At 68.7% G+C, this 55,839-nt stretch carries 53 protein-coding genes and 1 pseudogene (2 of these 54 running past the window's edge); 37 read left to right on the top strand and 17 right to left on the bottom strand.

All coding sequences use genetic code 11. The features are described from left to right. A pseudogene (locus tag GS424_RS18135) lies at positions 1-313 on the bottom strand (ABC transporter ATP-binding protein) (its annotated part extends 134 nt beyond the left edge of the window); the annotation flags it as partial. A gap of 156 nt (positions 314-469) precedes the next feature. On the opposite strand from GS424_RS18135, the gene GS424_RS08850 reads away from it, so the two are divergent. The 17 genes from GS424_RS08850 to GS424_RS08775 all read left to right on the top strand — a co-directional run bounded on the left by GS424_RS08850 (position 470) and on the right by GS424_RS08775 (position 19,525). After that, the gene (locus GS424_RS08850) at positions 470-1,159 is read left to right on the top strand and encodes a response regulator transcription factor (protein WP_160941502.1); all 690 of its coding nucleotides are present in this window, start codon (positions 470-472) and stop codon (positions 1,157-1,159) included. Beyond that, on the top strand, positions 1,156-2,184 hold the full coding sequence (locus GS424_RS08845; RefSeq protein WP_160941503.1) for a HAMP domain-containing sensor histidine kinase: 1,029 nt from the start codon (positions 1,156-1,158) through the stop codon (positions 2,182-2,184). Before GS424_RS08850 ends, GS424_RS08845 begins: the two co-directional genes overlap by 4 nt. A 122-nt stretch (positions 2,185-2,306) precedes the next feature. Further along, entirely contained in the window at positions 2,307-3,314 is a 1,008-nt protein-coding gene (locus GS424_RS08840; RefSeq protein ID WP_160941504.1) for a LysR family transcriptional regulator, read from the top strand. 120 nt (positions 3,315-3,434) lie between these two features. Then, the gene (locus GS424_RS08835; RefSeq protein WP_160941505.1) at positions 3,435-5,036 is read left to right on the top strand and encodes an FAD-dependent oxidoreductase; all 1,602 of its coding nucleotides are present in this window, start codon (positions 3,435-3,437) and stop codon (positions 5,034-5,036) included. 241 nt (positions 5,037-5,277) lie between these two features. Continuing rightward, positions 5,278-6,738 (top strand): MATE family efflux transporter, encoded by a 1,461-nt coding sequence (locus GS424_RS08830; RefSeq protein ID WP_160941506.1) that lies wholly within the window; start codon positions 5,278-5,280, stop codon positions 6,736-6,738. A gap of 366 nt (positions 6,739-7,104) precedes the next feature. Further along, a complete protein-coding gene (locus GS424_RS17925; protein ID WP_244977502.1) occupies positions 7,105-8,934 on the top strand; it encodes an NADH-quinone oxidoreductase subunit 5 family protein in 1,830 nt (609 codons plus the stop codon). Positions 8,935-8,952: 18 nt separating this feature from the next. Next, a complete protein-coding gene (locus tag GS424_RS17920; protein ID WP_160941508.1) occupies positions 8,953-9,822 on the top strand; it encodes a complex I subunit 1 family protein in 870 nt (289 codons plus the stop codon). Positions 9,823-9,835: 13 nt separating this feature from the next. Then, positions 9,836-10,279: an NADH-quinone oxidoreductase subunit B family protein gene (locus GS424_RS08820; RefSeq protein ID WP_114546267.1), complete on the top strand. Its 444-nt coding sequence runs from the start codon at positions 9,836-9,838 to the stop codon at positions 10,277-10,279. Between the two features lie 3 nt (positions 10,280-10,282). Next, positions 10,283-11,011 carry an NADH-quinone oxidoreductase subunit C gene (locus GS424_RS08815; protein ID WP_154331959.1) on the top strand — a complete coding sequence of 243 codons (729 nt, stop codon included), beginning with the start codon at positions 10,283-10,285 and terminating at the stop codon, positions 11,009-11,011. 1 nt (position 11,012) lies between these two features. After that, positions 11,013-12,101: a hydrogenase large subunit gene (locus tag GS424_RS08810; protein WP_154331958.1), complete on the top strand. Its 1,089-nt coding sequence runs from the start codon at positions 11,013-11,015 to the stop codon at positions 12,099-12,101. A gap of 7 nt (positions 12,102-12,108) precedes the next feature. Next, the gene (locus GS424_RS08805) at positions 12,109-12,465 is read left to right on the top strand and encodes a 4Fe-4S binding protein (protein WP_154331957.1); all 357 of its coding nucleotides are present in this window, start codon (positions 12,109-12,111) and stop codon (positions 12,463-12,465) included. Positions 12,466-12,954: 489 nt separating this feature from the next. Beyond that, positions 12,955-13,608, top strand: a complete 654-nt coding sequence (locus GS424_RS08800; RefSeq protein WP_160941509.1) for a CDP-alcohol phosphatidyltransferase family protein — start codon at positions 12,955-12,957, stop codon at positions 13,606-13,608. Positions 13,609-13,611: 3 nt separating this feature from the next. Then, positions 13,612-15,915 carry a VanW family protein gene (locus tag GS424_RS08795; protein ID WP_160941510.1) on the top strand — a complete coding sequence of 768 codons (2,304 nt, stop codon included), beginning with the start codon at positions 13,612-13,614 and terminating at the stop codon, positions 15,913-15,915. A gap of 15 nt (positions 15,916-15,930) precedes the next feature. Further along, positions 15,931-17,241 carry a phenylacetate--CoA ligase family protein gene (locus tag GS424_RS08790; RefSeq protein ID WP_160941853.1) on the top strand — a complete coding sequence of 437 codons (1,311 nt, stop codon included), beginning with the start codon at positions 15,931-15,933 and terminating at the stop codon, positions 17,239-17,241. Beyond that, complete coding sequence (locus tag GS424_RS08785) at positions 17,238-17,666, top strand: amino acid-binding protein (RefSeq protein WP_154331954.1); 429 nt, start codon at positions 17,238-17,240, stop codon at positions 17,664-17,666. The genes GS424_RS08790 and GS424_RS08785 overlap by 4 nt, the downstream gene beginning before the upstream one ends. Then, the gene (locus GS424_RS08780; RefSeq protein WP_160941511.1) at positions 17,659-19,062 is read left to right on the top strand and encodes a D-alanyl-D-alanine carboxypeptidase family protein; all 1,404 of its coding nucleotides are present in this window, start codon (positions 17,659-17,661) and stop codon (positions 19,060-19,062) included. Before GS424_RS08785 ends, GS424_RS08780 begins: the two co-directional genes overlap by 8 nt. A 25-nt stretch (positions 19,063-19,087) precedes the next feature. Continuing rightward, positions 19,088-19,525: an FHA domain-containing protein gene (locus tag GS424_RS08775; protein WP_154331952.1), complete on the top strand. Its 438-nt coding sequence runs from the start codon at positions 19,088-19,090 to the stop codon at positions 19,523-19,525. 78 nt (positions 19,526-19,603) lie between these two features. Here GS424_RS08775 and GS424_RS08770 read toward each other — a convergent pair whose 3' ends face one another. Continuing rightward, positions 19,604-21,505 (bottom strand): extracellular solute-binding protein, encoded by a 1,902-nt coding sequence (locus tag GS424_RS08770; protein WP_160941512.1) that lies wholly within the window; start codon positions 21,503-21,505, stop codon positions 19,604-19,606. Next, on the bottom strand, positions 21,502-23,787 hold the full coding sequence (locus tag GS424_RS08765) for a bifunctional diguanylate cyclase/phosphodiesterase (protein ID WP_160941513.1): 2,286 nt from the start codon (positions 23,785-23,787) through the stop codon (positions 21,502-21,504). The genes GS424_RS08770 and GS424_RS08765 overlap by 4 nt, the downstream gene beginning before the upstream one ends. A 235-nt stretch (positions 23,788-24,022) precedes the next feature. Between GS424_RS08765 and GS424_RS08760 the strand changes: the two genes are divergently transcribed. From GS424_RS08760 to gluQRS, 5 genes are read left to right on the top strand one after another with little or no spacing between them, the layout of a single operon-like run. Beyond that, positions 24,023-25,786, top strand: coding sequence for a thiamine pyrophosphate-dependent enzyme (locus tag GS424_RS08760; RefSeq protein ID WP_160941514.1), 1,764 nt, complete (start codon positions 24,023-24,025; stop codon positions 25,784-25,786). Beyond that, a complete protein-coding gene (locus tag GS424_RS08755; RefSeq protein WP_160941515.1) occupies positions 25,783-26,394 on the top strand; it encodes an indolepyruvate oxidoreductase subunit beta in 612 nt (203 codons plus the stop codon). The genes GS424_RS08760 and GS424_RS08755 overlap by 4 nt, the downstream gene beginning before the upstream one ends. Before the next feature lie 3 nt (positions 26,395-26,397). Then, on the top strand, positions 26,398-26,832 hold the full coding sequence (locus GS424_RS08750) for an amino acid-binding protein (protein ID WP_160941516.1): 435 nt from the start codon (positions 26,398-26,400) through the stop codon (positions 26,830-26,832). 14 nt (positions 26,833-26,846) lie between these two features. Beyond that, entirely contained in the window at positions 26,847-28,202 is a 1,356-nt protein-coding gene (locus GS424_RS08745; RefSeq protein WP_244977725.1) for a phenylacetate--CoA ligase family protein, read from the top strand. A gap of 10 nt (positions 28,203-28,212) precedes the next feature. After that, positions 28,213-29,154, top strand: coding sequence for a tRNA glutamyl-Q(34) synthetase GluQRS (gene gluQRS, locus GS424_RS08740; RefSeq protein ID WP_160941518.1), 942 nt, complete (start codon positions 28,213-28,215; stop codon positions 29,152-29,154). Positions 29,155-29,156: 2 nt separating this feature from the next. Here gluQRS and GS424_RS08735 read toward each other — a convergent pair whose 3' ends face one another. Then, positions 29,157-29,639, bottom strand: coding sequence for a hypothetical protein (locus GS424_RS08735; protein WP_160941519.1), 483 nt, complete (start codon positions 29,637-29,639; stop codon positions 29,157-29,159). Positions 29,640-30,098: 459 nt separating this feature from the next. On the opposite strand from GS424_RS08735, the gene GS424_RS08730 reads away from it, so the two are divergent. From GS424_RS08730 to GS424_RS08705, 6 genes are all read left to right on the top strand, one after another. Next, on the top strand, positions 30,099-30,776 hold the full coding sequence (locus GS424_RS08730; protein WP_160941520.1) for a hypothetical protein: 678 nt from the start codon (positions 30,099-30,101) through the stop codon (positions 30,774-30,776). A 31-nt stretch (positions 30,777-30,807) separates the two neighbouring features. Next, positions 30,808-33,636: a molybdopterin-containing oxidoreductase family protein gene (locus GS424_RS08725; protein ID WP_160941521.1), complete on the top strand. Its 2,829-nt coding sequence runs from the start codon at positions 30,808-30,810 to the stop codon at positions 33,634-33,636. Further along, positions 33,636-34,250 carry a 4Fe-4S dicluster domain-containing protein gene (locus GS424_RS08720; protein ID WP_160941522.1) on the top strand — a complete coding sequence of 205 codons (615 nt, stop codon included), beginning with the start codon at positions 33,636-33,638 and terminating at the stop codon, positions 34,248-34,250. The genes GS424_RS08725 and GS424_RS08720 overlap by 1 nt, the downstream gene beginning before the upstream one ends. A gap of 121 nt (positions 34,251-34,371) precedes the next feature. After that, positions 34,372-35,067, top strand: a complete 696-nt coding sequence (locus tag GS424_RS08715; protein ID WP_160941523.1) for a TorD/DmsD family molecular chaperone — start codon at positions 34,372-34,374, stop codon at positions 35,065-35,067. Then, positions 35,064-35,747 carry a ferric reductase-like transmembrane domain-containing protein gene (locus GS424_RS08710; RefSeq protein WP_160941524.1) on the top strand — a complete coding sequence of 228 codons (684 nt, stop codon included), beginning with the start codon at positions 35,064-35,066 and terminating at the stop codon, positions 35,745-35,747. Before GS424_RS08715 ends, GS424_RS08710 begins: the two co-directional genes overlap by 4 nt. Positions 35,748-35,813: 66 nt before the next feature. Continuing rightward, positions 35,814-37,355 (top strand): helix-turn-helix domain-containing protein, encoded by a 1,542-nt coding sequence (locus tag GS424_RS08705; protein WP_160941525.1) that lies wholly within the window; start codon positions 35,814-35,816, stop codon positions 37,353-37,355. 18 nt (positions 37,356-37,373) lie between these two features. Here the strand turns inward: GS424_RS08705 and GS424_RS08700 are convergent, their stop codons facing one another. The 4 genes from GS424_RS08700 to GS424_RS08685 form a co-directional block, all read right to left on the bottom strand. Then, complete coding sequence (locus tag GS424_RS08700) at positions 37,374-38,021, bottom strand: VanZ family protein (protein ID WP_160941526.1); 648 nt, start codon at positions 38,019-38,021, stop codon at positions 37,374-37,376. Positions 38,022-38,161: 140 nt separating this feature from the next. Next, positions 38,162-38,740: a TMEM175 family protein gene (locus GS424_RS08695; RefSeq protein ID WP_154331941.1), complete on the bottom strand. Its 579-nt coding sequence runs from the start codon at positions 38,738-38,740 to the stop codon at positions 38,162-38,164. 122 nt (positions 38,741-38,862) lie between these two features. Then, positions 38,863-39,300 carry a lipocalin gene (locus tag GS424_RS08690; protein WP_160941527.1) on the bottom strand — a complete coding sequence of 146 codons (438 nt, stop codon included), beginning with the start codon at positions 39,298-39,300 and terminating at the stop codon, positions 38,863-38,865. Positions 39,301-39,311: 11 nt separating this feature from the next. Continuing rightward, a complete protein-coding gene (locus tag GS424_RS08685) occupies positions 39,312-40,505 on the bottom strand; it encodes a MalY/PatB family protein (protein ID WP_160941528.1) in 1,194 nt (397 codons plus the stop codon). Positions 40,506-40,902: 397 nt separating this feature from the next. On the opposite strand from GS424_RS08685, the gene GS424_RS08680 reads away from it, so the two are divergent. From GS424_RS08680 to GS424_RS08665, 4 genes are all read left to right on the top strand, one after another. Continuing rightward, a complete protein-coding gene (locus tag GS424_RS08680) occupies positions 40,903-41,409 on the top strand; it encodes a MarR family winged helix-turn-helix transcriptional regulator (protein WP_160941529.1) in 507 nt (168 codons plus the stop codon). Positions 41,410-41,566: 157 nt separating this feature from the next. Then, positions 41,567-42,745, top strand: coding sequence for an ArsA family ATPase (locus GS424_RS08675; protein WP_160941530.1), 1,179 nt, complete (start codon positions 41,567-41,569; stop codon positions 42,743-42,745). Next, the gene (locus tag GS424_RS08670) at positions 42,735-42,977 is read left to right on the top strand and encodes a hypothetical protein (RefSeq protein WP_160941531.1); all 243 of its coding nucleotides are present in this window, start codon (positions 42,735-42,737) and stop codon (positions 42,975-42,977) included. Before GS424_RS08675 ends, GS424_RS08670 begins: the two co-directional genes overlap by 11 nt. A gap of 17 nt (positions 42,978-42,994) precedes the next feature. Beyond that, complete coding sequence (locus tag GS424_RS08665; RefSeq protein ID WP_160941532.1) at positions 42,995-44,158, top strand: ArsA family ATPase; 1,164 nt, start codon at positions 42,995-42,997, stop codon at positions 44,156-44,158. An 18-nt stretch (positions 44,159-44,176) separates the two neighbouring features. Here the strand turns inward: GS424_RS08665 and GS424_RS08660 are convergent, their stop codons facing one another. From GS424_RS08660 to GS424_RS08650, 3 genes are read right to left on the bottom strand one after another with little or no spacing between them, the layout of a single operon-like run. Next, positions 44,177-44,653 (bottom strand): hypothetical protein, encoded by a 477-nt coding sequence (locus tag GS424_RS08660; protein ID WP_160941533.1) that lies wholly within the window; start codon positions 44,651-44,653, stop codon positions 44,177-44,179. A gap of 21 nt (positions 44,654-44,674) precedes the next feature. Next, the gene (locus GS424_RS08655) at positions 44,675-45,607 is read right to left on the bottom strand and encodes a prenyltransferase (RefSeq protein WP_160941534.1); all 933 of its coding nucleotides are present in this window, start codon (positions 45,605-45,607) and stop codon (positions 44,675-44,677) included. Beyond that, complete coding sequence (locus GS424_RS08650; RefSeq protein ID WP_160941535.1) at positions 45,604-46,776, bottom strand: Mbeg1-like protein; 1,173 nt, start codon at positions 46,774-46,776, stop codon at positions 45,604-45,606. Before GS424_RS08650 ends, GS424_RS08655 begins: the two co-directional genes overlap by 4 nt. Positions 46,777-46,817: 41 nt before the next feature. Between GS424_RS08650 and GS424_RS08645 the strand changes: the two genes are divergently transcribed. From GS424_RS08645 to GS424_RS08630, 4 genes are all read left to right on the top strand, one after another. Then, positions 46,818-47,267, top strand: coding sequence for an acyl-CoA thioesterase (locus GS424_RS08645; RefSeq protein WP_160941536.1), 450 nt, complete (start codon positions 46,818-46,820; stop codon positions 47,265-47,267). Then, on the top strand, positions 47,264-47,740 hold the full coding sequence (locus tag GS424_RS08640; RefSeq protein ID WP_160941537.1) for a low molecular weight protein-tyrosine-phosphatase: 477 nt from the start codon (positions 47,264-47,266) through the stop codon (positions 47,738-47,740). Before GS424_RS08645 ends, GS424_RS08640 begins: the two co-directional genes overlap by 4 nt. Positions 47,741-47,750: 10 nt before the next feature. Next, a complete protein-coding gene (locus tag GS424_RS08635) occupies positions 47,751-48,302 on the top strand; it encodes a phosphatase PAP2 family protein (RefSeq protein ID WP_160941538.1) in 552 nt (183 codons plus the stop codon). A 67-nt stretch (positions 48,303-48,369) separates the two neighbouring features. Continuing rightward, a complete protein-coding gene (locus tag GS424_RS08630; protein WP_160941539.1) occupies positions 48,370-48,990 on the top strand; it encodes a hypothetical protein in 621 nt (206 codons plus the stop codon). Here the strand turns inward: GS424_RS08630 and ku are convergent. Beyond that, positions 48,987-49,814 (bottom strand): non-homologous end joining protein Ku, encoded by an 828-nt coding sequence (gene ku / locus GS424_RS08625; protein ID WP_160941540.1) that lies wholly within the window; start codon positions 49,812-49,814, stop codon positions 48,987-48,989. The two genes, GS424_RS08630 and ku, sit on opposite strands and share 4 nt — an antisense overlap. A 153-nt stretch (positions 49,815-49,967) precedes the next feature. Here ku and GS424_RS08620 point away from each other — a divergent pair, with 153 nt between their 5' ends. Then, a complete protein-coding gene (locus tag GS424_RS08620; protein ID WP_160941541.1) occupies positions 49,968-52,076 on the top strand; it encodes a phage adsorption protein NrfB in 2,109 nt (702 codons plus the stop codon). On the opposite strand, the gene wecB is transcribed toward GS424_RS08620, so the two are convergent. The 5 genes from wecB to GS424_RS08595 all read right to left on the bottom strand — a co-directional run. Next, positions 52,073-53,194: a non-hydrolyzing UDP-N-acetylglucosamine 2-epimerase gene (gene wecB / locus GS424_RS08615; RefSeq protein ID WP_160941542.1), complete on the bottom strand. Its 1,122-nt coding sequence runs from the start codon at positions 53,192-53,194 to the stop codon at positions 52,073-52,075. The two genes, GS424_RS08620 and wecB, sit on opposite strands and share 4 nt — an antisense overlap. A gap of 425 nt (positions 53,195-53,619) precedes the next feature. After that, positions 53,620-54,186, bottom strand: a complete 567-nt coding sequence (locus GS424_RS08610) for a hypothetical protein (RefSeq protein WP_160941543.1) — start codon at positions 54,184-54,186, stop codon at positions 53,620-53,622. 137 nt (positions 54,187-54,323) lie between these two features. Further along, positions 54,324-55,220 (bottom strand): DUF5996 family protein, encoded by an 897-nt coding sequence (locus GS424_RS08605; RefSeq protein WP_160941544.1) that lies wholly within the window; start codon positions 55,218-55,220, stop codon positions 54,324-54,326. 97 nt (positions 55,221-55,317) lie between these two features. Continuing rightward, the gene (locus GS424_RS08600) at positions 55,318-55,692 is read right to left on the bottom strand and encodes a DUF1048 domain-containing protein (RefSeq protein ID WP_160941545.1); all 375 of its coding nucleotides are present in this window, start codon (positions 55,690-55,692) and stop codon (positions 55,318-55,320) included. A 1-nt stretch (position 55,693) separates the two neighbouring features. After that, positions 55,694-55,839 carry the end of a PadR family transcriptional regulator gene (locus GS424_RS08595; protein ID WP_160941546.1) on the bottom strand. Its footprint extends 175 nt past the window's final position, so the window shows 146 of its 321 coding nt (coding positions 176-321); its start codon lies beyond the right edge, outside the window; the stop codon is at positions 55,694-55,696.

Genomic DNA, 55,839 nt, shown 5'->3' with positions numbered 1-55,839 from the left:
CCACGTTGGCGAGCACGCTCTGGTGCATGATGAGGTTGTAGCTTTGGAACACGAACCCCACGCTGTGGTTGCGGTAGGCGTCCCAGTCGGCGTCCTCGTAGCCGGCGGTCGAGCGGCCGTCGACGAGGAGGTCGCCCGACGTGTAGCCGTCGAGGCCCCCCAGTATGTTGAGCAGCGTGGTCTTCCCGCATCCCGACGGGCCCAGCACCGCCACGAACTCGTTGCTGCGGAAGTCGACGGTCACCTCCTTCAGGGCATGGACGGCCCCCGAGGCTACCGGGTAGTCTTTGGCGATGTTCCTGAGCTGAAGCATTGCTTCACGTCCTTCGAACGGTATCGAGCGGATGTTGTCCCCGCCAGGTTATCGGCGTTTCTTTAACTGTCGTTGAACCGCGCCTTCACAACGGCTTCACCGCCGCGTGCGACAATGGCGGCCGACGGGGCGGAGACGACGAGAGGCGGCAAGCCCATGGTGCGGATACTGGTCGTGGAGGACGACGACAGCCAGCGCAGGCTCATGTGCTCCGTGCTCGAGCGCTCGGGGTACGCCGCGCTGCCCGCGAGCGACGTCTCGCGCGCCCTGGAGGCGTTCGACCACGTCGTCGTCGACCTGATCGTCCTCGACGTCATGCTGCCCGGGAAGGACGGGCTCTCGTTCGCGCGCGACCTGCGCGCTTCGGGAATCGACCTGCCCATCCTCATGGTCACCTCCAAGCGGCTGCCGGCGGACAAGCGGGCGGGCTTCCTCGCCGGAACCGACGACTACCTGACGAAGCCGGTCGACTTCGACGAGATGCTGCTGCGCATCCGGGCGCTGCTGCGGCGCTCGAAGATCGCGAGCGAGCGCAGGCTGACGGTGGGCGCGGTGACGCTGAACGCCGACACGCTCACCGTGACGCGCGGCGAGGATCGCCAGACGCTGCCGCAGAAGGAGTTCCAGCTCCTGCACAAGCTGCTGTCGTACCCCAACCACGTGTTCACGCGCCGCCAGCTCATGGACGAGATGTGGGGCGTGGACTCGGAAAGCCAGGAGGGCACGGTGAGCGTGCACGTCACGCGCCTGCGCCGCCGCTTCGAAGGCTACCCCGAGTTCGAGCTGGCGTCGGTTCGGGGCCTGGGGTACAAGGCGGTCGTGCACGCGGACGGCGGCCGGCCGTGAGGCTGCTGCGGCGCGTCGGCCTGTCGCTGATCCTGTCGCTGGCCTTCATGGCGGCGTTCCTGCTGTCCGTCGCCATCGTGTTCGCGATCACGGTGCTCGTCGTCGGCGCGCCCTCGCCGGACGATCCCGATTTCCGCATCATGCTGGAAGTGCTCGTGGCCTGCACCCTCCTGGGCACGCTGCTGTCGCTCGTGCTCACCCGCTTCCCGCTCAAGCCGGTGCACGCCATCTCGAAGGGGATCGACCGGCTCTCGCACGGGCACTTCGACGTGCGGCTCGACATCAGGCGGCCGGCGGAGTTCAAGGAGCTTTCCGACGGGTTCAACCGCATGGCCGAGGAGCTGCAGAGCGTCGAGCTGCTGCGATCCGACTTCGCGAACGACTTCTCCCACGAGTTCAAGACGCCCATCGCCTCCATCAAGGGGTTCGCCGAGGAGCTCCTCTACAACGACGGCCTGACGGAGGGGGAGCGCCGCGAGTACCTGCGCGTGATCGCCAAGGAGTCGGGCCGGCTCGCCAAGCTGTCGAACGACGTGCTGGACCTGTCGCGCCTCGAGCGGCAGAAGATCGTCGCGGACCGTTCGCGGTTCGACCTCGCCGAGCAGGTGCGCCTGAGCGTGCTCGTGTTCGAGCGGCGGGTGGAGGAGAAGTCGCTCGACCTCCGCATCGACCTCGACGAGACGGAGGTCGAAGGCGACGCGGGCCTGCTGGAGCAGGCGTGGATCAACATCATCGACAACGCGGTGAAGTTCACGCCGCGGGGCGGCTCGATAGCCGTGTCGCTCGGACGGGAGGACGGCCGCGTGGCGTTCGCCTGCTCGGACGAGGGATGCGGCATGGACGAGCGCACCGTGCGCCATGCGGCCGACCGGTTCTTCCAGGGCGACGAATCGCGCGCGACGCAGGGCAACGGCATCGGGCTGAGCCTCGTGCGCCGCATCGTCGAGATCCACGAGGGATCGCTGAGCATCGAGAGCAGGCCGGGGGAGGGCACCGAGGTGAAGGTCCGCCTCCCGCTCCCCTGAGGTTGCGCGGCGGGGTCGGCGGGCAAACCGAACGGCGCGCGTCATCCTTTATGATCGGCGCGGCGTATGCTACCGTGTCGATCAGCCGTTCTTTTGCCGTCCCGACCGCATCGAGGTGCAGCATGCAGATGGAGTCGCTCTCGCTGTTTCTTGCCGTCGCCGAATCGAAGTCCATAGCCAAGGCCGCCCAGCGGCTCTACATCACGCCGCAGGGGGCGAGCGCCGCCATCATCGCGCTCGAGAAGCAGCTCGACGTGCGGCTGTTCGACCGGTCGGGCGCCGCGCTCGAGCTCACGAAGGAGGGCGAGGCCATCGCGGCGGAAGCCGAGCGCGTGGTCGGCTCCTATCGCAGGCTGCAATCGGTGGCCGCCCTGCAGGGGGGCTCGCCCGCTTCGCGCGAGCGCTTCCGCGTGGTGGTGTCGCCCTTCGCGAAGCGAACCCTCGCCCCGGTCATCGAGGAGTTCGGGAGGATCGGGGACGACGACCGGGTCGTCGACCTCGTCGAGGCGAGCGTGTACGACATGGCGCGCCGCTACGACCGCCTCGACGCGGGCACCCTGTACGTGCTCGACCTCCCCATGGACCTCGGCATCGTGGCGGGCGACCTTCCGCCGGGCTTCCTCGACGCCGTGCTGAACGACCCCGGATTCTTCGAGCCGTTCCTCCTGTCGAGCTTCATGCTGCGCTGCGCCGACGGCAGCGCCTACTCCAAGAAGCCGTGGGTGCGGTGGTCCGACCTCGACATGGACAAGATAGCGTGCCACAACGACGCGTTCCTCGAGCAGATGATCCGCCATTACCTGGGGCGTGCGGGCGACGGGGAGCCCGGGATGAAGGTGACCAACCCCGACCTCTTGGACGCCGCGGTGCGCGAGCAGGGGATGGTGAGCCTGTTCGGCTCGTTCCCCGTGATCTTCCGGGAGCGCAACCGGCAGCCCACCGGCGGCGTCGCGGTGGAGCTGAGGCCGGAGGCCTCGTTCGTGACCGGCGTCGTGGGCGGGGCGGGCAACGCCCAGGCCTCCGCGTTCCTGCGCTTCATGCAACGGCTGCTCAGACAGTCCTTCTCCTCGTACATGCGGCGCAACGACCCGGACCGCTTCTTCGAGGAGAACGGTGCCGCGCGCCCTTGACGCCTCCCACCTGCGGCCGCAAGACTTCGATGGGGCGGCCGCAAGAACTCCTTGCTGTTCGACGGTGCCCGGCGCGCGTAGGCTGGGATCGTTGGAAGGAACGACGACAAGGAGGATGGAATGGGCGAGGAGAGAATGGTCCTGTCGAGGCGGCACCTGCTCATGGGGATGGGCGTCGGCGCGGCGACGATGATGGCCGGCCTGGCCGGATGCTCGGCCGCCGAGCCGAAGGGTTCCGCCGCGGGCGGGCAGGAAGGCGCGCCGAGCGTCCTCAAGGAGGCGACCGAGACCGTCGAGGCCGACGTCGTGGTGGTGGGCTCGGGCATCGCGGGCATGTCGGCGGCCATCACGGCGGCCGAGGAGGGCGCCAGGGTGGTGCAGCTGGAGAAGCAGAGCATCCTCGGCGGCGGCTCGAACTTCGCCGAAGGCGTATTCGGCATGGGGTCGGACCTGCAGAAGGAGGCCGGCGTCACGGGGGACTTGGCCGACCTGCTGGCCATCGAGATGGAGTTCCAAAAGTACAAGGTGGACTACACCCTGTGGAAGGGCGTGCTCGACGGCGCGGAGGAGAACCTTCTGTGGCTCATCGACCAGGGGGTCGAGTTCGTCGGCCTCAACGAGGCCGTTTACGGGAACCTGCGGACCCAGCACCTCTACAAGGATCACCGCGGCGCGAACATGATCGCCAAGCTCGAGGAGTCCGCGCGGGCCGCCGGCGTCGAGACGCGGCTGAGCACGCCCGCGAAGCACCTGATCGTGGAGAACGGCGCGGTGGTCGGCGTGCAGGCGGAAAGCGGCAAGGACGTGGTCGACGTCATGGCGAAGGCCGTGATCCTCGCCACGGGCAGCTCCGGATCGAACTGGGAGATGTTCGACGAGCACACCTCGCGCAGCTCGAAGCACTACATGTGGTGCGGCGCGCAGGGCATCGAGGGCGACGGCATCAAGATGGCGATGGAGGCGGGCATGGGGGCGTGCTACCGGCTCATGGCCCCCATCGTGGGCACCACCGTCGAGCCGCTGGGCTTGACGTCGCAGCTGGCGGCGCTGGGCGCGTGCAACCCCATCGCGCTCTGGGTGAACCAGGACGGCGTCCGCTACATGGACGAGGGCCAGGTGCGCAAGGTCATCACCGCCCCGAACGCGCTCGACACCCAGATCGTGTCGTACTCCATCGTCGACCAGGATCTGTTCGACACGCTGGTGGAGCACGGCGACCCCAACGTGGGCTGGGGCTTCTACGTCCCGCGCGGCACGGCTTTGAGCGAGGCGCCCGCCGAGCTCGAGAGGGAGCTCGAACGCGGCACGGACACCATATTCAAAGCCGATTCCCTCGCGCAGCTCGCCGAGCAGCTGTCCATCGACCCCGTGGTGCTGCAATCCACCGTCGACGAATACAACGGCGTCGTGGACGCCCAGGTCGATGCGATCCACCGCAAAGACCCCAAGTACCTCACGCACAAGGTGTCGACGCCGCCCTTCTATGCCTTCCACGTGGTCGGCTCGAACGTCAACATGTTCGGCGGCATCCACGTCAACTCGGAATGCGAGGTGATCCGCGAGGACGGCTCGACCATCGAGGGGCTCTACGCCGCCGGGCTCGAGTGCGGAGGGTTCCAGGGCGAGACGTACGGCATCTCCATCCCCTCGTCCTGCCAGGGCATCGGGCTGTCCACCGGCCGGCGCAGCGCGAAGAACGCGGCGCGGCGGGCGCGCTCGTAGGCTGCGTCCACAGGCGGGCTTCCGGGTTGTGATCAGCGGCTTGGTCACGTATACTGGTGCTCGCTCGGGATGACCCGAGCCTTGCCGAGCGTCGAGCCCCTCGCGGGTTGCTCCGCCGGCGAGCCCGTCTGCCGGGACAACCCGGGAAACCATCGAGCATGCGGCCCGCCCGACGATCCGCCCGTTGCGGCCCGCCGCGCGGCGGGCCGCATGCTCGCGCACGTATGGAGCGAAGCGAAACATGCACGGAACCGAAGAGAGAACGGACGGCGCCCTCGCGCCGAAGAGCGACCAGAAGATCGACCGCCTGGGCACGGAGAGCACGTTCAAGCTGCTGCTGGAGTTCTCCATCCCGGCCGTGGTGGGCGTGCTCGTGCAGATGCTGTACAACGTCATCGACGCGGTGTACGTGGGGCACGCGGTGGGGGCCGACGGCCTGGCGGCCACGACGGTGGCGAACCCCATGATGACGGCCATGATCGCGGTGGCCATGCTCGTGGGCGTGGGCGGCAACGCGCTGGCGGCCATCAAGCTGGGGGAGCGTAGGAAGGACGTGGCCGAGCGCGTGGTGGGGAACAGCTTCGTCTTGCTGCTCGTCGCCACCGTGGTGCTGTGGGTCGTCGCGTTCTTCGCGCTCGAGCCCATCCTGCGCTACTCGGGCGCCGACGATTCCGTCCTGCCGCTCGCGCTCGACTTCATGACGATGATCGTCGCGGGCTGCCCGCTGCAGTTCATCGCGTTCGGCATGAACAACTTCATCCGCACGGCCGGCCATCCCAACCGCGCGCTGGGCTCCATGCTCATCGGCACGGGCGCGAACGTGGTGCTGGGCTACCTGTTCATCATCGTGCTCGACGGCGGCATGCGCGGCGCGGGCCTGGCAACCGTGTGCTCGTGGGCGCTGTCGGCCCTGTTCGTGATGCAGTTCTTCCTCAAGAAGGACTCGCCCATGCCCCTACGGCGCCCCTCGATCGCCCTCGACCCCCGCATCGCGCTGCGCATCTGCGCGCTCGGCATCGCGCCCTGCGTCATGGAGCTGGGCTTCGCCGTGTCGTCGATGATCGAGAACAACCTGCTCGTGCTGTACGGCGCCTCCGATGCGCTCGGCGTGGACGGCGCGCTGGCGGTGATGCGCGTGCTGTCGGCCGTGGGCCTGTTCACGTTCATGCCGGCCATGGGCATCTCGATGGGCGCGCAGCCCATCATCGGCTACAACTACGGCGCGCGGACGTTCGGCCGCATGAAGCGCGTGCTCGTGCAGGCCATCGTGCTGGGCATCGCCATCACGACGCCCCTGTGGGCCACGGTCATCCTCGCGCCCGACATGTACGCGCACCTCTTCGGGCTGCCCGAGCAGTACATGGGCGAGACGGCGTGGGCGCTCGTGCTGTACCTCCTGTTCATCCCCATCCTGCCCATCCAGACCATCGGCTCGAACTACTTCGACGCCACGGGCCAGGCGGTGAAGGCCACGGTGCTCACGCTCACGCGCCAGATCCTGTTCCTCATCCCGCTGCTCGTGTTCTGCCCGATCTTCCTGCCGGAGGTGCTGCCCATCACGGCCCTCGAGAGCGTGTGGCTGGCCCCTTCGATATCCGACATCACCTCCACGCTGCTCGTGTCGGGCTTCCTCGCGCTCGAGTGGCGCCGCTTGCGCAAGCTGGAGGCGGGGGAGCGGCGGAAAGCCCCGCAACGGCCATAGCGCACGGCTATCGCGCCATTGATGTTGTGCACGTGCACAATTGAAGAAGCCGAGGTGACAGGCGGAAAACGAACGGGCGACGGGATGCCGTTCGCCAAGGGCATTTCGCCGTTGGGCGCGTCCGTATTCACCGTTGACACCCTTTTACCGAGCAATCGCCTCCGGAAAGGCCCTGTCATCCGACCGTGCGCTTTTCTCTGGTAGAGTGGCGAAGCGGGCGATATCGCTCGCTTCTATTGTTCAAGTGCAATCGGTAAAGGTAAAGGGGGAAGCTACGTGGCTATGCTCGGGTTTTTAATCCTTTTCCCGCTGGTCGTTGCTGGCGTTCTGCTAGTCGTGCGCAACAACCGGGCGAGAAACGTGATTGTGGGCGCCTCCGCGCTCGTCATCGGACTGGCGTCGGTGTGGCTCGTCGTATCCTATCTGGGAGCTCCGTGGATAACGTATGATTTCTACTCCCCGGTGGTCGATTACATCTGCATGGCCGTCAGCGTGCTCATCGCCGTCGCCATCCTGTTCTTCGGCATCAAGTACAAGAACGTGTGGGCCTGCGTGCTCGCCCTCGTCCAGGTGGTGGGCTCGCTCGTGTTCGAGTTCGGCTTCGCCCACGACATCCTCGTGACCGAGGGGCTCTACCTCGACTCGCTGTCGCTGCTCATGGCGTTCATCATCGGCGTCATCGGCTCCGGCATCTGCGTGTACGCCCTCGGCTACATGGAGGACTTCCAGGCGCACGAGCCCGAGGGCGCGAAGGACCGTCGCCCGACGTTCTTCGCCCTCATGTTCGTCTTCTTGGCCGCGATGTTCCTCATCGTGTTCTCGAACAACATGCTGTGGCTGTTCACCGGCTGGGAGATCACCACGGTGTGCTCGTTCCTCCTCATCGGCTTCACGCGCACCGAGGAGGCCATCAGGAACGCCTTCCGCCAGATCATCATGAACATCCTCGGCGGCATCGCCTTCCTCGTGGCCCTGTACGTCATGGCCATCCAGTTCAACACGCTGTCGTTCCTCGAGTTCCTGCAGATCGGCATCGCCAACCCCGGCCTCGTCGTGCTGCCGGTGACGGCGCTCGCGTTCGCCGGCCTCACGAAGGCCGCGCAGATGCCGTTCCACACGTGGCTGCTCGGCGCCATGGTGGCGCCCACGCCCACCTCGGCGCTGCTGCACTCCTCCACGATGGTGAAGGCCGGCGTGTTCATGCTCATCAAGCTGGCCCCCATCATGATGGCGTGCCCCGTGCCGTCGGTCATGGTCATCCTCGTGGGCGGGCTCACGTTCCTGTTCTGCTCGTTCATGGCCATCTCGCAGTCCAACGCCAAGCGCGTGCTGGCGTACTCGACCATCGCCAACCTCGGCCTGATCGTGGCCTGCGCCGGCGTCGGCACGCCTGAGGCCGTGTGGGCCGCGACCTTCCTCGTGCTGTTCCACGCCATCGCGAAGTCGCTGCTGTTCCTGTGCGTCGGCACCGCCGAGCACCACATCGGCAGCCGCGACATCGAGGACATGGACCTCCTGTTCGAGCGCATGCCGCGCCTCGCGCGCTTCATGATGCTCGGCATCCTGTGCATGTTCATCGCCCCGTTCGGCATGCTGCTGGCCAAGTGGGCCACGCTCGTCTCCTTCGCCGACACCGGCCAGGTGGCGCTCATCGTGATCCTGGCGTTCGGCTCCGCGGCCACGTTCATGTTCTGGGCGAAGTGGCTGGGCAAGCTCTCCGGCATCGCCGCCCGCCCCGAGAACGTCGAGGTCAAGGTGCACACGAGCGAGTGGGTGGCCATCATGGTCATGGCCGTGCTCGTCATCCTGTGCTGCGTGGGCCTTCCCATCGTCTCGTGGACCGTGGTGGAGCCCTACATCTACAGCGTGTTCGGCACCGTCGGGCAGGACATCTCCTCGTCCAACCTGTGGATCGCCTCCATCCTGTCGGCGTTCATCGCCGTGGTGCTGTTCGCCGGCCTCGGCCGCTCGAAGGCCAAGAAGGTCGACATCTACCTGGCGGGCGTGAGCCGCGACAACGCCGAGCGCACGTTCTCGAACTCGCTGTCGGGCGAATCCACCGCCTCGGCGCGCAACTGGTACCTCGAGGGCATCTTCGGCGAGAAGCGCATCTCGCCCTTCGGCACCGCGTGCTGCACCATCATCATCGTGATCGCATTCGCGGCGGCGGCCGTGGGCGTTCCGGGACTGTTCTAGGAAAGGGTGTGATCTGACATGACCATGCTGTTCGCTCTCATCGGCACCCTCGTCTTCGCCATCGTCGCGCCGGTCCTGGGATGTTTGCTCGCAGGGCTCGACCGCAAGATCTCGGCCCGCATGCAGGGCCGCGTAGGGCCCCCGCTGCTGCAGCCGTACTACGACGTGCGCAAGCTCATCGAGAAGGACAACGTGTCGGTGAACTCCACCGAGGGCACCTACATCACGTGCGCCCTCGTGTTCACCCTCATCGCCGGCGGCATCTTCTTCTCCGGCGGCAACCTGCTGATGAGCGTCTTCGTCATCACGCTGTCGGGCCTGTTCTTCATCGTGGCCGCGTACTCCACGCGCTCGCCTTACGCCGAGATCGGCGCGAACCGCGAGACGCTGCAGGTCATGGCGTACGAGCCCATGGTGCTGTTCATGGCCGTGGCGTTCTACATGGCGGCCGGCACGTTCAACTCGGCCGGCGTGTTCTTCCTCGACATGCCCGTCGTCACCAACATCTGGCTCGTGTTCCTGGGCTTCCTGTTCGTGCTCACCATCAAGCTGCGCAAGTCGCCGTTCGACCTGTCGTACTCGCACCACGCGCACCAGGAGATCGTCAAGGGCATCACCACCGAGATGAGCGGCAAGACGCTCGCGAAGGTGGAGATCATGCACTGGTGCGAGAACATCCTGTTCCTCGGCTGGACCGCGCTGTTCTTCCTCTGGGGCAACCCGCTGTCCATCGTGCTGGCGCTCGTGGTGGTGGCGCTCGTGTACTTCCTCGAGATCTGGATCGACAACAACTTCGCTCGCGTGAAGTGGCAGGCCCTGCTGGCATCGGCGTGGGGCGTGGCCCTCGTCGCGGGCGGCGTGAACATCGCGTTCCTGGCCTACCTGTAAAGGAGCTGCACCTATGACGTATGCAACCAAATCACCGTGGGTCATCCACTACGACGGTTCCAGCTGCAACGGCTGCGACATCGAAGTGCTGGCCGCGCTGTGCCCCGGCTTCGATGTCGAGCGCTTCGGCATCATCAACACGGGCAACCCCAAGCACGCCGACATCTTCCTCGTCACGGGCAGCGTGAACGAGCAGAACATCAGCGTGGTCCAGGAGATCTACAACCAGATGGTCGAGCCGAAGGTGGTCATCGCGTGCGGCATCTGCGCATGCTCGGCCGGCATCTTCCACGACTGCTACAACGTGATCGGCGGCGTCGACCAGGCCATCCCCGTGGACGTGTACGCGCCCGGCTGCGCCGTGCGTCCCGAGGCCATCATCGACGCGGTCGTGCAGGGCCTCGGCATCCTGGAAGAGAAGTCGAAAGCCCTGCAGGCACAGAAGAAAGGGGCCTAGATCATGACCCTGCAATCCGAGTTCATCCCCCTGACCGTCGAGGGCCTGCCGGCGCTCGCGGCCGAGAAGAAGGCCGAGGGCGCGCGCTTCGTGCAGATGCTGTGCGTGAACACCGAGGACGGCATCGACCTCGTCTACTCGTTCATGAAGGACGGCGTGCTGGCGAACCACGAGATCAAAGGCGTGAAGAAGGGCACCGTCGTGCCCAGCGTCACCGATCAGTTCCTGGCCGCGTTCGTGTTCGAGAACGAGGCGCACGACCTGTTCGGCGTGGACATCAAGGGCATCGCCATCGACTTCGGCGGCAACTTCTACGCGCTCGCGCAGAAAGAGCCCATGACCATCGTCTCGCCCGAGCAGCACGCCGCCCGCGAGAAGGCCAAGAAGCTCGCCGCCGCCAAGGCGGAGAAGGCCGCGAAGGCCAACGCGTCGTTCGTCGCCGACCATCCCGACGCGAAGCCGAAACGCGAGGGCGTCATCGAGCCGTCCGGCGACGACGATCTGGAGACGCGCCTGGCCGGCATGGATCCCGAGAAGGTGGCCCGCGTGCGGGCCGGCATCGCCGCGAAGGCCAAGAAGGCCGCGGCCGAGGCGGAAGCAGCCAAGAAGGCGGCCGCCGACGAGAAGATCGCGGGCCTCGACCCGGAGAAGGCCGCCAAGGTGAAGGCGGCGCTCGAGGCCAAGGCCGCGCGCGAAGCGGCGAAAGCAGCCGCTGAGAAGGAAGGAGAGTAGCATGGGAAAGGCGACCGTCATCCCGTTCGGCCCCCAGCACCCGGTGCTGCCCGAGCCTTTGCACCTCGACCTCGTGGTCGAGGACGAGACCGTCATCGAGGCGGTTCCCCAGATCGGATTCATCCACCGCGGCCTCGAGAAGCTCGTCGAGACGCGCGACTACAACCAGTTCATCTACGTGGCCGAGCGCATCTGCGGCATCTGCGCGTTCGGGCATTCCATGGGCTACGCCGAGACCGTCGAGAAGCTCATGGGCGTCGAGATCCCCACGCGCGCCGAGTACCTGCGCGTCATCTGGCACGAGCTTTCGCGTGTCCACTCCCACGTGCTGTGGATGGGCCTCGCGGCCGACGCGTTCGGCTTCGAGAGCCTGTTCATGCACTGCTGGCGCCTGCGCGAGCGCGTGCTCGACATCTTCGAGAAGACCACGGGCGGCCGCGTCATCTTCTCGGTCGTCAAGGTGGGCGGCGTGGTCCGCGACATCGACGACGCCCAATTCGCCGAGATGAAGCGCGTGCTCGAGGGCATCAAGGACGACTACCGCCAGCTGTGCAACGCCTTCCTCAAGGACACGTCGGTGAAGAACCGCACCGTGGGCGTGGGCTACATCAGCCACGAGGACGCGCTCGCCCAGAGCATGGTGGGCCCGTTCGCCCGCGCCTCCAACGTGAACTACGACGTGCGCATGCTGGGCAACGGCGGCTACGGCTTCCTGAACGATTTCCAGCCCATCCTCGACGGCCAGGGCGACTGCTACGCCCGCGTGAAGGTGCGCGCCCTCGAGGTGCTGCAGTCCATCGACATCATCGAGGAGATGATCGCCAAGATCCCCGCCGGCGACATCGCCGTCGACGTGAAGGGCTCGCCCGCAGCCGGCGCCGAGGCGGCCAACGTGGTGGAGCAGCCCCGCGGCGAGTGCTACTACTACGCGCGCGGCAACGGCTCGAAGAACCTGGAGCGCATGCGCATGCGCACGCCCACGTCGCAGAACCTCGCCGGCATGGCCACGGCGCTGGCCGGCTGCGATCTGGCCGACGTCAACATGATCGTGCTCACCATCGACCCCTGCATCAGCTGCACGGAAAGGTAGGAGGACCATGGGAAGCTTCAAGCTGGGAAAGATGACCCTCGGGGGCCTGTTCAAGAAGCCCGAGACGCTTCTGTACCCCGTTCAGACGAAAACGCCTCCTCCGGGCCTCAAGGGCCATGTGGTGAACGACGTCGACCGCTGCATCCTGTGCGGCATCTGCCAGAAGCGCTGCCCCTGCGCCGCCATCACGGTGGACAAGCCGGCGCGCACCTGGACGATCGACCGCTTCCGCTGCGTGCAGTGCGGCAGCTGCGTGCGCGAGTGCCCGAAGGACTGCCTGACCATGGAGCCCACGTACACCCCGCCCGCGACGAGCAAGCACGTCGACGCCTTCGAGGTCCCGGAAACCAAGAAGACGGCCTAAGCGCCGCGCCGCAAAACGCACGATCCGGAGCCCCGCTCGTCCGAGCGGGGCTTCTTGCGTTGGGCCCGCGCCGGCGAAATCGCGGTTCGTGGCAGATTTTGCGAGAAATTCGTCACGATAGGCCTCGTCGAGCACGGTCGAGGCGCGGGGCGGATGTGCTACGGCCGCGTTTTGCCTGGTGGGGAACCTCCAGCGCGTCCGTTGCCGGAAAACGCCCCCGTGCAGGCGCCGCCCGATGACGAATTTCGGCCTTTTTCCGCCACGAACCGCGATTTCCCCGGTGCGCTCGTCGCTCCCGAAGAGCAGGTGGCGCTGCGGTAGCGAGCCGGCATGCTCCGGCGAATGGAAAAGCTGTTGAAGCGTGAAACAAGGGCGGGGGATGGGGGAAACCTGCTAGAATGGTGGACTATCGGATCACGTTCGACCGGGCCTGAGCGCTGGGCCCGGTTTTTGCGTCGAGGGACGCGTATGGAAGGGAAGGATGCCTGTATGGGACGTAAGGATGAGGGCTGCGCAGCCGACCAGGTGAGCGACCGCATCTTCACCGTGCCGAACGTCATATCGTTCGTTCGGCTATGCCTCGTGCCCATCTTTCTCGTGCTGCTGTTCAACGGCTACAACATCGTCGCCACGCTCCTGTACGCGCTGGCCGCGGGCACCGACTGGATCGACGGGCAGATCGCGCGCCGTACGAACACCGTGTCGCGCCTGGGCCAGCTGCTCGACCCGGCGGTCGACCGCATCCTCATGATCGCGGGCGTGTGCGGGCTGTTCCTCGTGGGGCGCCTGCCGCTGTGGATCATCCTCGTCGTGCTCGTGCGCGACCTGCTGCTGCTCGTGGGCGGCGCGGTGCTGCTCAAGCGCTTCCACGTGCGCGTGGCCGTCATCTTCCCGGGCAAGGTGGCCACGACGCTGCTGTTCGTGGGCTTCGCCGGCCTGCTGCTGAACTGGCCGCTCGTCCCGGGGCTCGGCCTCGTCGACGCGGCGTGGCTGCCGGGCCTGAACGCGCTGCCCTGCTCGTGGGGCATCTGGTTCGTGTACGCCGGCCTCGCGCTGGCGCTGGCCACCACGGCGTACTACATCGCCGCTGCGCTGCGGAACGTGCGCGCCGCCCGGGCCGTGCAGGCGGAAAGCGTCCGGTAGCCCATGGCCGACCGGACGCCGAGACGAACGGGCGCGGATCGCACCGGACGCCCTGACTCCGCCCGTCGCGCGCCGTCGACGCAGCGCGACTCGTACGGTCGCGCCTCCCAGCGCGGCTCGACCCCCGCGCGGCGGTCGAGCGCGCCCGCGTCCACCCGCCGCCCGAACGCGGGCAAGGCCGCGGCCCCGTCGCGCGCCTCCGCGCGGCGCCCGAGCGATTCCCGCTCCTACAACACCCCCGCCGTCTGGACGAAGGACGCCCCGCGCTCCGCGTCCGCGGGCGGGCGCGGCCCCGTGCTCCGCGTGCTCGGCACCGTCGGGAGCGCGCTGTTCGCGCTTCTCGCGCTCGTCGGCACGGGGCTGGCGGCGCTGCTGCGCGCGCTCGCGCGCCTCGTGGCGCGCAGCCGCGTCGCACTCGCCGTCGTCGTGGTGGCGGCGGTGGTGCTCGTCGGCGGCCTCGTGGACTTCGGCGTGAACGCGGGCAAGGCCTATCCCGGCGTGCGGGTGGGCGAGATCGACGCCGCCGGCAAGACGGCCGACGAGCTGGCCGCCCTCATCGAGGAGATCTACGGGTCCCGCCTGGCCCAGGGCGGCGTGACCGTCTACGCGAACGACGAGGCCGCCTCGCGCATCGCCGACGAGCTGGCCGCGGCCCAGGACGCCGCGCTGGCCGAGCAGCTGGCGGTGGAGGAGGCCCGCGCGAACAAACAGGCCTGGACGGCCGACGCCGCGTCGCTCGAGGCGCGCGTGCCCGCCGACGAGCTGGCCGCCGAGGCGCTCGCGGTGGGCCGCGAGGACGGCGGCGTCCTCGCGCGCCTCGGCGCGCTCGTTTCGGGCCGCGAGCTCGAGCCGCGCGCCGCCTACGCGGACGCCGCCGTCGAGGAGCTCGCCTCCGACATCGACGCCGCCATCGGCGACCCGCGCGTCGACTACGGCATCGCCGTGGAGGACGGCACGGCGGCGGTCACCGCGGGCCACGACGGCTCCATGGTGAACCGCGACGCGCTCAAGCGGACGCTCGACGGCATCTTCCTCGGGCAGGAGGACGGCCGCGGGTCGTTCGTCGCCCAGACGGAGTACGCGCCCCTGCGCGTGGACGAAGCGGCCGCCCAGGCCGCGTGCGACGCCGTGAACGCCGCCATCGCCGACGGCGCCCGCTTCACCTTCGACGGCGCCGCCTGGAGCGCCTCGGCCGCCGACATCGGCGCCTGGGTGGGCACGCGCGTCGAGGGCTCCTCGCTCGTGGCGTTCGTGGACGCGGCGGAGGCTAAGCCGGCGCTGCTGGCGCACGTGGCCGAGGTGAGCAAGGGCGACAAGCTGCGCGCGACCTTCGAGGTCGACGGCGACCAGGTGAGCGTGCGCACCGAGGGCACGGGCACCATCCCGCTCGTGGCCGAGGCCGTCTCGCAGCTCGACGCGGCGCTGTTCGGCGAGGACGGCAAGGCGCGCGCGGGGACGGGCGCGGGCGAGCCGGTCGACGTGGGCATCGGGTCGGGCCCGGCGCCCGAGACGATGTCGTTCGACGAGGCGATGGACCTCGGCGTGATCGGCACGATCGCCTCCTACACCACCGAGTACACCACCGGGCCCGGCACCGAGGCGCGCAACCACAACATCGCCCTCGTGTCGCAGTTCCTCAGCAACTCCGTGGTGGAGCCGGGCGGCAGCTGGTCGTTCAACGGGACGGCGGGGGACTGCAGCACCGAGGAGCGCGGCTTCCAGGGCGCCGGCGCCATCGTGGACGGCGAGTACGACGACGCCATCGGCGGCGGCATCTGCCAGGTGGCCACCACCATGTTCAACGCCGTGTACGACGCGGGCTTCCCCGTGCTCACGCGGCACAACCATTCGCTGTACATCGCCAGCTATCCCACGGGGCGCGACGCGGCGGTCAGCTGGCCCGATTTGGACCTCGTATGGGAAAACGATTCCGCCAGCGATGTTTTGGTGCGTCTTTCTTGTGTGGACGGGTCCGTAACCGCTACACTGTACGGAGTCGATCCCGGATACCTCGTGTCCACGACGACCGGCGATTGGGGCGAGGGCGAGAAGTACGCGACCAGGACGAAGGTCGACGAGACGCTCGCGCCGAACACGAGCTACGTCAAGACGCGCGGCACCGACGGGCGCACCATCACGGTCATCCGCACGGTGAAGGACGCCGACGGCGCCGTTTTGCACGAGGACGCGTTCGGCTCCGTGTACGATCCGGTGACGGAGGTCGTCGTCGAAGGGCCGAAATCCGTGAACGAAGACAAGGGCGACGCTGCGACGGAGGGCTCTTCATCCAACGTCACGAGCAATTGAGAGGTGATCTTCAAGGTGTACTACCAGCCAGACATCGAGACCATGCCCGCAGAGCAGCTGCGCGACCTGCAGCTCGCGCGCATGAAGAAAACCGTGAGCCACGCCTACGACAACGTGGCGTTCTACCAGCAGTCGTTCAAGGACGCCGGCGCTGAGCCGGGCGACCTCAAGACCCTCGAGGACCTCGCGAAGTTCCCGTTCGTCGTCAAGCAGGACATGCGCGACGCCTACCCGTTCGGGCTGTTCGCCGTGCCGCAGAAGGACGTCGCGCGCATCCACGCGTCCTCCGGCACGACGGGCCAGGCCACCGTGGTGGGCCACACCGCGAACGACCTCAAGAACTGGGGCGACTGCTTCGCGCGCGGCATCTACATGGTGAACGGCAACGCCGACTCCACCATCCAGGTGTCCTACGGCTACGGCCTGTTCACGGGCGGCCTGGGCGCGCACGCCGGCGGCGAGGCCGTGGGCTGCTCGGTGATCCCCACCTCCTCGGGCAACACGAAGCGCCAGATCCAGATGATGAAGGACCTGGGCACCGACATCCTCGCGTGCACGCCGTCCTACGCGCTGCTCATCGCCGACACGGCCATCGAGATGGGCTACGACCCGGCTGCCGAGTTCAAGATCTCGGCCGGCATCTTCGGCGCCGAGCCCGCCTCCGAGAGCATGCGCGACGACATCCGCAAGAAGCTCGGCATCCAGTACTGCGACGTGTACGGCCTGTCCGAGGTCATGGGGCCGGGCGTCGCCATGGAGTGCGCCGAGTCGAGGGGCCTGCACGTGGCCGAGGACCACTTCTACGCCGAGATCGTCGATCCCGACACGCTGCAGCCCGTGCCCGACGGCACCTACGGCGAGCTCGTGTTCACCACGCTCACCCGCGAGTGCTGTCCGCTCGTGCGCTACCGCACCCGCGACGTCACGCGCATCATCCCCGAGACGTGCGGCTGCGGGCGCACCCACCGCAAGATCGACCGCATCGTGGGCCGCACCGACGACATGCTCATCCTGCGCGGCGTGAACGTGTTCCCGTCCCAGATCGAGCAGGTCATCGTCAGCTTCCCCGAGATCGCGGCGCAGTACCAGATCATCCTCACCTCGAAGGGCCCGCTCGACCACGTCGAGCTCGACGTGGAAACCGTTCCCGAGTTCCCGTTCGACGAGATCCGCAAGCTCGAGGACCTCAAGCGCCGCCTGGCGTCCGAGCTCAAGAGCAACCTGCAGATCGCCGTGGACATCAAGATCGTGGAGCCGAAGACCATCGAGCGCAGCGAGGGCAAGGCGAAGCGCATCATCGACCTGAGAGAAGGGAAGAAGGCATGATTTCGCAGCTGACCGTTTTCCTCGAGAACGAGAAGGGCCGCCTCGCGGCCGCCTGCCGCGCCGTTTCCGATGCCGGCATCAACATGCACGCGCTCAACCTGGCCGACACCGCGGACTTCGGCGTGGCGCGCATGCTGACCGACACGCCCGAGGCCGCGGCCGAGGCGCTGCGCGGCCAGGGCTACCGCGCCACCGTCACGCCGGTGCTCGGCGTGCGCGTGCCCAACGTGCCGGGCGGCCTGGCCTCGCTCCTCGAGTTCATGGACGAGCAGGACGCGAACATCGAGTACGGGTACTGCTTCTCGGTGAACGCGGACACGGCCGTCGACGTGCTCAAGGTGGACGCCACGGACGACCTGGAGCAGAAGCTGACCGAAGCCGGTTTCGAACCGGTCCGACCGGAGGACATCTACCGCATTGACTAACATCTTCAAGCATCTCGCATCCGTCGAGCATGCGCGCCTTTTGGCGTGCATGCTCGCGTGCGCGCTCGCGTTCTCGGGCGCGGCGCTGCCGACGCTCGCCTTCGCCGACGTGCGCAAGGCCGACGTCGTCTACGGCCAGACCGTCGACGCGCGCGGCCTGGCCGTGGCGCAGTGTCCGAACATCGACGCCGAGTACGCCATCGTGATGGGCGCCGACGGCACCGTGTACTTCGAGCGCAACGCCCAGAGCCCCACGCAGATCGCGTCCATCACGAAGATCATGACCGGCGTGGTGGCCCTCGACGCCGTGGCCAGCGGCCTCGTGTCGCTCGATTCGCCCATCACCGTGTCCGCAGCGGCGGCCGCCGTGGGCGAGTCGTCGGCGGGCCTGCAGGAGGGCGACGTCATGGACCTCGACGCGGCGCTCAAGGCGCTGCTCGTGCCCTCGGGCAACGACGCCGCCGTGGCCATCGCCGAGACCATCGGGGCCCTCATGGAGCCGGGCGCGGCCGACCCCGAGGCCGTGTTCGTGGACGCCATGAACGCCAAGGCCCAGGAGCTGGGCTGCACCGATACGGTGTACGAGAACCCCCACGGCCTCGACTTCGACGCCTACGAGGGCAACCTGCACAGCACGGCCGCCGACGTGGCCAAGGTGGTGCAGTACGCCATGACCAACGACACGTTCCGCGCCGCCGTGGGCGGCGGCAGCACCACCATCCAGGTGACGCGCGCCGACGGCACGAAAGCCGACATCTACCTCGAGACCACCGACGGCTTCTTCGACATCTACGAGTACTCCGTCGGCGTGAAGACCGGCGTCACGCTGCTGGCGGGCCCGTCGTTCGCAGGCGCCGCCAACAAGGACGGCCGCGAGCTGTACGCCATCGTCATCAACTCGTCCTCCGAGGCCCAGCGCTTCCAGGACGCCGAGAACCTGTGCGAGTGGGTGTACGAGCACGAGATATCCTACCAGCTGGCGAACAGCCCCGAAACCACCACGATGAACGGCACCGAGGTGCCGGTGGTGGCCGAGGTGGCGCACGCCGGGTGGATCGACGCCACGGTGAAGGCGACGCTGCGCGATCCCGCCGCAGCCGTCACCATCTTCGACCTGAACGGAAACGTGAGCCAGTCGCTCGAGTTCGACGAGCTGACGGGCAACGTGAAGGAAGGCGACAAGGTGGGCACGATCACCTTCAAGCAGCGCAACGCCGTCATCGCCACGATGGACCTCGTGGCATGCGAGGACCTGGACGCGCCCGACTTCTTCGAGGGCGTCGGCGTGTGGTGGGACCGCCTGTTCCGCAGCTTCTCGGGCGGCCAGCAGGTGGCGCAGTCCGTCACCCTGAACGAGACGCCGCTCGTCATCGACAAAACCGCGTCCGCCGCCTAGCGCCGGAACGAAGAGAGGATACGCCATGAGCATGTGCCCCGTATGCAACAACCCCATCGATTCGCAGGCCGCGGCCTGCCCGCACTGCGGGTTCAAGCTGCTCGGGTCGACGCAGCGCTTCGAGCCCGTGTCGTTCGGCGACGACGCGCTGCCCGTCGCGGCCGCGCCCCAGGCGGCCGCCGCCCTCCACGTGGTGCGCGGCCCGCAGACCGGCGTCGCCTACCAGCTGGGCGACCAGGCGCTCACCATCGGCCGCAGCCCCCAGTGCGACGTGTTCCTCAACGACATGACCGTGTCGCGCGAGCACGCTGCGGTGGAGCCCTCCGACGGCGGCTACGTCATCCGCGACGCCAACTCGTTCAACGGCGTGTGGGTGAACAACGACAGCGTGGAGACGCGCCGCCTCGCCTCGGGCGACGTCATCCAGATCGGCGCCTTCTGCCTCGTCTACAAGGAGGAGTAGCCGCCGCGAGCCCGCATCGCGCGGCGTTCGGCATCCGACGTTCTACGACGGGCGGCCTGCGGGCCGCCCGTCGCGTTATCAGGGCTCGACGATCTTCAGGCGCCCGTCCTGCGCGGGCGAGATCGTGCCGGCGCCGCGCACCGCCTCCTCGAGGACGTCCTCGATGCTCCTGCCGGTCTCCTCGCACGACGAGACGGCCTCGTCCGGCACCGTCTCGTCCATGACGGCGACGGTGTACGCCCGCTCGGGATCCACGGCGCCGCCGTCGGCCAGCTCGATGGAGCGGATGCGCTGCCCGGGCTCGGCGGCGGGCGCGTACTCCATGCGCAGGCCCGAGAAGTAGTAGAACCACCCGCCCTGGTCGCTGTCCACCGTGATGGAGCGCTCGAGCGTCTCCAGCAGGTCGGCGCCCGTCATGAAAACCACCCAGAGCGTGCCCGTCTCGCCGTGCTTGAGGTCGGGGAGCACGCGCCCGACGTCCGTCTCGGTGATCGCGCCCTCGTAGAAGCGGGCGCTGATCCCCTTGCCGTTGTAGCGCCCGTCCTTGCCGTTGTCGAGGAAGAGCGCCACGTCGCTGCCGGCCGCCTCCCGCAGCGCGTCCGCCACGAACCCGCCGGTGTCCGTCAGCGAGAAGTCCTGCGCCGCCCGCCCGATGGCCGCGGGCTCCTCCGCGACCGGGGGAGCGGCGTTCTGCTCGTCCACCATGCGCGCGACGTCCTCGGCGTCCAGATCGCCCCGCACCATGCCCGCCAGCCCCTCGCGCAGGGCGCCCTGCGCGTTCTCGAGCGTGGGGAAAGTGCCGTAGCGGCTGTGCTGCAGCGCGGGCTGCAGGGCCTCGATCTCGGGCGTGTCGGGCGCGCCCATCCCGACGAGGCTCGAGTACATGGCCCCGGTGTCGGCCATGAGCGCCTCCTGGCCCTCGGGGGTGCTGATGTAGTCCATCAGCTTCATGACGAGGTCGTACTTCTCGGCGTTCCCCTCCTCGGCGAGGTGCTTGGAGAGGCCGATGTAGCACACCATGTACAGGCGCGCCCAGTCCCCGCCGTCGCCGGGGTTGAAGAAGGGCATGAGCGCGAACTCGTCCGAGCTGCCCCACAGGGTGGAGCCGAGGTGGGCCATCAGGGCCGAATCCTCGATCATGGCGCATTCGCGGCCGAAGAACATCGTCTCGCGGTCGGCGTAGGTGACGTCGAGGTCCCCCGGCTTGAGGATGCCTTCGTCGACGAGGTCCTGGAACGTGTCGAGCGCCGGGCCGAAATGGTCGCCGAAGCTGCCCTCGCCGTCGTCGTAGGAGCCGATCCACAGCTTGTCCAGCGGCTTGCTGTAGCAGTCGGCGAAGCCGAACCCGGTGAAGGCGGTGTCGAGCACCTCGGCGTTGCCGAGCCCCAGCTGCAGCGAGCGCATGCCGCTCGCCTCGATGGTGCGGCACAGGGCCTTGAACTCGTCGTAGCTCGTCGGGACCTCCCAGCCGCGCTCTTCGAACAGGGTCTTGTTGTACACGATGCCGCGCACCTGCGCGGGGCCCGGCAGGTAGTACAGCTTGCCGTCGCGGGAGAGGTCGTCCAGCATGGAGAGGTTGTAGCGGTCCGTGAACCCCATGCCCGCCAGATCGAGCAGCTCGTCCTCCCAGTACTGCTCGCCGATCTCGTAGGGCCAGGTCATGACCATGTCAGGAATGTCGTCGTGCGCGAGGCGCGCCTCGTACTCGGCCGTGCCCATGTCGCGGGTGTAGTTGCCCACCTGCACGATGTCGATATCGGGGAACCGCTCCTCCACGGCCCGCTCGAAGCCGTCGATGGTGAAGGCGTACTTCACGAGCACCGACACCCGCTGCCGCCCGTCCTCCGTCGCCTTCTGGGTCAGCACGTCCTCCTGCGCCCGCTCGCCGTCCGCCGCGCACGACGCCAGCGGCAGCGCGATCGCGCCCGCCAGCGCGGCGGACAGGAGGCAGCGCAGCCCGCGGCCCGCGCGCCCGCTCATGGCCGCACCTCCTTCCCGAACGCCAGGCGCTCGAAGTCGGCGACGGGCATCGGCTTGGCGAACACGTAGCCCTGCACGTAGTCGCAGCCGAACCGCTCGAGCATGTCCACCTGCTCCGGATGCTCCACGCCCTCGGCGACCGTCTCCATGGACAGCGACTTCGCCAAGCCGACGATGCTCTCCACGACCGACGCCATGCGCCGCCCGTCGCCGCCCTCCTCGTCCCGGAAGAATATCTTGTCGAGCTTCATGGTGTCCACGGGAAGCGCCTGGATCATGTTGAGCGAGGAGTAGCCGCTGCCGAAATCGTCCACCGAGCAGCAGAACCCGGCCGCGTGGATCGCGTCGATGATGCTGACGAAGCGCTGGGAGTCCTCCATGACGACGCTCTCGGTCAGCTCGATCTCCACCAGCCCGCGCGGTATGCCGTAGCGCTCGGCGCGGACGCAGTAGGCGTCGAGGAAGTTCGGGTTGTGCAGGTGCACGCGCGAGCAGTTCACCGACACCTTCAGGGGCTCGAGCCCCGCGTCGATCCATGCGCGCAGGCGGCGGCAGACGACCTCGAACACCCAGAGGTCCAGCTGCACGATGAAGCCGTTCCTCTCGAACAGCGGGATGAACTCGTCGGGGTAGATCATGCCCTCCGGCGCGTTCGCCCACCTCGTGAGCGCCTCGGCGCCGCCGACCGCGCGCTCGGGCAGGCGGTACTTCGGCTGCAGGTACACCTCGAACTCGCCGGATTCCAGCGCGGCTTCCATCCGGTCCTCCAGCTCCTTGTCGCGCAGGAGCCGGCGCCTCACCTCGTCGTCGTAGATGGCGTAGCGCACCCGCCCGTTGATCGCGTTGCGGTTCTCGCGCAGGGCGAGCTTCGCCCGGTCGATCATCGTGGAGAACGGCAGGCCCGCATCGTCGATGACGAACACGCCGAACTCGACCACGGGCAGCATCCAGACCGGGTGCTCCACGGCGGCGAACGCCTCGGCGGAGGCGTACCACGTGGCGATGCGCTCGCGCAGCGCGTCCTCGCCCCCGTAGTCGACGAGGAGGACGAAGTTGTCGGCCGACTGCCGCCCGATGGCCTCGCCGGAGCGCAGGTCCTTCGAGATGACGCTATGGAGCATGCGCAGCATGTCGTCGCACTCCGCTTCGCCGTACTGCTCGTTGAGCACCTTGAACTTCTCGATGTTGGAGAACAGGAGCGCCTGGCGGGGCGCCGACGGCGAGGAGAGGGACGCGTTCGCCAGCTCGAAGAACCGCTCGACGGTGCTGCCGCCCGTGACGTCGTCGACGTAGGCGATGTGCTCGAGGCGGCGCTTGTTGCGCGACGTGGTGAACAGCACGAAGGCGATGAGCCCGGCCGACGCCAGCGTGACGAGGCCGCACAGCATGATCGTCGTTTCCAGCAGCATGTCCGAGCGGGCGTTCACGGCGCTCGAGGGCACGAACGTGAGCAGGTACCAGCTCTGCGGGTCCACCGGCGTGTACACGGCGTAGTACCGCGTGCCGTTCGCGGAGAAGGCCACCTGGCCGGCCTGGTCGTCCTGCATGGCGCTCTTCATGGCGTCGATGCTGCCGCCCTCTTCGATGGTCGCGTCGGAGATGGTCGTGAGCACGTTGTAGCCCGTGTCGATGCCCGCCGAGTTGGACGGCCGCACCACCACGGTGCCGTCCTTGTCGATGATGCACGAGGACGCCTCGCCGTCGAACGAGTCCATGGCGAGCGTCTGGTCGAAGGAGGCGGGGTCGAAGCTCGCGGCGACGGCGGCCATGCGCTCGCCCGCGAGGAGGAGCCCGTCGAGCGGCACCGACAGCAGGATGCGCTCGTTGCCGTCGACCATCTGCGTGTTCGAGACGCTGGCCCGCCGCTCGACGATGGCGGTGGTGAACGTGTCGTCGTTGTTGAGCGCGATGGGGTCGCCGGAGGAGTTGTAGGCCTTGCCGTCCTCGTTGATGAAGATCAGGTCCTCGAAGCTCCAGTACCGCCTTTGGCTCGCCGCTATGGCCGCCACGCTGTCGTAGGTGCCCGTGTCGGACTTCTCGACCAGGGCCGCGACGGTGTAGAGGTTCGCGTAGTTGTCGGAGATGATGCGGTCGACGTTGTCGCCGACGCGCTGCGCGATCTCGTGCAGGTAGCCGCTGCTCTCGTCGCGGATCGTGTTCTGCAGCTGATGGTAGTACTGGAAGCACGCGATGCCTATGATCACGCACGCCGCCGCGAACGCCGCAAGGGCAAGTCCGAACGAGTTCGCCGCTATGGAGGTACGCCTACGCTCGTTTCGCATCCGATTCCTTTGAACCGTATCAGGACGACGCCTGCCCTTGGAAACACCTGCGTTCATAATAGTACAAAAGCACCGGTTTACCTATCGTCGGTTTCATCAACCTCCGTTCGGGCCCGGCGCGCCGACGGGGACGCGGGATGCACCCGTTCGACCCGGTTTCGATCGTTTGACCGGGGCGGGCGGCGCGCGTTGCCGTATAATCCCAACGTGGGTCATTACACGGAAGGGTTCGCTCATGGAATTGATGTCAGGCAACGAGGCAATAGCCCAGGGGGCATGGGAGGCGGGCGCGCGTATCGGCGTGGCCTATCCCGGCACGCCGTCGACGGAGACGCTCGAGGCGTTCGCGAAGAAGGACGGCGTGTACGCCGAATGGTGCGTCAACGAGAAGGTGGCCGTGGAGGTGGGCATCGGGGCGTCGGCCGCCGGCGCGCGCGTGCTGACCACGATGAAGCACGTCGGCGTGAACGTGGCCGCCGACCCGCTGTTCACCGCCGCGTACGCGGGCGTCGGGGGAGGCCTCGTGGTGCTCGCCGCCGACGACCCGGGCATGTACTCGTCGCAGAACGAGCAGGACTCCCACTGGTACGCCCGCGCGGCGCACATCCCCATGCTCGATCCCGCCGATTCGGCCGAGGCGCTGCGCTTCACGCGCGAGGCGTACGAGCTGTCCGAGCGCTTCGACGTGCCGGTGTTCATCCGCTCCACGGTGCGCGTGTCGCACACGAAGACGCCGGTCGAGCCGGGCGCGCGCGCCGAGACGGCCCTCAAGCCCTACGAGAGCGACCCCGCGAAGTGGGTCATGATGCCCGCGTTCGCCAAGCCGCGCCGCAAGGTGCAGCTCGAGCGCATCGACGCGCTGCGCGCCTGGGCCGAGGAGTGCCCGTACAACGAGGTGCTGCGCCGCGGGAGCGCGGCGGGCGTGGTGTGCTCCGGCGCCGTCTACCAGCACGTGAGGGAGGCGCTGCCCGAGGCGTCGGTGTTCAAGCTGGGCCTCACCTGGCCGCTGCCCGAGCGCGCGCTGCGCGACTTCGCCGACGGCGTGGAGGCGCTCTACGTGGTGGAGGAGGCCTCCGAGTACCTCGCCGAGAGCGTGCGCGCGCTGGGCATCGAGGTATCGGCGTTCGCCCGGCCGCTGCCGCGCGACGGCGAGCTGACGCCCGGCCTCATCCGCACCGCGTTCGGCTACGACGAGCCCGCGCACGAGCCGCTGCCCGCCGGCCTTCCCGGCCGCCCGCCCGCGCTGTGCGCCGGGTGCCCGCACCGCCTCGTGTTCAAGGAGCTGTCGCGCATGAAGGCCGTCGTCACGGGCGACATCGGCTGCTACACGCTCGGCGCGCTGCCGCCGCTGTCGGCCATGGACACCACCATCGACATGGGCGCCTCGGTGTCGATGTCGCACGGCTTCGAGCTGGCCTGGGCCGGCACCGACCACCGTCCCGTCGTGGGCGTCATCGGCGACTCGACGTTCGCGCACTCGGGCCTGTCGGCGCTGATCTCCACCGTGTACAACCAGGGCGGCGGCACCATCTGCGTGCTCGACAACCGCACGACGGCCATGACGGGCCGCCAGGGCAACCCCTTCAACGGCGAGACGCTGCAGAAGCGCCTCTCGCGCGAGCTCGACCTCGAGGGCGTCGTGCGCGCCATCGGCGTCGAAGACGTGCGCACCGTCGATCCGAACGACGCGAAAGCCGTGCGTCGCGCGCTCAAGGAGGCCGTGGCCACGGACGAGCTGTCCGTGCTCGTGTTCCGCAGCCCGTGCGTGCTCATCGACCGGCATCGGGAGCCCGCGTACGCGGTGGGCGAGGCCTGCACGGCCTGCGGCGTGTGCTCGACGCTGGGCTGCCCGGCCATCGCGAAGGACCCGGCGAACGGCCACGCGCTCATCGACGCCGCCCAGTGCATCGGGTGCGGCCAGTGCGCGCAGTACTGCGCCTGGAAGGCCATCGCGCAACCCGAACCCGCTATCTCGGCAAACGAAGGGAGCCTGGCATGATGACCTCGAACGATACCGTCACCGTCCTTTTGTGCGGCGTGGGCGGCCAGGGCACCATCCTGGCGGCCGACCTCCTGGCGCACGCGGCGCTCGAGTCGGGCTACGACGCGAAGGTGTCCGAGATCCACGGCATGTCGCAGCGCGGCGGCGCGGTGACCACCGTCGTGCGCTTCGGGCGCGAGGGCGTGCTGTCCATGGTGTCCGACGAGGGCTGCGCCGACTGCGTCGTCTCGTTCGAGACGACCGAGGCGCTGCGCAACCTCCCCAACGTGCGCGAGGGGGGCTACCTCCTCGTGGCCGACGAGTCCATCCAGCCGCTGCCCGTGCTCATCGGGCGCGCGTCCATGCCCGAGCATGCGCACGAGACGCTCGCCGCAGCGGGCGCCACGCTCATCCCGGCGAGCGACATCGCCGTGGGCGTGGGCGCGCCGAAGTCGGTGAACGTGGTGCTGCTGGGCGCGCTTGCCACGCGCCTCGACTTCACGGAGGAAGCGTGGGAGCGGGTCGTCGCGCGTCGCGTGCCGCCCAAGACCGTCGACGCCAACCTGGCCGCGTTCCGCGCGGGCCTCGCGTTCGCGCGCGCCGCCGCCGACGGGGAAGGGGAGTAGGGCATGAGCGTGCAGCAGATCAGCGTGTTCTTGGAAAGCCGCCCCGGGCATTTGCGCCGCGTGCTCGACGCGTTCGAGGAGGCGCACGTCAGCGTGCGCGGCTACAGCGCCTCGGACACGGGCGACTACGGCATCGTGCGCTTCATCGTGGACGCGCCCGGCAAGGCGCTCGCCGTGCTGCGGGACATGGGCGCGGCGGCCACGCAGAGCGACGTGCTGTGCGCGCGCCTCGACGACGAGCCGGGCGAGCTCGCCCGCGTCATGGGCGTCATGGCCGACTGCGGCATCAACGTGACGTACAGCTACTCGCTCATCTCCACCTACATCGCGCTGTCCGTGAAGGACCTCGCGCGCGCCGAGGAGCTGCTGGCGGGCGAGCCCGTCGAGCTCATCGGGCAGGACGACCTCGCGCGCCCCTTCGCGGCAGAGGGCCGGTGAGCGCCGTGGCCGACATGACCGTGAAGGGGGCGGCGCTGGCCGCCGCCGCGGCGGGCGACTTCTCCGACCTGCCCATCCACAACCCCGCCATCGAGTGCGCCTCGCGCGAGCGCATCCGCGCCGTGCAGCTGGAGAAGCTCATCGCGCAGGTGGCCTGGACCTACGAGCGCGTGGGGTGGTACCGCGCGCGCATGGACGAGCTGGGCGTGGCCCCTGCCGACATCAAGACGCTCGACGACGTGCGCAAGCTGCCGTTCACGGACAAGTCCGTGCTGCGCGACACCTTCCCGTACGGCCTGTTCGCCGTGCCGCTCGACGAGGTGGTGGAGCTGCACGCCTCCTCGGGCACCACGGGCAAGCCCATCGTGGTGGGCTACAACGAAAGCGACATGGCCATGTGGGCCGACTGCATCATGCGCCTCGTGCAGATGGCCGGCGTCGTGCCGGGCGACCGCGCGCAGATGGCCTTCGGCTACGGCATGTTCACGGGCGGCTTCGGCCTGCACTACGGGCTGCAGAAGCTCGGCTGCATGATGATCCCCGCCGGCTCGGGCAACACCGAGCGCCACATCGCCATGATCGAGGACTACGGCACCACCGTGCTCGTGGCCACGCCGTCCTACGCGCTGCACGTGTGCGAGGTGGGCGAGCGCATGGGCTACGACTGGGCGAAGTCGTCGCTGCGCGTGGGGCTGTTCGGCGGCGAGCCGTGCCCCCCGGGCCTCAAGGCCGAGATCGAGAGCCGCATGCACATCGTGTGCACCGACAACTACGGCCTGACCGAGGTCATGGGCCCGGGCGTGTCGGGGGAGTGCCTCGCCTCGCGCGACATGCAGCACCTGGCCGAGGATCACTTCCTGTGGGAGGTCGTCGACCCCGAGACGGGCGAGCCGGTGCCCGACGGGGAGATGGGCGAGCTCGTGCTCACGCCGCTCGGCAAGCAGGCCATCCCCGTGCTGCGCTACCGCACGCACGACCTGACCCGCGTGGTCGTCGAGCCCTGCGCCTGCGGGCGCACCACGGCGCGCATGCAGAAGGTGCGCGCACGCTCCGACGACATGCTCATCATCCGCGGCACGAACGTGTTCCCCTCCCAGGTGGAAGACGTGCTGGCCGGCATCGACGGCGTCACGCCGCACTACCGCATCGTCGTGGAGAACGTCGGCGGCCTCGACCGCATGACCGTGCACGTGGAGCTCAAGCCCGAGGCGTTCTCCGACTCGTTCGAGGACATGGAGAACCTGCGCCGCTCCATCGAGGAGAAGCTCAAGGGCGTGCTGCTCGTGGGCGTGAAGGCGAAGCTCGTCGAGCCCGGCGGCATCGAGCGCACCACCGGCAAAGCCAAGCACGTGGAAGACCTGAGGAAGTAGAGGGCCCCGCATGACCGCCGTCTCACCATCCGTCCCCGTCGTCGGGCGGTTCGCCCCGTCGCCGACGGGGCGGATGCATGCGGGCAACGTGTTCGCGGCGCTTGTCGCATGGCTCGTGGCGAAGTCGCAGGGCGGACGCGTCGTGCTGCGCATCGAGGACCTCGACGCCGAGCGCTCGAAGCCCGTCCATATCGACGCGGTGCAGCGCGACTTCGAGGCGCTCGGGCTGACGTGGGACGAGGGACCGTACTTCCAGCACGACCGCACGGAGGCCTACCGCGCCGCTTATCACGAGCTGCGCGCCCGCGGCCTCGTGTACCCCTGCTTCTGCACGCGCGCCGACCTGCACGCGGCCTCGGCGCCGCACCGCGGCGAGAAGCCGGTGTACCCGGGCACGTGCCGCGGCCTGAGCGCCGCCGAGCGCGCCGCCCGCGCGCAGCAGCGCACGCCCGCGCAGCGCCTGGCGGTGCCCGACGAGCGCATCGCCTTCGTCGACCAGGTGCAGGGGCCCTACGAGCAGGATCTCGCGCGCGACTGCGGCGACTTCCTCGTGCGGCGCTCGGACGGCGCCTTCGCCTACCAGCTGGCCGTCGTCGTGGACGACGCGGCCCAGGGCGTCACCTCGGTGGTGCGCGGCGTGGACCTGCTGTGCTCGACGCCGCAGCAGCTCTACCTGCAGCAGCTCCTCGGCCTGCCGCATCCCGCCTACGCCCACGTCCCGCTGCTCGTCGCCGAGCGCGACCGGCGGCTGTCGAAGCGCGACCGCGACGCCGCCCTCGACGAGCTGCTCGCGCGCTTCAAGACGCCCGCGGCCGTCATCGGCCACATCGCCGGCATCGTCGGGCTCGCGCCCACGTGCGACCCCGCCACGCCCGAGGAGCTGCTGGCGACGTTCGACCTCGCCGCGCTGCCGACGACCTTCGACGACCTCGTGCAGGTGCGCTGGAGGTAAGCCTACCAGGGAGCGATAAGGGAGCTTCCGATCTCGACGGACAGAACCGCCAGCATCGCAAGGACCAGGAAGACGACCTTGCGCGTATCGAGCGCGTATTCCTCGGCAAGCTCCGCGCCGTTTTCAACCGCCTTGCGGTCGCGCCGCGAGCCTGCGCCGGTCCAGGCGCATCCGGCTGCGATCGCAAGCGGAAGCGCGATGCCCGATACCGATTCGAGGTTCGCGGGAAAGCCGCTCGCCGCGCTGAAGGCCGAGATGCCGAGGATGCCGGCGCACGCGACCGCCCACACCAGGCCGACGAGAGCGGAGCGCCTCCCTCGACGCCTTTGCAGCAAACTCGCAGGACGGCCTTCGTAGGAATTGAAGGTGAAGTCCGAAAAGCCCAGCCACTTCCCGCGCCATTGCTTCCACGAGGCAGCCAGAAACAACACGATCACGGGAACGAAGACGACGCATCCGACGATCAGCTTCACGCGCGCGTCCACGGCGCCCTCCCTTCGACCGGCCTTTCCTGCAGTATACCCCCGCAACGCCGGGCAGGGGAAGGACGAACGGGGCGGGGGGGAGCCATCTGCTGCGGTGGGCGCAAAAGGGCCGCCATGACAATTTCGGGCGGCGTTTCTGGTCGTCTTCGCCAGGTTTTCGGAAGGGCGTCCGACGTATGCCCAGGTCGCGAGATGCTCTGACCCTCTGCGTCCCGAGTGCGCCAAGGGCAACATTGCCATGGGTGCCCTTTTGCGCCCACCCGGGTTCGCGCTCCCTGTCGAACCGCCGCGTTCGCCGGCCGAATCGCCACTTTCCCGGCCGAAATCCCCTCGTTCACGCAAAATGCGTGAGGTTTTCCGCCTCGTTTCCCGCCCTTTTCATCCAGAGTGCGGATAGTTTTGCCGCCCCGCGCTGCCTACAGTGAAGCCATCGGAGGAATGCAGCGAAGGGGGAGGTGCATGACTGCCATGCAAGACGAAACCGGAATCGACGAAGGCGCCGTCGAGGAGCGGCTGGCCGAGCTCGAGGACACGGTGTGCCGCCATCCGCTCAACCGCGAGGTGCTCTACCGCATGCTCGCGTACTGCGCCGAAGAGCGCACGCTGGCCGACCTCGAACGGGAGGTCGCTTCCTGGCCCGCCTTCAAAACCGCCACCCAGAACCAGTACCGCCTGGCCGAGCACCTCGTGCGCGCCCGCGGCTTGGAGAGGGTCGAGCGCGACGCGCACGGCGCGATCGTGACGTCGCAGGATAAAGAAGGCCTCGACGAGGACGCGGCCGACGACCTGGTGGCCGTCACGTCCTATCGCGCCACCGAGACGGGTCGGCGCTTCGTCGAGCGGCATCGGCCGCGCGCCCGGCTCGTCGAGCTGCTGCACCTGGCCCCCGAGCGCACCGACACGTACGTCGAGCTGCTCGAATTCGCGCGCGCCCAACCGCGCTCCTACGGCGACATCGCCGAGCTGCTGCGCGGGCGCCCCGTGCTGGAGACCGTCGTCGACGGCGCGCGGCGCACGATGCAGCCGAGCGTGTTCGTGGACAAGCTGGAGCGCTCGGGCGCCCTGGTCTGGAACGATGGATGGTGCTTGACGGAGGAAGGGGAGGCGTTTTTGCAGGATCTGAAGGCAAGCGAGTAGAAGCGTTACCAGGAGGAGAAAGGGAGAGAACATGGCTGAAACCACGTTGACGCGCCGAAGCTTCGTCAAAGCGTCCGCCCTCGTAGGCGCGACGGCGGCGTTCGGCGCCTCGATGGCCGGCTGCATGCAGGAGGCCCCGAAGGAGGACGGCGCCGCTGCGGGCGGCGCGCAGGAGGAGCTCGTGAGGATGAAGACGTCCTGCCACGGCTGCATCCAGATGTGCCCCGCCATCGCGTATCTGAAGGACGGCGTCGTCGTGAAGCTGGAAGGCGACCCCGACGCGCCGGTGAGCCGCGGCAGCCTCTGCATCAAGGGGCTCAACCAGCTGCACACCATGTACAGCCCGCGGCGCGTGCTGCACCCGCTCAGGCGGGCAGGCGAGCGCGGCGAGAACAAATGGGAGGTCATCAGCTGGGACGAGGCCGTCGAGGAGGCGGCCACGCACATCTGCGACGCCATCGACAAGTACGGCCCCTACGCCTTCTTCGCCAGCGTCGGAGGAGGCGGCGCCTATTCGTTCATGGAGGCCATGACGCTGCCGATGGCGTTCGGGTCGCCCACGGTGTTCGAGCCGGGCTGCGCCCAATGCTACCTGCCGCGCTGGAGCATGTCGAAGCTGTTCTACGGCGGCAACGACCAGTCCATCGCCGACAACGCCGTGCAGGAGATATTCCGCACGGGCAGCGACAACAAGGCGGAGGTCGTGGTGCTGTGGGGCGCCCAGCCCTCCGTCAGCCAGACGGCCGAATCGGGCCGCGGCATGGCCGAGCTGCGCGCCCAAGGCGTGAAGACCATCGTCGTCGACCCCAACTTCTCGCCCGACGCGCAGAAGGCCGACGTGTGGCTGCCCGTGCGCCCCGCCACCGACACGGGCCTGCTGCTGTGCTGGTTCCGCTACATCTTCGAGAACGGGCTCTACGACGAGGAGTTCACCAAGTACTGGACGAACCTGCCCTTCCTCATCGACCCGGAGACGAAGCTGCCGGTGAAGGCGCAGGAGCTGTTCGGCGACTTCGAGCAGACCACGCCCGAGAACACCCCGGCCTACGTCTGCTACGACCTCAAGACGAACGCGGTGGTGCCCTTCGAGTTCTCCGCGCCCGCCGACGCGGCGGTCGACCCCGAGATCTTCTGGACGGGCGAATTCAACGGCGTCGCGTACAAGACGGCCGGCCAGATCTATCGCGAAGAGGCCGAGCCTTGGACCCTCGAGCGCACCGCCGAGAACTGCTGGCTCGACGCCGCCAAGATCGAGGAGGCCATCAAGATATACGCCGAAGCCTCCGTGGCGGGCATCGCCAACGGCGTGGCCTCCGACATGACCGAGTCGGCCTCGCAGGTGCCGCTCGGCTGCATGGGCCTCGATTCCATCATGGGCTACGTGAACAAGCCCGGCTGCACGATGACGCAGTACGGCGCGGCGGGCGCGCAGCCCACGAAGCGCCCGGTCACGTACAACAACGGCTTCGACGGCATGTTCTCCGACATGTACGGCATCGGCGCGGTCGTGGGCATGAGCGACGCCGAGAACGAGGCGCGCGCCAAGAAGCTGGGGGAGGAGAACCCGCAGCAGCAGCTGGCGAACCAGCTGCTCGTCGACCGTCTGGGCATGAAGGACCACAAGGGCCTCTACGCGTGGTGCCACAGCCACATCCCCACGGTGCGCGAGGCCATCGCCACGGGCGAGCCCTACAAGCCGCGCGTGTGGTTCGACATGTCGGGCAACAAGCTGGCCATGCTGGGCAACGCGAAGTCGTGGTACGACGTGTTCCCCGAGGTGGACTACATCATCGGGCAGTACCCCATGCTCACCTCGTTCCACGTGGAAGCCGCCGACCTCGTGTTCCCCGTGCGCGAGTGGCTGGAGGAGCCCATGGTGAACATGACCCAGCTCAACACCCAGTGGCTGCAGAACGAGTGCGTGCACATCGGCGAGACGGTGTCGCATTCCATCCCCGCCGCGCAGGTGGTGGCGAAGTGCGCCGAGAAGATGGGCGGCGAGCTGCCTGGCCTCAAGCCCGGCTACCTGGGCAGCGCGACCGAGGAGGAGGTCAAGGCCTCCGTCGCCGAAACGCTGCACGCCCCCAGCTGGGACGAGCTGGTCAAGGACGCCGACACGTACGTGCCCTACGTCACGCCGGCCAAGGAGTACTTCCAGTACAAGCAGCACGAGACGGTGGTGGACGACGGGCTGCCGGCGGGCTTCGGCACCGAGAGTCGCAAGATCGAGGTGTACTGCCAGATCCTGCTCAAGCTGGCGCGCACGGGCTACCCGTTCTGCTATCCGGAGCCGCAGGAGCCCTGCGAGGACTACAGCCCCATCTGCTCCTACATCGAGCCGGCGGAAAGCCCGCTTTCCGACGAGGAGTACCCCTTCGTGCTCACCTCGGGCCGCGTGCCGTACTTCCACCACGGCACCATGCGCCACGCCGCGCTCTCGCGCGAGCTGTTCCCCACGGCGGAGATCCGCATCAACCCGGCCAGCGCCGCGGAGCTGGGCATCGAGCACCTGGACTGGGTGAAGGTGTCGAGCCGCCGCGGCGAGGTGCACGCGCGCGCCTACCTCACCGAAGGCGTGCATCCCAAGACCGTGTGGATGGAGCGCTTCTGGAACCCCGAGTGCTACGACGAGTCCCAAGCCAACCCGACGGCCGGATGGCGCGAGTGCAACGTCAACGTGCTGACGAAGAACGACGCGCCGTTCAACGAGGTGTACGGCTCCTACACCAACCGCGGCTTCACGGTGAGCATCGAGAAGTCCCAGAAGCCCGCGAACGTGTGGGTGGAGCCCGAGGAGTTCGCGCCGTTCCTGCCGACTGAGGAGATGCTGTCCGAAGCTCAGACGAAGGATGTGTTCTGATGAGAAACTGCCTGGTTATCGACCTGGATCGCTGCAGCGGGTGCGACGGCTGCATCGCGGCCTGCAAGCTTGAGAACAACGTGGACCTGGGCGTGTACTACAACCGCGTGCACGCCGTGGGTCCCACGGGGACCTTCCCGGACATCGAGCAGTACTGGCTGCCCCTGCAATGCCAGCAATGCGAGAACCCCGGGTGCATCGAGGTGTGCCCGACGGGGGCGTCGTACCGCGACGAGGCCACGGGCGTGGTGCTCGTGAACGCCGAGGAGTGCATCGGCTGCGAGTCGTGCCTGAAGGGCTGCCCGTACAACGTGCGCACGCTCAACCCGAGCACGAACGTGGTGGAGAAGTGCACGCTGTGCTTCCAGCGCCATGAGGACGAGACCTGGGAGCCGGCCTGCGTGCACAACTGCTGCTGCGGCGCGCGCTCCTTCGGCGACCTCGACGATCCGAGCAGCCCGGCCGCGAAGGCCGTCGCCGCGGCAGCCGAGGAGAACCGGCACCAGCTCGACGACAGCCACGGCTTGAAGCCCGCCACGGTGTACCTCCTGTCCGCGTCCACCGCGGCATGGCAGGACGATCCCGTGACGACGGACCGCGTGGCCGCTTCCTAGGCCGCGCGCGTCGCGCGCGCCATCCCGGCAGGCCGAACCTCCCTCCCAAGGCCTGCCGGGAGCCCGCCGCGCGCATTCGGAGCAGGGAAGCGCGAGAAGCGCACGAGAAAGGGGAACCACGATGACGACGACGGAAACGCACGGCGCCTCGAGCATCGCGACGGCGCTCGCCGGCCGCGCGGCCTTCTACGACGCGGTGGCGGCGCTCTACTACAAGCCGCTGACGCAGGAGCAGATCGACCGCATCGCGCAAGGCGGCCTCGCCGCGTTCGCCGGCACGAACGAGCTGGTCGCCGAGGGCCTGCACGACATGGAGCGCGCGCTGTCCAAGCGCCATTCCGGCACGCGCCAGGAGCTGGCGGTGGACTTCACCGGCGCGTTCGCCGGCACCTCGTCGTGGAAGGGGCGCTACGCCACGCCCTACGAGTCGGTGTTCACGAGCGAGGAGGGGCTGCTGTTCCAGGAGTCCTACCACGAGGTGCACCGCCTGTACCGCGACAACGGCGTGCGGAAGAGCGAGGGCTACGATTTTCCCGACGACCACCTGTCGTTCATCTGCGAATTCCAAGCCGTCTTGGCCAGGCGCGCGATCGAGGCGCTCGAGGCGGGCGACGCCGCGTCGGCGCTCGGGCAGGTGCGATGCTCGCAGGCCGTGCTGCGCGACCACGTGCTCTCGTGGTTCGACGGCTTCGAGGAGCTGGCACTGCACCTCGTGAAGACGCGCTTCTACCGCGGCGTCCTGAAGACGAGCCGGGGCTTCTTCCTGTTCGACGCCGGCGTGCTCGACGATATGGCGGAGGAGTTGGAAAGGCTATGACGTTCGCCCTCGTGCTCGCGTGCACGGTCGTCGCCTGCTTCGCGCTGCGCAACCCCCTCAAGGCCTGCCCGATGGCGTTCTACGCGGCCGCCGTGCTCGTGGACGTCGCGTTTCTGGCCGGCACGTTCTGGGGCATGCCGCGCGACGTGTGGAGCGCGTTCTTCGTCCTCGTCCAGAAATGCCTGCTGCCGCTCGCCCTGTTCGTCGTCGTGATGTACGTCGGCGTGCTGCCGCAGGATTCGCGGCCGTGCCGATGGCTCAAGGCGGTGCGCGCCGAGCTGTCCATCGTGGCGTGGGTGCTCTCGCTCGGCCACGTGGCCGTGTACGGCGCCACCTACCTGCCGCGCCTCCTGACGGGCGGGCGGATGGACGCGAACGTCGTCGCCTCGTTCGTCGTGGCCGTCGTGCTGCTGGCGCTGCTCGTCGTGCTGGGCGTCACGTCGTTCAACGCGGTGAAACGGCGCATGCGCACCGAGTCCTGGAAGAAGGTGCAGAAGCTGGCGTACCCGTTCTTCCTGCTCGTGTACGTGCACCTGCTGCTGATGCTGGCGCCTTCGGCGCTGCACGGCGGCATTGCCGCGACGGCGAGCGTTGCGGTATACTCGGCAGTGTTCGCGGCGTACGTCGTCCTGCGGCTCGTCCGCGCGGCGCGGGACCGCCGCGGGCGCACCGCCGCCTGACGCTCGCAGGGGGAGCGCGCGGTTCGAGCTGTCGTCCGTTTGGGGGAGGGGGAGTCGGCGGCTTTCATGAAGGCGTTTCTGGAAAAGCTCGTCAAGGCCTGCCCGTCGGTGCCGTTCCTCGCGCTCGGCATCTGGATGGCGTGGGTCTACATCGCCTACAGCGGCACCGCCTGGCTCTCGGACACCGAGACGAACGGCGCGAACATCTCCACGATGTACATCGTCTCGACGCTCGCGTTCGGCATCGCCCTGCTGGCCGCAGCCTGCGCCGCGCCGCGCGCGCGGCGGTTGATCGACCGTCCCCAGGCGGTGCTCGCCGGCGGGGCCGTGGCGTCCCTCGGCTGCCTCGTCATCATCGTCATCGGGCCGTACTACCTCACGCCGGTGCTGCCGGACTGGGCCATCAACGCCCTCTTCTACGTCGCGAACGCGTGTACGGGCCTCGGAACGGCCGTCGTCGGCCTCAAGTGCGGGCAGCTCTACGGCGGCATCGCGCCGCGCAAGGCCATCCTGTACGCGGCGCTGTCGCACGTGGTGATCGCGCTCATCTACTTCACCGTCATCGGCTCGCCCGCCTGGCAGCCCGTCGCCGGCGGGCCGTCCCTCACCGGCATCCTCGCCTTCGTGAGCATGCCCCTCGTCGCCGCCGGTGCCGCCGCGCTGTCGTTCATCGCGCCTCCGGGCGAGCAGGCGCTGCGCGAGGAGCGGCGCTCCTGCTTCCCGCGGTCGTTCTGGAAGCTCATCGCCGTCACGTTCGTGTTCTCGTTCGTCGTCGTGGCGCTGCGCTCGATGCTCGTGGAGGTGTCGCCGGTCGACGTCACGCTCGACAACACGCGCCTCGTCATGCTGCTGCGCATGGTGATGGCGCTCGTGTTCGCGGCGGCGGCCATCGGCGTGGAGGGGGAGCGCTTCGACTTCGGCAAGATCTACTCCGTCATCATGGCTGCCGTCGTGGCGCTCATCGCGTTCTGCCCCATCGTGGGCGTCACGCACCTCGGGTGGAGCGCGCTCGTCACCTTCCTCTCGGCCATCTTCGAGTTCGTGCTGTGGTGCATCCTCGCGTTCGTGGTCTACCAGCGCCATATCTCGTCCGTGCTCGTGTTCGGCTTCGGGTACGGGATGTTCATGGTGGGCTCGGGCGCCGGATGGCTGGCGGGCGTGCACCTGTTCCCGCAGATCGCGGTCACGTCGAACTCGATCGTGCTGTACCTCGTGCTGGCGTTCGCCGTGCTGGCGTGCGCGTTCGTGCTGTTCTCGGAGAAGGAGTTCGACCGGCTGTTCAAGCCCGAGGGGGAGGCCTCGCTCGACGACCTGCTGGGCGACGGGCTTCCCGGGCCGCGCGCCGACGACGACGCGCACGCGGGCAAGAAGGGGCGCTTCGGGCTGGCCATCGACGCCCTGGCCGAGCAGGCGGGGCTCTCGCGCCGCGAGAAGGACGTGCTGCGCTGCCTGGCCATGGGCTACGACACCGGGGCCACCGCCAAGCGCCTGCAGGTGTCGTGGAACACCGTGCGCACCCACACGCGCAACGTGTACGCCAAGCTCGACATCCACGCGCGCCAGGAGCTGATCACCCTCGTGGACCAGGCCACCGACCAGCTGCCGTGACCTGCGCGCGGCGGCTCATCACCCGTACAGCAGCTCCGAGACGCCGTAGTCGTTGAACAGCAGGAAGCGGCCCATGCACGCCACCGCCAGGTAGAGCGCCGGCTCGGCGAGGCCGGGCAGCGCCGGCATGCGCGCGAAGGCGGGGCGGCGGGGCGCCGACGGGCCGTGGCGCAGGCGGCTCCCTGCCTTGAACAGCGCGAACCCCGCGAGGGCGCCCAGCGTATTCATGATGAGGTCGTCCACGTCGGTGGCGCGGTTGTTCAGCAGCTGGCTCAGCTCGACGGCCAGCGAGAACGCGAACCCGAACGCGAGGGCCCCCGCCGCCCGCATGCGCGGGCGGAACGCGAGCGGCAGCAGGAAGCCGAGCGGGACGAACAGCACGGCGTTCAGCGCGCAGCCCATGACGGCGGCGTCGGCGAAGGGGACGAGGCTCACGCTGCTCACGACCGGCCCGCGCCCGTCGAGGATGCGCAGCAGGTCGTAGAGCGTGCCCGCGCCCGTGACGTACAGCACCGCGGCCAGGTACAGCGCGAACGCGAGCGCCGGCAGCAACGCGCTCGCCTGGGTACCGGTGCGGCGCGCGTGCTCGCGCACGGCCGCGTACGCGACGAAGAACGGGACGAGCACCGTCGCCACCTCGTACGCCGTCAGAACCGCCTGCTCCATCGAAGCCCCCTTCGTCCCAAGCTGAAAGAAGGCCCCATGCTACCAGGGAGGCGCGCGCGATCCCGCCGCGCCCGGCATACTTAAGGCGCGCTTAAGGAATCCGTTGCCGCATGTTCCGATTCCGGCCGGCCGGCGCGGCCCTACGAGCGCACGGCGCGCTCGATGCGCCGCTCGGGCACCACCCACAGCACGAGCATGAGCGCGTTCACCACGAACACGAGCTCGGGGCGCACGAGGACGCCGAGCGCGATGGCCACGAGGTTCGCCCCCACCGACGCCCACGATTTCCAGTACCGGTTGAAGTAGACGCCCACCGCGTCGTTGCCGTCCTCCACCTGCTGCAGGTTGCGCGCCACGACGAAGAACATCACGTCGGCGGCCATCACCATGAAGCCGAACGTCACCTGGGGCGCGAGGTCGGAGAAGTAGTCGCCCATCCACGACGTGACGAAGGGGAACAGCGACAGGCTGAGGATGAAGAAGTTGTTCGCCCAGAGCACCTTGCCGTTCACGCTGCGCGCGGCTTGGAACAGGTGATGGTGGTTGTTCCAGTAGATGGCCAGCATGAGGAAGCTGACCAGGTAGATGAGCAGCCGGTGCCACTCGGCGAACAGGGCGGCGAAGTCGCCGCCGGTCGGCTCGTGCAGCTCCAGCACGAGCACCGTCATGATGATGGCGATGATCGCGTCGGTGAACGCTTCCAATCTTCCCTTCGGCATGCCCGTACCTTCTCTCCGCGCCGTCCGCCTGCGCGGACCAGCATAGCGACGGGGAAGGCGCGCCTCCGACGGCGCGCCCCGATCGGCGGGCGCGCGTCGTCGACCCGTTACGGCTCCGTCGCTCAGGCGAACAGGAGCGACACGGCCGTCATGGCCGCGCAGGCTCCCAGCAGCAGGACGAGCAGGCGCACGCCGTCCTTCTTGAAGCGGTCCTGGTAGTTCTGCTCCTTGCGCCCGGCGAACAGCGTCCACACGAGGCTCAGGCAGAACGCCACGAGCGCGACGTTGCTGAGCACGGTGGCAGCCTGCACGAACACCGGCACGCCGGTCATCTTGCCCATCTCGAAGGCCATGAGCGTGGCCACGACGGCGAAGCAGGCGACCATGACCCACGAGGCCCGCTTGCCCGTGCTGGCGGTGCCCTCGGGGAAGAACGTGCCCTTCTTCGTGCGCTCGGGCTTGGCGATCAGGAACAGCCAGCGCCCGTTGTACAGTTGCACCGCCAGCAGCGCCGCAACTGCCAGCAGCAGCGCGCCCAGCACCAAACGTGCGATCTCCATGGGGGTCTCCCTTACTTCTCGTCGTCGACGGCGACCGCGTGCACGGCCGCTTCCAGCTGCTCGAGCGCACGCGCGAGCGTCGAGCGCGGGCAGGCGATGTTCACGCGCTCGAACTGCCCGCACCCCGGGCCGAACATGCTGCCCGCATCGAGCCACAGGCGCGCCCGGTCCACGATCAGCTCCTCGAGCGCCTCGTCCGCGAGGCCGAGCCCCGCGCAGTCGAGCCACGCGAGGTAGGTGCCCTCGGGCTCCACGAGCTTGACGGCCGGGATGCGCTCGCGCAGGAAGTCGCGCAGGTAGGCGAGGTTGCCCTCGAGGTAGTCCTTGAGCTCCGCGAGCCAGGGGCCGCCGTGCTCGTAGGCGGAGCGGCACGCCTCCATCGCCAGCACGTTCGTGCCCAGGTAGCCCAGCTTGCCCAGCACGTCGCGGTAGCGGCGACGCAGCCCCTCGTTCGGGATGACGATGTTCGCCACCTGCAGCCCCGCGATGTTGAACGTCTTGCTGGGGGCGGTGCACACGATGCAACGATCCTCGAAAGCAGGATCGACCAGGGGGAACATATGATGGCGGTGCCCGGGGCGCGTGAAGTCGGCGTGGATCTCGTCGGCGATGACCACCACGTCGTGCTCCATGCAGATGCGCCCGACCCGTTCGAGCTCCTCAGGCCTCCACACGCGCCCGACGGGGTTGTGCGGGCTGCACAGGATGAACGCGCGCACGCCGCGCTCGCGCACCTGCCGCTCGAAGTCGTCGAAGTCGATGCGGTAGCGCCCGTCCTCGTAGACCAGCGGGCTGTTGGCCAGCTCGCGCCCGTTCGCCTCGACGAGCTGGGCGAAGGGGTAGTACACGGGCTGCTGGACGAGCACGGCGTCGCCCGGCTCGGTGAACGCCTGCAGGGCCGCGCCGATGGCGAACACCACGCCCGGCGTCTGCACGAACCAGGAGCGCTCGGTCTTCCAGCCGAAGCGGTTTTCGAACCAGCCCTGCACGGCGTCGTAGTAGCGCGTCCCCGCGAACCCGTAGCCGAAGATGCCGCGGTCCACGGCGGCGCGCAGGTCGTCGAGCACCTCGTCGGGGAGCGCGAAGTCCATGTCAGCCACCCAGAGGGGCAGCAGGTCGTCGCGGCCTTTCAGCTGCATGCCGGCGTCGTACTTCTCGCAGTCCGTGCCGCGGCGGTCGTGCACCGCGTCGAAATCGTAGCCCATGGGCCCCTTCCTTCGCCTCGTCGTTTCCCTATCCTGAAAGTATACGGTATCGCGCGCCGTTCCGGCCACTGTATGCGGCTGCGAAAGCCGATCCGGCCGCCCTGCGAACCGAGGGACGGGGCTCGTGGCAGGTTTTGCGAGATATTCGTCGCGATTCCCGGCCGTGGCGCGCGGCTTCTTTCGACGCAGCCCTGTGATCAGGGGATAGGCGATTCGCTCCCGCGATTCGCCCTCGCGCACCCTTCGTCGACAAGCGGAAACGACGAATATCTCGCAAAACCTGCCACGATTCGCGGCTTCGCGGGCTCATCGGGCTCGCGGGCTCGTCGGACTCGCGGGCTTGACAACGGAATAATTCGGTGGCAGAATCAATTTACTTCGAGAAAGGAAGCAATCCATGGCGAACGAGCGCGCGACGAACCTCCCGACCGAGGAGTTCTATTGGGAGTTCCTCGACGCGGGCAAGGACGCCTTCTCCTCCGATCGGTGGCAGGGGATGCTCATGGACTGCTCCAAGAACGAGCTGCTGGCGCTCGTGCACGTCTACCGCGCCGGCGAGACCACCATGTCGCGCATCGCCGAGTACGTGGGCGTGCCGCTGAACACGGCCACGGGCATCGCGAACCGGCTGGAGAAGCGCGGCCTCGTGCAGCGCTGGCGCAGCGTCCAGGACAAGCGCGTGATGGTGGTGCGCATCACCGACGAGGGAGCGCGGCAGATGGCCGAGGTCATGGGCACGATCGGCTCGCTCGTCGGAGCGCTGTTCGAGGACCTGTCGGACGAGGAGCGGCTCGTGCTGCTCAAGGTGGTCAAGCGGCTGCCCGCGCTGCTCGAGCGCGGGGCCGGGGAAGGGGAGCGGCGCGGAAGCGCGAAGGCGGGCATGAAGCGCATCGCGATCGAGTAGGCGCGTGCGCCCTCCGGGCGCGGAGGAGCGCGGGGCGCACGGGACAACGTCGATCCCGCCGACGCGGGGCGCACGGGGCACGGCGGCGGCAACGCCGCGTTTTTCGCACCAATAGTTCGAGCATGGAATAATTCGATTGAAGAAGATAGGACGCACGATGACGCAGATTCGGATATTCACGGGGAAGGGCGGGGTCGGCAAGACGAGCGTCGCGGCCGCGAGCGCCTGGAAAGCGGCCGCGCGCGGCGAGCGCACGCTGCTGGCCAGCACGGACGCGGCGCACAGCGTGAGCGACGTGCTGGCGCGGCGCGTGGGGCCCGAGGAGGTGCGCGTGGCCGACAACCTCGACGCGGTGGAGCTCGACGCCGACCTCATCATGGAGGGGAAGTACGGCGACCTCGTGCGATCCGCCACCTCGATGGCCACCAGCATGCAGCGCGGCGGCGACGACGGCGAGTTGCCCGCCATGCCGGGCTTCGACGGCCTGTTCGCCCTGCTCAAGCTGCTCGACTACGCCGAGAGCGGCCGCTGGGACACCATCGTCGTGGACTGCGCGCCCACGGGCGAGACGCTGGCCCTGCTCAAGTTCCCCGAGCTTCTGGGCTGGTACGTCGAGAAATGGCTGCCGCTCGGCAAGGTGGCCCTGCGCGTGCTGTCGCCGCTGTCCAAGAAGGTGCTCAAGGTGGAGCTTCCCGACAAGCACGCCATGTCGGACATCGAGCGGCTCTACGCGCGGCTCATCGACCTGCAGACGCTCTTGAAGGACGGCGAGCGCACCGCCGTGCGCATCGTGACGCTGCCCGAGAAGATGGTCGTCGAGGAGACGAAGCGCAACTACCTCTACCTCAACCTGTTCGGCTACCGCGTGGACGGCCTCGTGGTGAACCGGGTGCTGCCCGCCGAGGCGGCGCGGGGCTTCTTCGCCGAATGGGCCGACGTCCAGGCGCGCTGCATGGACGAGCTCTCCCGGGTGTTCGCCGACGTGCCGACCGCGCGCGTCCCCTGGCACGGCATCGACATCTGCGGGATGGACGGGGTGGCGCAGCTGGCCGGCGAGCTGCCCGACGAGGGCGTGTTCGCCGCCGCGCCGCCCCTCGAGCACGAGCGTTACGAGAAGGCGGGCGACGGCTGGACGCTCGAGCTGGCGCTGCCGCTGGCGGACAAGGGCGCGCTCGAGCTGTACCAGGCCGGAAGCGACCTCGTCGTGCGCGTCGGCGCCATGACCCGCTGCATCCCGCTGCCGAACGCGCTGGCGGGCTTCGAGGTGGCGGGCGCGCGGCTGGAGGACGGCGCGCTGCGCGTCGCCTTCGAGGAAGGAGAACGATATGAACACTGAGTTCGCGGCCAAGATGCTGGAAGCCAAGCGGCTCGAGGCGGAAGCCCTCGCCCTGCTCGTGCCGCCGGAGGCGCGCCAGGCGGCGGCATGCGCCGTGCGGGCCTGCGCTGCGGCGGCCCTCGGCATGCTGGAGGGCGCGAGCGCGCCGCATGCGCCGTCGCGGGAAGAGCGCGCGGCGCAACCGGAACCGAAGCAGCGGGAGCGCGGCCTGCGCTCCATCGTCATCGAATAGAAGCGGAGACGCGCATCATGAGGATCATCCTGTACACCGGCAAGGGCGGCGTGGGCAAGACCTGCGTGGCCGCCGCCACGGCCCTCCATCTGGCCGAGGGCGGGCAGCGCGTGCTCGTCGCCAGCACCGACGTCGCGCACAGCCTGGGCGACGCGTTCGACCTGCCCGTCGGCAGCGCGGAGACGCCCGTGGCCGAGAACCTATGGGCGCTCGAGATCGACCCGGTGATAGCCGGCCGCGCCGCGTGGGGCGGCTTGCAGGGCTACCTGCGCACGCTCATGACGAGCCATGCCGACGCCGGCATCGAGGCCGACGAGCTGCTCGTGTTCCCGGGGCTCGAGGAGCTGTTCGCGCTGCTGGCCCTGCTCGATATCGAGCGCGCGGGCGCCTACGACGTGCTCGTCGTGGACTGCGCGCCCACGGGCGAGACGCTGTCGCTGCTCAAGTACCCCGAGCGCCTCGGCTCGTTCATCGAGGACGCGCTGCCCCTCAAGCGCAAGGCGCTCAAGCTGGGGCGTCCCGTCCTGGAGGGCTTCATGAAGATGCCGATGCCCGACGACGCGCTGTTCGACGAGGCGTCGGCGCTCGTGGACAAGCTGGAGGGCCTGCGCGCGCTGCTCGTGGACGCCGACCGCGTCAGCTTGCGCGTGGTCACCACGGCCGAGCGCATCGTGGTGCAGGAGGCGAAGCGCGCCTTCGCGTGGCTGCACCTGTACGGCTACAACGTGGATGCGGTCGTGGCGAACCGGCTGTACCCCGACGAGGCGCTGGCCGGCTACTTCGAGCGCTGGACCGAGCTGCAGCGCGCCTCGATGCAGGAGATCGAGGAGGGCTTCGCGGGCGTGCCCGTGCTGCGCCTCATGCTCCGCCACGGCGAGCTGCGCGGCCTCGACGGCCTGCGCGCGGCGGCCGACGAGCTCTACGACGGCCTGGATCCCGCGCTCGTGCTCGCGCGCGCCGAGACGGCGAGCCTGGCGCAGGTCGACGGCGCGCTCGAGCTGTCCCTCGCGGTGCCGTTCTTCGACAAGCGCGACCTCGACCTGCGCCAGGACGGCGACGCGCTCGTCGTCGCCCTCAAGAACCAGCGCCGCCGCATCCCGTTGCCGGAAGAGGCCCGCGGCCGCGCCGTGACAGGGGCCCGCTACGAAGACGGACGCCTCGTCGTGAGGTTCGAGGGGTAGGGCCGCGCGGCTTCGGCGCTACAACCCCGCCGCCACCGCTCCCACCGCGCCCACCACGGCCAGCACAACCACGACGAAGACGATGGTGGCGGCGTGCAGGTGGTCGAGGCTCGACCGGCGCGGGGCGGCGCCGCCCTTCGGCGAGCCGTGCTCGTCGTTCGGGCGCTGCACGATGAAGAACCAGATCAGGACCACGACGAGCGCCACGAACGCCACGTTGTTCGCCATCGACGCGGCCGAGACGACGCCGGCGCTGCGGGCGAGCTCGCCGGCCAGGAACACGACGAGCGTGGCCATGAGCGTGCCCGCCGCCATGAGCACTGCGGCCATGCGCCTGCCGAGCGCGCGGCAGGCCTCGTCGCGCTCGGGGTCCGCGGCGGCGGAACCCGCCAGCAGCACGAGCCAGCGCCCCCGCCAGAACATGGTTGCGAGCAGCGCGAACGCGACGAGCGAGACGCCGGAGGCCGCGATGGCGGCGATGACGGTCCCTTCCACGGAAATCAGCCCCTCTCTCGCCTACACCGTCAGCGTGACGGCGCTCGCCAGGATGGCCGCCGCGTAGAACGCGCCGAGCGCGATGTTCACGCTGCACACCTGCGCCATGGCGCCGATGCGGGCCGCCGGGGCCAGCGGGTTGCCCAGCAGCGCCTTGAGCAGGGGATAGGAGGCCAGCAGCATGAACGGCATCACCACGAGCCCGTTCGTGAAGAACACGGCCACGAGCGCGACGATGGCGACCACCCACGCGTACACGACGCCGTGGTAGAGCGCCCGCGCCCGCTCGCGCCCCAGCAGCACCGACAGCGTGCGGCGGCCCGACTCCGCGTCCTTCTCCACGTCGCACGTGTTGTTCGTGAACATGATGAGGCCCACGCCGAGGATGGTGGGCACGGCCCACAAGAGCGCGCGGAGGTCGAAGACGCCCGTGAGCGCCTGATAGCTCGCCAGCGGGATGAGGCCGCCCATCACGAACCCGCTGACGAGCTCGCCGATGGGCAGGTACGAGATGGGCGTCTTGCCCGCCGAGTACAGCACCACGATGACGGCCCCCGCCACACCGAGCGCGAGCGGGATCCATCCGGCGACCCAGATCACGTACGCGCCCAGGAGGAACGCCGCCGCGAGGAACCCGATCGCCAGCGCGAGCGCCGCGCGCGGGTTCACGTTGTTGTACACGAGCACGGCGTCGGTGGGATCGACGTTGTCGTCGGCTGAGTCGGCGCCCTTCACGTAGTCGTAGTAGTCGTTGAACGTGTTGACGGCCGCCTGCATGAGCACGCAGATGACCAGCAGCACGCACGCCATGGTCACCGACACCGCCGGCGCGGTGACGGCCGCGGCCGCGACGGCCGCGAGCACGGGCAGGATGGCAGCCGGCCAGGTGTGCGGCGCCGCCAGCTGCATGGCCAGGCGGGGGGTCAGTCTTCCGTACGCAACGGGTGCGCTCATGCTTCGGTTCCTTTCTCGGGGTCGTACGTCTCGCGGCGGCGCGGCAGCCAGGTGGGCGGGGCGGGCTTGAAGCGCTTGACCGTCTCGGCCTTCAGGATGCCGCCCAGCGAGCCGAGCGTCTGCCAGATGAAGCTCTTCGTCTCGGCGTCCAGCTTCGAGCGCGCGCCCAGCATGCGCCGCGTGTTCGCGAACAGCTTTTCCTGGAACTCGCTCCACGTGCCCGCCTCGGTAGCGGCGAACAGGTCGTATATGGTGTCGATGAACCGCTCGCGCTCGTCGGGAGCCTTGCTGCGCAGCCACGCGTCGAGCGCTTCGTCGAAGAACACGGCCGAGGGGTTGAGGGCCTCCTGGTACACGAAGTCGTCGCCTTCGGTCTGCCAGGTGAACGGCTCGTGCTGGAACACCGACATGGCCGAGGACCGCACCACGCGGTAGTCGGCGCGGCGCTCGAGGATCATGCCGAACGCCGACGACTCGGGCACGGTCTTGTGCAGCAGGCGGCAGAACCGCTCGTCGTCAATGCGCGGCGACGGGTCGTCGAGAAACGAGGGGCCGTCGTGGTTGAACACGCCGCGCAGGCGCTCGAAGGAGCGGTCGTCGGCCACGAGCGCCGCGTATTCGGCCAGGTTGCCGCCCTTGGAGTGGCCGCCCACGACGAGCGGGCAGGACAGGGCCGACGCCACGCCCGACAGGTAGGCCGCAGCCGTGCACTGGGAGGGGATCACCTCCTTGAAGCAGAGGTTGAAGTCCTCCTTCCAGCCGGCGAAGCTGCCGTCGGTGCCGCGGAACGCGAGATAGGCCGTCCGGCCGTCGGCGTCGGGGAAGGTGAGCGTGACCGCGGAGAACTGCTTCTCCACCGCGTCGGAGCGCTCGTTGGCGTAGAACGAGGCGCGCACGTCGCGCATGCGGCGGCTTGCCGACAGGACGTGCAGGAACGCCTCGGTGTCCTTCGCGTCCTCCATCCAGCTGTGCGCGGTGAGCGCCTCCCAGTCGGACAGCATCACCACGTCGTGCAGCAGGGCGCCCGCGCTCGACGCGAGGTCGATGCCGGGCGCCACCTCGTAGTTGAAGTACGCGAGCGTCGCGAACACGAGGGAGTCCACGGGGTTAAACGGTGATTCCGCGAAGGTGCGCTGCTCTTCGGCCATATACGTTACGATATTCCTCATACGACCATTGTAGCCGATTGCAAAGGACGGACAGCCGAACCATGCGGGTTTGCACGCCAATCACCATACGCTATGCCGAGACGGACATGATGGGCGTCGTCTATCATGCCAACTACCTGCTGTACTTCGAGGACGCGCGCACGCGGTTCCTCGAGGCCATCGGGTTGCCCTACGACCACATCGAGCAGGCGGGCTATATGTCGCCCGTCACGCACTTCGAATGCGACTACGGCGCGCCGCTGCGCTACGGCGACACGGCTATCGTGCGCACGCGCATCGTGGAGTCGCGCCCGGTGAAGACCGTGTACGCCTACGAGGTGTTCCGCGAGGGCCAGGACCTCGACAAGGAGAAGCCGTGTTGCACGGGCCGCAGCACCCACTGCCTCGTGGACGCCGCCACCTTCAAGCCCGTCAGCCTGAAGCGCGCGATGCCCGAGCTGTACGAGCGCTACCTCGAGGTGCTCGAGCCGGAAGAAGGGGAGGGCCGATGAGCGCGCCGTACCGCATCCTGTTCGTGTGCCACGGCAACATCTGCCGCTCCACGATGGCCGAGTTCGTCATGAAGGACCTCGTGGCGCGCCGGGGCCTGGCCGACGGCTTCGCCATCGCGTCGGCCGCCACGCACGACGACGAGATCGGCAGCCCCGTGCACCCCGGCACGCGCGCCGTGCTGGAAGCGCAGGGCATCGACTGCTCGGGCAAGACCGCCCGGCGCCTGCGCCGCGCCGACGCCGAGGAGTGGGACCTGTTCGTGGGCATGGACGAGGCGAACATGCGCGACATGCGCCGCCAGCTGGGGCGCGAGGCCGAGAGCCGCTGCTTCAAGCTGCTGGAGTTCGCCGACTCCGACCGCGACGTGGCCGATCCGTGGTACACGGGCGACTTCGACGCCACGTACGACGACGTGATCGCCGGCTGCACGGGGCTGCTCGCGCGGCTGGCGCCGGGCGCGAAGCGGCCGTAGAGGCGGCTGCGTGGACATCGCCATCCTCGACGCCATCCAGGAGCACCTGCGCACGCCGTTGCTCGACCAGGTCATGCTGCTGGCCACGCACCTGGGCGACCTCGCCCTCGTGTGGCTGATCGCGGCCGCCGTGCTCATCGCGCAGCCGCGGCACCGCCGCTACGGCATCGCCGTGCTCGCGGCCGTCGTCGTCACGGCCGCCCTCGGCATGTTCGTGCTGAAGCCCCTGTTCGGCCGCGCGCGGCCGTTCGTCGCCTACGAGTTCGCAGGGCTGCTCATCCCGCCGCCGTCGGGCGACTCGTTCCCCTCGAACCACTCGATGGTGTCGTTCGCCGCCGCGGCGGCGCTGTGCTGCCTGCCCGGCAAGGGCAGGGCGGTGCTGGCGCTCAAGGTGTCGGCCGTCGCCGTGGCGTGCCTCATCGCGCTCTCGCGCATCTACCTGTACGTGCACTATCCCTCCGACATCCTCGTGGGAGCCGTCATCGGCATCGTCGTCGGCATAGCTTCGGTCCAGGTCGTGAAGAAGGCATGGCCCGAGCCGCCGCCGTCCGGTTCGGAGTAGCCCTCGCCGCGGCTCCGCATGCTATACTGGCGCCATGCGGAGCCGATCCTTCGAGGAGGCGGTTGACATGGGCGGAGCATATGCTGTGGAATGGATTGCCGTGGCGATCGTCGCGCTCGTCCTGGTCGGCGGGAGCGCGCTCTCCCGCTGGGTGGAAAGATGGGGCGTGCGCGCCGACGGTCCCTACGGCCGCCTCGTCGGGGTGCGCGTGGTGGCGGGCAAGCCCGCGCCGCGGCGCGGCATGCTGCTCTTGCGCTGCCTTCTCGTGTCCGAAGCGATCGCCGGCGCCCTCGTGGCGGCCGAAGTGGTGATGGCGTCCGCTCCCGCTCCCACCCCCGCCGTGTCCGGCATCGCCCTCGTCGGCATGCTCGCGGCCATGGTCGCCGCGCTTCCCGCCGTGGGGCTGCGCCAGGGGATCCTCTACGGGTTCGCCGGCTACGTGCTGTTCGGCGCCGTGGCGCTGCTTCCCGTGGCCGCCTTCGACTACGCCTACGGTCTGGACGGCCCGCCGCTGTTCGCCCTCGTGAACCTCCTGCCCGTCGCCGCGACGGCCCTCGGGCTGGCGCTCTCGCCGCGTCGGCTGCGCTTCGAGCGCACGTTCGAGGACGGCCACGTCGACCGCATCTGGGTGTCCGCCCGCTCGCGCTCGTTCGAGCCGCTGAGCGAGCTGGCGCAAGCGGGCACCTAGGCCGACGCCCGCTTGCGCGCGGGCTTCTTCGTCGGCGGCTCCTTCGGCTCCTCGCCCGCGCCCGCGCCCTCGCGGGCCTTGAGGCTGGCCGACAGGGCGTCCATGAGGTTGATGATGTTCGCGGGCTGCGCCTCGTGGCTCTCGGCCACGACCTCCTTGCCCGCGATCTTGTCCTGGATGAGCTGCATGAGCTTCTCCTGGTACGTGTTGCGGAAGCGTCCCGGGTCGAACGGCGCGGTCATGCTCTCCACCAGCTGCTTCGCCATGGCCAGCTCCTCGTCGGCAACGTCGGGGTGGGCGAGCGTCTTCGGGATGTCCTTGACCTCGCTTTGGTAGTGCAGCGTCATCATGACGAGGTCGTCGTCGTGGGGGATGAGCGCGATGGGCGTCTCGGAGTTCCCCAGCACCGTCGTGCCGATGGCGATCTTCCCCTCGTCCACCATGGCGCGGCGCAGCAGCTCGAGCGCCTTCTCGCCGCCGGGCTGGGCCACCACCTGGTAGGGCTTCTCGAAGTAGAGGGGCGGCACCTCGTCGATGTCGGAGAACTGCACGATCTTCATCGCGCGATCGGCGTCGGTCTTGATGGCGTCGAGCTCGGCATCGTCCACCACCACGTACTTGCCCTTCTCGTACTGGTAGCCTTTCACGATGTCGGCAGGTTCAAGTTCTCGTTTACAGTCGGGGCACGTCTTCACGTAGCGCACCCGCTTCATGCTATCTTTTGCAAGTTGGTTGAACCGCACGGCGTCGTCCTGCGTCGCCGTGAACAGCTCCACCGGAATATACACGAGACCGAACGCGATTGCGCCTTTCCTACCGGCCATGACCTGCTCCTTCCTCGAGGATACCTCACGGCATCGTAGCGCGCGCCCGCCTGCGGGCGGATGCGCGGGCGACGATCGGGGACGAACTGCAACGGCGGCGTTTTCGGGCGGGCAATCCAGCGGGAAACGCAGGGAACGAAGAGAGGAGCGGGCATGGATGCGCAGGTCGTCTACTGGATCGGCTTCTTCGTGGCGCTCGCGTTCATCGTGTTCGGCGCCGACGACCTGCTGTGGGACGTCTTCGCGCTGTTCCGCGGCATCGGCAAGAAGCGCGTGAAGCTGTCGCTCATCAACGAGAAGCCGCCGAAGATGCTGGCCGTCGTCATCGCCGCCTGGCACGAGGACGCCGTGATCGGGGAGGTGGTGGACAACCTCGTGGCCTCCGCGCAGTACCCGCGCTCGCTCTACCGGGTGTTCCTGGGCGTGTACCCCAACGACGCCGCCACGGTGGCCGTGGCCCGCGCGCTCGAGGCGCGCCACGGCGGCACCGTCGTGGCGGTGGTGGGCGACGAGCCGGGCCCCACGTCGAAGGCCGACAACATCAACGCCACGCTGCGCGCCATCCGCGCCTACGAGCGCGAGCACGACGTGCGCTTCGCGAGCGTCACCATCCACGACGCCGAGGACGTGGTGCACCCCAACGAGTTCAAGATGACGAACTACCTGATCGACGAGTACGACGCCCTGCAGTTCCCCGTGTTCCCCCTGCAGCGCATGCCCCGGCTGCGGCAGTTCTTCAAGACGCTCACCTCGTCCACGTACGCCGACGAGTTCGCCGAGCACCACTTCCGCACCATGGTCATGCGCGACGAGCTGGGCTTCGTGCCGTCGGCCGGCACGGGCTTCGCCATCGGGCGCCGCGTCATCGACGAGTTCGACGGCAAGGACCTGCTGCCGCGCAACAGCCTGACCGAGGACTACAAGCTGTCGCTCACCCTGCGCATGCGGGGCTTCCGCGTCCACTATGTGCTGGAGAAGGTGCCGCGCGTCGACGCGCGCGGGCGCACCGTGTGGGACTACATCGCCACGCGCTCGCTGTTCCCGTCCACGTTCAAGGCGGCCGTGCGCCAGAAGGCGCGCTGGGTGTACGGCATCACCATGCAGAGCGCGAACATGGGCGACGTGTTCGGCAAAAGCGCGCTCACGTTCGCCGAGCGCACCTTCCTGTACAAGGACCTCAAGGCCAAGTTCGCGAACTTCGTGCTGCTGCCCGGCTACGCCGTGCTCGCGTACTTCCTCGTGCAGACGCTCGCGCCCGGCCTCGGGCTGCCCGTCATGTACCCGCTGTTCAGCTTCTCGTGGTGGATGTGCGTGTTCCTGCTGTTCATGATGGTGGAGCGCCAAGTGCTGCGCGGGCGCGCGCTCGTGAACGTGTACGGGTGGAAGACGATGGCGTTCTCCATCCTGCTGCCGCCGCTGTTCCCGCTCAGGCTCCTGTGGGGCAACCTCATCAACCTGTGCGCGACGTTCCGCGCGTGGCGCCAGAAGATCGCCTACGTCCTGCTGCGCGGGCGCGAGGCCAAGGCGGCCGCCGCGCCCGTCGTCGAGCATCGGGGCGACGCGGTGGAAGCGGGCGAGGAGGAGCCCGGGGCAGACGGGGAGGACGCGCAGGGCGGCCCCGCGTGGAACAAGACCGATCACGAGTTCCTTCCCGCCTCGGTGCTCGAACGCTACCGGCGGCTCCTCGGCGACGCGCTGCTCGAGCAGGGCTTCGTCGAGCCGGGGCACCTCGAGGACGCCGTGGGCTCCGCGCGCGACCGCGGCGTGCGGCTGGGCGAGGAGCTGCTCGCGCAGGGGCTCGTGGAGGAACGGCACCTCACGCAGGCGTACGCGCTGCAGCAGCAGTCGATGTTCGTGCACGCCTCGCCCTTCCTCGTGCTGCCCGCGCTCATGGAAAGGCTCCCGCTCGGCGCGGCCGAGCGGTTCGCGGCGCTGCCCCTCGTGGACGCCGGCAAGGGGTGGATCGTCGCGGTGGACGACGACCTGCCGGTCGGCGAGCGCGCCGAGCTGGCGCTCGTGCTGGGAGGCCCCGTGTTCTTCCTGTTCTCCAGCACGGCCGACCTGGTCGAAGGGTTCGACGGCGCGCTGCGCGGCGAAGGGTCGCCGCACGCGCCGCAGCCGGGCGAGGCGACGGCGCTCCTGGACGCGACCCAGGTGGAGCTGCCCCAGGCGGGCATGGCTTTGGCCTACGCGCTCCATCTGGACCGGTCGGTGGACGACGTCGCCCGCGAGATGGGCCTGGCGGTCTCGCGCTTCGCCTAGCCGAGCGCTTCGGCGAGGGCCGCACGGATGCGCGCGGCGGCGCGTCCGTCGCCGTAGGGATCGGGCGCGGCCGCCATGCGCGCGTGGAGCGCCGGATCGTCCAGCAGGGCCTCGCACAAGCCGCGCACGCCGGCGTAGGTCGTGCCCGCCAGGGCGGCGCAGCCCGCCTCGAGCGCCTCGGGGCGCTCGGTGTCGTCGCGCAGCACGAGCACGGGCACGTCGAGGGCCGGCGCCTCCTCCTGCACGCCGCCCGAGTCCGTCAGCATGAACGAGCAGCGCGCCATGAAGTTGCCGAAGTCGGCGTAGTCGAGCGGGTCGACGAGGCGGATGCGGGGATGCCCGCCCAGCACGCGCGACGCGACGGCCTGCACGGCGGGATTGCGGTGCACGGGGTACACCGCCTCCACGTCGGGATGCGCGTCCACCGTGTCGCGCACGGCCGCGAACATGCGCTCCATCGGCGCTCCGAGGTTCTCGCGGCGATGGCAGGTGAGGCCGATGACGCGCCTGCCCTCGAAGTCCACGGCAGCCAGCTCCTCGTTCGCGAACCGGTACGCCGGATCCACCGTGTCGAGCAGCGCGTCGATCACCGTGTTGCCGGTGACCCAGACGTCAGCCGGGCCGACGCCTTCCGCCAGGAGGTTCGCGCGGTTTCCCGCGGTGGGCGCGTAATGCCAGGTGGCGAGCTGCGAGATTAGGCGACGGTTCATCTCCTCGGGAAAAGGGGAGTAGCGGTTCCCCGAGCGCAGGCCCGCCTCCACGTGGCCCACGGGGATCTGCCGGTAGAACGACGCGAGCGCCAGCGCGAAGGCGGTGGTCGTGTCGCCGTGCACGAGCACCGCGTCGGGCGCCGAGCGTTCCAGCACGGGGGTCGCCGCGGCCAGGATGCGCGCCGTGAGCCCGTCGAGGGTCTGGCGGTCGCGCATGAGGTCCAGGTCGTGGTCGATGCGCAGGCCGAACACGTCTGCTGCCTGGTCGAGCATCTCGCGATGCTGGGCCGTCGCGAGCACATCCGTCTCGAACGCTCCGTCCGCTTCCAGCGCCCGCAGCACCGGCGCCATCTTCACCGCCTCCGGCCGCGTGCCGAACGCGACGAGCACCTTCTTCTTCCGCTCCATGCGAGCCTCCTTTTCCGGGCATCGTAGCGCGTCGGGCGCAGCGCATGCGGGCTGCGTGGCCCGACGCTTCCGGCCCGTTGGGAAACAGTAGGTGAAGCATGACCGAAAAAGCGCCGCGCGCGGCGTGTCAAGCAAATATTGAAGGGAGGGAGGGTCCCTCACGGACCCGGACACGACGAAGGGCCGGCGGAAGCCGGCCCTTCTCATGAACATCCCGTTATGCGAGGCGTCTGACGAGCGAAACGCACCCGAGCACGCCGATGAAGCATAGCAGGGAGACCACATACCCCATGTTTCCTCCTTGCAACGAGTCTGCGGTATCGTCCTGTGATGCGTACGATACCAGTTCCCCCGGTTGAGCGTCGTGCAACGCCGGATCGGTTACCGATCGGTATCCCGTTCGTAACCGATCCGGCCGTCCGCCGTCACCCGGCGAACAAGGCGGTGGACAGCGCCTGCTCCGCGCCGGGCGCGGGGCTCCACACGTTGTCGGTGCGCGTGAACGGCAGCTCCACCGGGTTCGACTCGGTCGGCTCCACCCCGGCCAGCACCTCGAGCACCACCTGGCCGATCTTCGCGTTGAGCTCGTCGCCGTCGAGCGCGGCCGTCTCCTCGTCCTCGGCGAGGGTCGTCGTGGCCTCCGTGAGCGCCTGCGTGAACGCGTCGAACTTCTTGCAGGTGAGCACGACCGTGGCCGTGGCGTCGTCGCCCTCGACCGTCACCTCGTCGATGCGGTAGTCGAACCCGTCGAGATAGGCGGCGATGAACGTCTGCGCGTCGATGCCGTACGCGGCCAGCTGGTCGGCGCCGCTGTCGGCCGCCAGCTCGTCGAGCAGCGCCGCATCGTGCGTCTTCAGGCGCTCCAGCTCGTCGGCGACCCCCTGGCGCACCACCTCTTCCGCGCTCGGGCCGCAGCCGACGAGCGACAGCGCGCCGAAGCTCAGCACGGCCGCGGCGAGGCAGGCCGCCATGATCGTCTTGATGGATCTCATCGTTTCCCCTTCCTGGTTTGCATCGTACCAGCATACTGCCTCGGACGCGTATCGTCCATCCTCAACCGCCCGCTTAGAGTAACTCTAAGCGGGCGGCAGGTGCGCGACTCGTGCGCGGAAGGGGCGGTGGGGAAGGGTTAGGCGTTCAGCAGCGGTTCGGTGAACCAGTCGCGGCGCTCCCAGCCTTGCCGCCGCATGATGCTGTCGAACGCGGAGGAGCAGAAGCGCCGGACTGCGGCCTCGGGGTCGTCGTAGCGCAGCACGTCCTCGAGCCGCAGGAAGTACTCCGCGTTCTGGGCATCGTAGAACGCCTCCTGCACGTCCGCGTCGTCCGACGAGCCTTCCTCGAGGAAGGGGTAGGCCAACACGAAGAACGACGGGTCGTTCACCGCGTCGTCGCCCGGCCAGAACCCGCACTCCACGAACTGCTCGTCGAAGGCGACGCGCTCCACGAGGGAGGCGGTGCGCTCGAAGGGGCACGGCTTGCCCGAGAACAGCACCGTCGTCAGGTCGAACGTGCCCCAGAACAGCGACGGCGGGATCTTCTTGCCGCGGAAGGGTGCCGCGAACCCGCTCAGGGCGCCGCGCGCGAACAGGAACTGGCGGAAGGAGCGCTGGGCCGCCTTCTCGTCGAATTCGTGCGCGCTGTCCTGCCGGTCGAACGGCACGTCGGTGTACATCTCCTGCGGGATGGGGTTGATGGCCACGGGATGGCCGACGTTCTCGAGCATCGCGTTGAAGCGGCTGTACAGCTCGCTCACCGAGGCGCGTCCCCTGATGGGGAAGCGCGCGCGATCGCCCGCCGTGGTCTCGGCCCTCATTTCCGCATCCGCGATGCTCAGCCTGATCTCGAACCCGTCGGCGCCCGCCGGTATGAGCCCGGTCGTGAACCCGTCCGCGTCCGCGTCGAGCACCACCTGCTTCCACTCGGGCTGCGGGTCCATCGACTCCAGCTTCACTTTGCCCATCATCTGCAACAGCATGTGCTCGGTGTTGCAGGTATCGCGCCAATCTTGATACGTCAGTACGCTCATATAATCACCTCGCGACCATCCTAACGGCGCGGGGGTCCCCGACGCAGCGCGGGCCCCGACCGTCAGGGGCTCGTTGGCAAACGGATAACCGAGCGTGTCAGTTTTCCGAATCGCGCCGCTTCGATCCCAGCTTCTTCCTGATGTCCTCGTTGAGGTCGGCGCGCCATTTCGAGGTGTACGTGGTCGCGTTCGCCAGCAGCTCGTCGCTGAACGCCGCGACGTCCTCGCCGGTGATGTCGAGCACGCCCTTGCCCGCGTACGCACCCTCCTCGAACAGCTCGAGCAGGTCCGCCTGCAGCGCCACCATGTCCAGGCCGCCGCCGGCTGCGAACTTCCACATGTACTGCTGGATCTTGTTGTAAGCGTAGCGGTAGTCCTCGGGCAGCGCGTTCACGCGCGCCACCATCGCCCGGTACTCGCGCTTGTCCTTGACGATCTGCGCGGGGTTGATATAGTGCGACAGGTTTCCCATGTCAGAGCTCCTTCAATTCGTTGATCTTCGACGCGACGAACTCCCACTTGGTCCAGAAGCGCGCCAGCTCGTCGCGCCCGGCATCGTTCAGCGTGTAGAACTTGCGCGGCGGGCCCATCGTGGACGGCTTCTTCTCGCTGTCCACCA

The organism is Eggerthella guodeyinii, assembly GCF_009834925.2.
Lineage (GTDB): Bacteria > Actinomycetota > Coriobacteriia > Coriobacteriales > Eggerthellaceae > Eggerthella > Eggerthella guodeyinii.
This window is presented reverse-complemented; position numbering and strand designations above follow the sequence as displayed.

Excerpts from the sequence above, each read along its gene's own strand:
- GS424_RS08850 (WP_160941502.1), top strand. The coding sequence starts at position 470 with ATGGTGCGGATACTGGTCGTGGAGGACGACGACAGCCAGCGCAGGCTC.
- GS424_RS08840 (WP_160941504.1), top strand. The coding sequence starts at position 2,307 with ATGCAGATGGAGTCGCTCTCGCTGTTTCTTGCCGTCGCCGAATCGAAG.
- GS424_RS08835 (WP_160941505.1), top strand. The coding sequence starts at position 3,435 with ATGGGCGAGGAGAGAATGGTCCTGTCGAGGCGGCACCTGCTCATGGGG.
- GS424_RS08830 (WP_160941506.1), top strand. The coding sequence starts at position 5,278 with ATGCACGGAACCGAAGAGAGAACGGACGGCGCCCTCGCGCCGAAGAGC.
- GS424_RS17920 (WP_160941508.1), top strand. The coding sequence starts at position 8,953 with ATGACCATGCTGTTCGCTCTCATCGGCACCCTCGTCTTCGCCATCGTC.
- GS424_RS08820 (WP_114546267.1), top strand. The coding sequence starts at position 9,836 with ATGACGTATGCAACCAAATCACCGTGGGTCATCCACTACGACGGTTCC.
- GS424_RS08815 (WP_154331959.1), top strand. The coding sequence starts at position 10,283 with ATGACCCTGCAATCCGAGTTCATCCCCCTGACCGTCGAGGGCCTGCCG.
- GS424_RS08810 (WP_154331958.1), top strand. The coding sequence starts at position 11,013 with ATGGGAAAGGCGACCGTCATCCCGTTCGGCCCCCAGCACCCGGTGCTG.
- GS424_RS08805 (WP_154331957.1), top strand. The coding sequence starts at position 12,109 with ATGGGAAGCTTCAAGCTGGGAAAGATGACCCTCGGGGGCCTGTTCAAG.
- GS424_RS08800 (WP_160941509.1), top strand. The coding sequence starts at position 12,955 with ATGGGACGTAAGGATGAGGGCTGCGCAGCCGACCAGGTGAGCGACCGC.
- GS424_RS08795 (WP_160941510.1), top strand. The coding sequence starts at position 13,612 with ATGGCCGACCGGACGCCGAGACGAACGGGCGCGGATCGCACCGGACGC.
- GS424_RS08785 (WP_154331954.1), top strand. The coding sequence starts at position 17,238 with ATGATTTCGCAGCTGACCGTTTTCCTCGAGAACGAGAAGGGCCGCCTC.
- GS424_RS08775 (WP_154331952.1), top strand. The coding sequence starts at position 19,088 with ATGAGCATGTGCCCCGTATGCAACAACCCCATCGATTCGCAGGCCGCG.
- GS424_RS08770 (WP_160941512.1), bottom strand. The coding sequence starts at position 21,505 with ATGAGCGGGCGCGCGGGCCGCGGGCTGCGCTGCCTCCTGTCCGCCGCG.
- GS424_RS08765 (WP_160941513.1), bottom strand. The coding sequence starts at position 23,787 with ATGCGAAACGAGCGTAGGCGTACCTCCATAGCGGCGAACTCGTTCGGA.
- GS424_RS08760 (WP_160941514.1), top strand. The coding sequence starts at position 24,023 with ATGGAATTGATGTCAGGCAACGAGGCAATAGCCCAGGGGGCATGGGAG.
- GS424_RS08755 (WP_160941515.1), top strand. The coding sequence starts at position 25,783 with ATGATGACCTCGAACGATACCGTCACCGTCCTTTTGTGCGGCGTGGGC.
- GS424_RS08750 (WP_160941516.1), top strand. The coding sequence starts at position 26,398 with ATGAGCGTGCAGCAGATCAGCGTGTTCTTGGAAAGCCGCCCCGGGCAT.
- GS424_RS08745 (WP_244977725.1), top strand. The coding sequence starts at position 26,847 with ATGACCGTGAAGGGGGCGGCGCTGGCCGCCGCCGCGGCGGGCGACTTC.
- gluQRS (WP_160941518.1), top strand. The coding sequence starts at position 28,213 with ATGACCGCCGTCTCACCATCCGTCCCCGTCGTCGGGCGGTTCGCCCCG.
- GS424_RS08730 (WP_160941520.1), top strand. The coding sequence starts at position 30,099 with ATGACTGCCATGCAAGACGAAACCGGAATCGACGAAGGCGCCGTCGAG.
- GS424_RS08725 (WP_160941521.1), top strand. The coding sequence starts at position 30,808 with ATGGCTGAAACCACGTTGACGCGCCGAAGCTTCGTCAAAGCGTCCGCC.
- GS424_RS08720 (WP_160941522.1), top strand. The coding sequence starts at position 33,636 with ATGAGAAACTGCCTGGTTATCGACCTGGATCGCTGCAGCGGGTGCGAC.
- GS424_RS08715 (WP_160941523.1), top strand. The coding sequence starts at position 34,372 with ATGACGACGACGGAAACGCACGGCGCCTCGAGCATCGCGACGGCGCTC.
- GS424_RS08710 (WP_160941524.1), top strand. The coding sequence starts at position 35,064 with ATGACGTTCGCCCTCGTGCTCGCGTGCACGGTCGTCGCCTGCTTCGCG.
- GS424_RS08705 (WP_160941525.1), top strand. The coding sequence starts at position 35,814 with ATGAAGGCGTTTCTGGAAAAGCTCGTCAAGGCCTGCCCGTCGGTGCCG.
- GS424_RS08700 (WP_160941526.1), bottom strand. The coding sequence starts at position 38,021 with ATGGAGCAGGCGGTTCTGACGGCGTACGAGGTGGCGACGGTGCTCGTC.
- GS424_RS08695 (WP_154331941.1), bottom strand. The coding sequence starts at position 38,740 with ATGCCGAAGGGAAGATTGGAAGCGTTCACCGACGCGATCATCGCCATC.
- GS424_RS08690 (WP_160941527.1), bottom strand. The coding sequence starts at position 39,300 with ATGGAGATCGCACGTTTGGTGCTGGGCGCGCTGCTGCTGGCAGTTGCG.
- GS424_RS08685 (WP_160941528.1), bottom strand. The coding sequence starts at position 40,505 with ATGGGCTACGATTTCGACGCGGTGCACGACCGCCGCGGCACGGACTGC.
- GS424_RS08680 (WP_160941529.1), top strand. The coding sequence starts at position 40,903 with ATGGCGAACGAGCGCGCGACGAACCTCCCGACCGAGGAGTTCTATTGG.
- GS424_RS08675 (WP_160941530.1), top strand. The coding sequence starts at position 41,567 with ATGACGCAGATTCGGATATTCACGGGGAAGGGCGGGGTCGGCAAGACG.
- GS424_RS08670 (WP_160941531.1), top strand. The coding sequence starts at position 42,735 with ATGAACACTGAGTTCGCGGCCAAGATGCTGGAAGCCAAGCGGCTCGAG.
- GS424_RS08665 (WP_160941532.1), top strand. The coding sequence starts at position 42,995 with ATGAGGATCATCCTGTACACCGGCAAGGGCGGCGTGGGCAAGACCTGC.
- GS424_RS08655 (WP_160941534.1), bottom strand. The coding sequence starts at position 45,607 with ATGAGCGCACCCGTTGCGTACGGAAGACTGACCCCCCGCCTGGCCATG.
- GS424_RS08650 (WP_160941535.1), bottom strand. The coding sequence starts at position 46,776 with ATGAGGAATATCGTAACGTATATGGCCGAAGAGCAGCGCACCTTCGCG.
- GS424_RS08645 (WP_160941536.1), top strand. The coding sequence starts at position 46,818 with ATGCGGGTTTGCACGCCAATCACCATACGCTATGCCGAGACGGACATG.
- GS424_RS08640 (WP_160941537.1), top strand. The coding sequence starts at position 47,264 with ATGAGCGCGCCGTACCGCATCCTGTTCGTGTGCCACGGCAACATCTGC.
- GS424_RS08630 (WP_160941539.1), top strand. The coding sequence starts at position 48,370 with ATGGGCGGAGCATATGCTGTGGAATGGATTGCCGTGGCGATCGTCGCG.
- ku (WP_160941540.1), bottom strand. The coding sequence starts at position 49,814 with ATGGCCGGTAGGAAAGGCGCAATCGCGTTCGGTCTCGTGTATATTCCG.
- GS424_RS08620 (WP_160941541.1), top strand. The coding sequence starts at position 49,968 with ATGGATGCGCAGGTCGTCTACTGGATCGGCTTCTTCGTGGCGCTCGCG.
- wecB (WP_160941542.1), bottom strand. The coding sequence starts at position 53,194 with ATGGAGCGGAAGAAGAAGGTGCTCGTCGCGTTCGGCACGCGGCCGGAG.
- GS424_RS08610 (WP_160941543.1), bottom strand. The coding sequence starts at position 54,186 with ATGAGATCCATCAAGACGATCATGGCGGCCTGCCTCGCCGCGGCCGTG.
- GS424_RS08605 (WP_160941544.1), bottom strand. The coding sequence starts at position 55,220 with ATGAGCGTACTGACGTATCAAGATTGGCGCGATACCTGCAACACCGAG.
- GS424_RS08600 (WP_160941545.1), bottom strand. The coding sequence starts at position 55,692 with ATGGGAAACCTGTCGCACTATATCAACCCCGCGCAGATCGTCAAGGAC.